The organism is Shewanella sp. KCT, from assembly GCF_007636505.1.
GTDB classification, from domain to species: Bacteria; Pseudomonadota; Gammaproteobacteria; order Enterobacterales; family Shewanellaceae; genus Shewanella; species Shewanella halotolerans.
Genome location: NZ_LVDJ01000011.1, coordinates 33083 through 89975 on the forward strand (window position 1 = coordinate 33083; position 56893 = coordinate 89975).

At 52.5% G+C, this 56893-nt stretch carries 57 protein-coding genes and 8 tRNA genes (1 of these 65 only partly in view); 39 read left to right on the forward strand and 26 right to left on the reverse strand.

Annotation, left to right across the window (positions count from 1 at the left end; translation table 11 throughout):
* Positions 1 to 303, reverse strand: a 303-nt coding sequence (locus AYI87_RS15450) for a Rha family transcriptional regulator (RefSeq protein ID WP_144203739.1), incomplete at its 3' end; no start/stop codon positions are given.
* Between the two features lie 445 nt (positions 304 to 748).
* Between AYI87_RS15450 and AYI87_RS15455 the strand changes: the two genes are divergently transcribed.
* From AYI87_RS15455 to AYI87_RS15500, 10 genes are all read left to right on the forward strand, one after another.
* Entirely contained in the window at positions 749 to 1228 is a 480-nt protein-coding gene (locus AYI87_RS15455) for a hypothetical protein (protein WP_144203599.1), read from the forward strand.
* Between the two features lie 168 nt (positions 1229 to 1396).
* Positions 1397 to 1876, forward strand: coding sequence for a phage tail tube protein (locus AYI87_RS15460; RefSeq protein ID WP_144203601.1), 480 nt, complete (start codon positions 1397 to 1399; stop codon positions 1874 to 1876).
* Between the two features lie 27 nt (positions 1877 to 1903).
* Positions 1904 to 2329: a phage tail assembly chaperone family protein, TAC gene (locus tag AYI87_RS15465; protein WP_186300647.1), complete on the forward strand. Its 426-nt coding sequence runs from the start codon at positions 1904 to 1906 to the stop codon at positions 2327 to 2329.
* A gap of 56 nt (positions 2330 to 2385) precedes the next feature.
* Positions 2386 to 2562 carry a hypothetical protein gene (locus AYI87_RS21265; protein ID WP_186300648.1) on the forward strand — a complete coding sequence of 59 codons (177 nt, stop codon included), beginning with the start codon at positions 2386 to 2388 and terminating at the stop codon, positions 2560 to 2562.
* Positions 2563 to 2573: 11 nt separating this feature from the next.
* Positions 2574 to 5447, forward strand: a complete 2874-nt coding sequence (locus AYI87_RS15475) for a phage tail tape measure protein (protein ID WP_144203605.1) — start codon at positions 2574 to 2576, stop codon at positions 5445 to 5447.
* Between the two features lie 32 nt (positions 5448 to 5479).
* Positions 5480 to 5818: a phage tail protein gene (locus tag AYI87_RS15480; protein WP_144203607.1), complete on the forward strand. Its 339-nt coding sequence runs from the start codon at positions 5480 to 5482 to the stop codon at positions 5816 to 5818.
* Positions 5819 to 5882: 64 nt separating this feature from the next.
* Entirely contained in the window at positions 5883 to 6623 is a 741-nt protein-coding gene (locus AYI87_RS15485; protein WP_144203609.1) for a phage minor tail protein L, read from the forward strand.
* 10 nt (positions 6624 to 6633) lie between these two features.
* The gene (locus AYI87_RS15490; protein ID WP_144203611.1) at positions 6634 to 7362 is read left to right on the forward strand and encodes a C40 family peptidase; all 729 of its coding nucleotides are present in this window, start codon (positions 6634 to 6636) and stop codon (positions 7360 to 7362) included.
* Positions 7363 to 7442: 80 nt separating this feature from the next.
* Positions 7443 to 7829: a type II toxin-antitoxin system RelE/ParE family toxin gene (locus AYI87_RS15495; protein ID WP_144203613.1), complete on the forward strand. Its 387-nt coding sequence runs from the start codon at positions 7443 to 7445 to the stop codon at positions 7827 to 7829.
* Entirely contained in the window at positions 7826 to 8131 is a 306-nt protein-coding gene (locus AYI87_RS15500; RefSeq protein ID WP_144203615.1) for a helix-turn-helix domain-containing protein, read from the forward strand. The genes AYI87_RS15495 and AYI87_RS15500 overlap by 4 nt, the downstream gene beginning before the upstream one ends.
* Positions 8132 to 8194: 63 nt before the next feature.
* On the opposite strand, the gene AYI87_RS15505 is transcribed toward AYI87_RS15500, so the two are convergent.
* On the reverse strand, positions 8195 to 9070 hold the full coding sequence (locus AYI87_RS15505; RefSeq protein WP_186300649.1) for a Rha family transcriptional regulator: 876 nt from the start codon (positions 9068 to 9070) through the stop codon (positions 8195 to 8197).
* Positions 9071 to 9433: 363 nt separating this feature from the next.
* Between AYI87_RS15505 and AYI87_RS15510 the strand changes: the two genes are divergently transcribed.
* The 6 genes from AYI87_RS15510 to rimI all read left to right on the forward strand — a co-directional run bounded on the left by AYI87_RS15510 (position 9434) and on the right by rimI (position 18435).
* Positions 9434 to 9880 carry a superinfection immunity protein gene (locus tag AYI87_RS15510; protein ID WP_222116784.1) on the forward strand — a complete coding sequence of 149 codons (447 nt, stop codon included), beginning with the start codon at positions 9434 to 9436 and terminating at the stop codon, positions 9878 to 9880.
* Between the two features lie 157 nt (positions 9881 to 10037).
* Complete coding sequence (locus AYI87_RS15515) at positions 10038 to 10637, forward strand: tail assembly protein (RefSeq protein WP_144203617.1); 600 nt, start codon at positions 10038 to 10040, stop codon at positions 10635 to 10637.
* Positions 10638 to 16568: a host specificity protein J gene (locus AYI87_RS15520; RefSeq protein WP_144203619.1), complete on the forward strand. Its 5931-nt coding sequence runs from the start codon at positions 10638 to 10640 to the stop codon at positions 16566 to 16568.
* 10 nt (positions 16569 to 16578) lie between these two features.
* Positions 16579 to 16992 (forward strand): hypothetical protein, encoded by a 414-nt coding sequence (locus AYI87_RS15525; RefSeq protein WP_144203621.1) that lies wholly within the window; start codon positions 16579 to 16581, stop codon positions 16990 to 16992.
* A 665-nt stretch (positions 16993 to 17657) separates the two neighbouring features.
* The gene (locus AYI87_RS15530; RefSeq protein ID WP_144203623.1) at positions 17658 to 18008 is read left to right on the forward strand and encodes a DNA polymerase III subunit psi; all 351 of its coding nucleotides are present in this window, start codon (positions 17658 to 17660) and stop codon (positions 18006 to 18008) included.
* The gene (gene rimI, locus AYI87_RS15535; protein ID WP_260865156.1) at positions 17992 to 18435 is read left to right on the forward strand and encodes a ribosomal protein S18-alanine N-acetyltransferase; all 444 of its coding nucleotides are present in this window, start codon (positions 17992 to 17994) and stop codon (positions 18433 to 18435) included. Before AYI87_RS15530 ends, rimI begins: the two co-directional genes overlap by 17 nt.
* Positions 18436 to 18537: 102 nt before the next feature.
* Here the strand turns inward: rimI and lipA are convergent, their stop codons facing one another.
* From lipA to leuS, 14 genes are all read right to left on the reverse strand, one after another.
* Positions 18538 to 19503 (reverse strand): lipoyl synthase, encoded by a 966-nt coding sequence (gene lipA, locus AYI87_RS15540; RefSeq protein WP_144203627.1) that lies wholly within the window; start codon positions 19501 to 19503, stop codon positions 18538 to 18540.
* A 1-nt stretch (position 19504) separates the two neighbouring features.
* Positions 19505 to 20155, reverse strand: a complete 651-nt coding sequence (lipB, locus tag AYI87_RS15545; RefSeq protein WP_041406693.1) for a lipoyl(octanoyl) transferase LipB — start codon at positions 20153 to 20155, stop codon at positions 19505 to 19507.
* A gap of 95 nt (positions 20156 to 20250) precedes the next feature.
* Positions 20251 to 20517, reverse strand: a complete 267-nt coding sequence (gene ybeD / locus AYI87_RS15550) for a DUF493 family protein YbeD (RefSeq protein WP_011866737.1) — start codon at positions 20515 to 20517, stop codon at positions 20251 to 20253.
* 134 nt (positions 20518 to 20651) lie between these two features.
* A complete protein-coding gene (locus AYI87_RS15555) occupies positions 20652 to 21824 on the reverse strand; it encodes a serine hydrolase (RefSeq protein WP_144203629.1) in 1173 nt (390 codons plus the stop codon).
* A 135-nt stretch (positions 21825 to 21959) separates the two neighbouring features.
* A complete protein-coding gene (locus tag AYI87_RS15560) occupies positions 21960 to 22757 on the reverse strand; it encodes a septal ring lytic transglycosylase RlpA family protein (RefSeq protein WP_186300650.1) in 798 nt (265 codons plus the stop codon).
* The gene (gene mltB, locus AYI87_RS15565) at positions 22738 to 23694 is read right to left on the reverse strand and encodes a lytic murein transglycosylase B (RefSeq protein ID WP_260865158.1); all 957 of its coding nucleotides are present in this window, start codon (positions 23692 to 23694) and stop codon (positions 22738 to 22740) included. Before mltB ends, AYI87_RS15560 begins: the two co-directional genes overlap by 20 nt.
* Positions 23695 to 23756: 62 nt before the next feature.
* Positions 23757 to 24863: a rod shape-determining protein RodA gene (gene rodA / locus AYI87_RS15570; RefSeq protein ID WP_144203635.1), complete on the reverse strand. Its 1107-nt coding sequence runs from the start codon at positions 24861 to 24863 to the stop codon at positions 23757 to 23759.
* Positions 24850 to 26733: a penicillin-binding protein 2 gene (gene mrdA, locus AYI87_RS15575; RefSeq protein WP_144203637.1), complete on the reverse strand. Its 1884-nt coding sequence runs from the start codon at positions 26731 to 26733 to the stop codon at positions 24850 to 24852. The genes rodA and mrdA overlap by 14 nt, the downstream gene beginning before the upstream one ends.
* A 77-nt stretch (positions 26734 to 26810) precedes the next feature.
* Positions 26811 to 27281 (reverse strand): 23S rRNA (pseudouridine(1915)-N(3))-methyltransferase RlmH, encoded by a 471-nt coding sequence (rlmH, locus tag AYI87_RS15580; RefSeq protein ID WP_041509028.1) that lies wholly within the window; start codon positions 27279 to 27281, stop codon positions 26811 to 26813.
* Positions 27281 to 27610 carry a ribosome silencing factor gene (gene rsfS, locus AYI87_RS15585; RefSeq protein ID WP_144203639.1) on the reverse strand — a complete coding sequence of 110 codons (330 nt, stop codon included), beginning with the start codon at positions 27608 to 27610 and terminating at the stop codon, positions 27281 to 27283. The genes rlmH and rsfS overlap by 1 nt, the downstream gene beginning before the upstream one ends.
* A 145-nt stretch (positions 27611 to 27755) precedes the next feature.
* Positions 27756 to 28397, reverse strand: a complete 642-nt coding sequence (gene nadD / locus AYI87_RS15590) for a nicotinate-nucleotide adenylyltransferase (protein WP_144203641.1) — start codon at positions 28395 to 28397, stop codon at positions 27756 to 27758.
* A gap of 10 nt (positions 28398 to 28407) precedes the next feature.
* Positions 28408 to 29439 carry a DNA polymerase III subunit delta gene (gene holA, locus AYI87_RS15595; RefSeq protein WP_144203643.1) on the reverse strand — a complete coding sequence of 344 codons (1032 nt, stop codon included), beginning with the start codon at positions 29437 to 29439 and terminating at the stop codon, positions 28408 to 28410.
* Entirely contained in the window at positions 29439 to 29933 is a 495-nt protein-coding gene (lptE, locus tag AYI87_RS15600; protein WP_144203645.1) for an LPS assembly lipoprotein LptE, read from the reverse strand. Before lptE ends, holA begins: the two co-directional genes overlap by 1 nt.
* A gap of 68 nt (positions 29934 to 30001) precedes the next feature.
* Positions 30002 to 32593, reverse strand: coding sequence for a leucine--tRNA ligase (leuS, locus tag AYI87_RS15605; RefSeq protein WP_144203647.1), 2592 nt, complete (start codon positions 32591 to 32593; stop codon positions 30002 to 30004).
* Positions 32594 to 32714: 121 nt separating this feature from the next.
* Between leuS and AYI87_RS15610 the strand changes: the two genes are divergently transcribed.
* The gene (locus AYI87_RS15610) at positions 32715 to 33215 is read left to right on the forward strand and encodes a zinc ribbon-containing protein (RefSeq protein ID WP_011866725.1); all 501 of its coding nucleotides are present in this window, start codon (positions 32715 to 32717) and stop codon (positions 33213 to 33215) included.
* 232 nt (positions 33216 to 33447) lie between these two features.
* On the opposite strand, the gene lnt is transcribed toward AYI87_RS15610, so the two are convergent.
* The 6 genes from lnt to AYI87_RS15640 form a co-directional block, all read right to left on the reverse strand.
* Positions 33448 to 35046, reverse strand: a complete 1599-nt coding sequence (lnt, locus tag AYI87_RS15615) for an apolipoprotein N-acyltransferase (protein WP_144203649.1) — start codon at positions 35044 to 35046, stop codon at positions 33448 to 33450.
* A 26-nt stretch (positions 35047 to 35072) separates the two neighbouring features.
* A complete protein-coding gene (gene corC, locus AYI87_RS15620; protein WP_011866723.1) occupies positions 35073 to 35948 on the reverse strand; it encodes a CNNM family magnesium/cobalt transport protein CorC in 876 nt (291 codons plus the stop codon).
* A gap of 27 nt (positions 35949 to 35975) precedes the next feature.
* Positions 35976 to 36449, reverse strand: coding sequence for an rRNA maturation RNase YbeY (gene ybeY / locus AYI87_RS15625; RefSeq protein WP_144203651.1), 474 nt, complete (start codon positions 36447 to 36449; stop codon positions 35976 to 35978).
* Positions 36439 to 37482, reverse strand: coding sequence for a PhoH family protein (locus AYI87_RS15630; protein WP_144203653.1), 1044 nt, complete (start codon positions 37480 to 37482; stop codon positions 36439 to 36441). Before AYI87_RS15630 ends, ybeY begins: the two co-directional genes overlap by 11 nt.
* 242 nt (positions 37483 to 37724) lie before the next feature.
* Entirely contained in the window at positions 37725 to 39149 is a 1425-nt protein-coding gene (miaB, locus tag AYI87_RS15635; protein ID WP_011866720.1) for a tRNA (N6-isopentenyl adenosine(37)-C2)-methylthiotransferase MiaB, read from the reverse strand.
* Between the two features lie 98 nt (positions 39150 to 39247).
* Positions 39248 to 39550, reverse strand: coding sequence for a hypothetical protein (locus AYI87_RS15640; RefSeq protein ID WP_144203655.1), 303 nt, complete (start codon positions 39548 to 39550; stop codon positions 39248 to 39250).
* 255 nt (positions 39551 to 39805) lie between these two features.
* On the opposite strand from AYI87_RS15640, the gene AYI87_RS15645 reads away from it, so the two are divergent.
* The 13 genes from AYI87_RS15645 (at position 39806) to AYI87_RS15705 (ending at position 45261) form a co-directional block, all read left to right on the forward strand.
* Positions 39806 to 40942, forward strand: a complete 1137-nt coding sequence (locus tag AYI87_RS15645) for an FAD-dependent monooxygenase (protein WP_409928978.1) — start codon at positions 39806 to 39808, stop codon at positions 40940 to 40942.
* 103 nt (positions 40943 to 41045) lie between these two features.
* Positions 41046 to 41633, forward strand: a complete 588-nt coding sequence (gene pth / locus AYI87_RS15650) for an aminoacyl-tRNA hydrolase (protein ID WP_011866717.1) — start codon at positions 41046 to 41048, stop codon at positions 41631 to 41633.
* A gap of 70 nt (positions 41634 to 41703) precedes the next feature.
* Complete coding sequence (gene ychF / locus AYI87_RS15655; RefSeq protein ID WP_011866716.1) at positions 41704 to 42795, forward strand: redox-regulated ATPase YchF; 1092 nt, start codon at positions 41704 to 41706, stop codon at positions 42793 to 42795.
* A 267-nt stretch (positions 42796 to 43062) separates the two neighbouring features.
* Positions 43063 to 43139: transfer RNA gene (locus AYI87_RS15660), tRNA-Met, on the forward strand.
* A gap of 109 nt (positions 43140 to 43248) precedes the next feature.
* A tRNA-Leu gene (locus AYI87_RS15665) sits at positions 43249 to 43333 on the forward strand.
* Between the two features lie 48 nt (positions 43334 to 43381).
* Positions 43382 to 43456: transfer RNA gene (locus AYI87_RS15670), tRNA-Gln, on the forward strand.
* 25 nt (positions 43457 to 43481) lie between these two features.
* A tRNA-Gln gene (locus AYI87_RS15675) sits at positions 43482 to 43556 on the forward strand.
* Between the two features lie 20 nt (positions 43557 to 43576).
* A tRNA-Met gene (locus AYI87_RS15680) sits at positions 43577 to 43653 on the forward strand.
* 132 nt (positions 43654 to 43785) lie between these two features.
* Positions 43786 to 43870, forward strand: a tRNA-Leu gene (locus AYI87_RS15685).
* Positions 43871 to 43915: 45 nt separating this feature from the next.
* Positions 43916 to 43990: transfer RNA gene (locus tag AYI87_RS15690), tRNA-Gln, on the forward strand.
* A 54-nt stretch (positions 43991 to 44044) separates the two neighbouring features.
* Positions 44045 to 44129: transfer RNA gene (locus AYI87_RS15695), tRNA-Leu, on the forward strand.
* Positions 44130 to 44373: 244 nt separating this feature from the next.
* Positions 44374 to 44841 (forward strand): hypothetical protein, encoded by a 468-nt coding sequence (locus tag AYI87_RS15700; protein ID WP_258406446.1) that lies wholly within the window; start codon positions 44374 to 44376, stop codon positions 44839 to 44841.
* A 12-nt stretch (positions 44842 to 44853) separates the two neighbouring features.
* The gene (locus AYI87_RS15705) at positions 44854 to 45261 is read left to right on the forward strand and encodes a hypothetical protein (protein ID WP_144203661.1); all 408 of its coding nucleotides are present in this window, start codon (positions 44854 to 44856) and stop codon (positions 45259 to 45261) included.
* A gap of 80 nt (positions 45262 to 45341) precedes the next feature.
* On the opposite strand, the gene AYI87_RS15710 is transcribed toward AYI87_RS15705, so the two are convergent.
* From AYI87_RS15710 to lolB, 3 genes are all read right to left on the reverse strand, one after another.
* Positions 45342 to 46289, reverse strand: coding sequence for a ribose-phosphate pyrophosphokinase (locus AYI87_RS15710; RefSeq protein ID WP_144203663.1), 948 nt, complete (start codon positions 46287 to 46289; stop codon positions 45342 to 45344).
* Positions 46290 to 46354: 65 nt separating this feature from the next.
* A complete protein-coding gene (gene ispE / locus AYI87_RS15715; protein WP_144203665.1) occupies positions 46355 to 47209 on the reverse strand; it encodes a 4-(cytidine 5'-diphospho)-2-C-methyl-D-erythritol kinase in 855 nt (284 codons plus the stop codon).
* On the reverse strand, positions 47196 to 47852 hold the full coding sequence (gene lolB / locus AYI87_RS15720; RefSeq protein ID WP_144203667.1) for a lipoprotein insertase outer membrane protein LolB: 657 nt from the start codon (positions 47850 to 47852) through the stop codon (positions 47196 to 47198). The genes ispE and lolB overlap by 14 nt, the downstream gene beginning before the upstream one ends.
* A gap of 319 nt (positions 47853 to 48171) precedes the next feature.
* Here lolB and hemA point away from each other — a divergent pair, with 319 nt between their 5' ends.
* The 4 genes from hemA (at position 48172) to AYI87_RS15740 (ending at position 51849) form a co-directional block, all read left to right on the forward strand.
* Complete coding sequence (gene hemA, locus AYI87_RS15725; RefSeq protein ID WP_011866710.1) at positions 48172 to 49422, forward strand: glutamyl-tRNA reductase; 1251 nt, start codon at positions 48172 to 48174, stop codon at positions 49420 to 49422.
* 13 nt (positions 49423 to 49435) lie between these two features.
* Positions 49436 to 50521, forward strand: coding sequence for a peptide chain release factor 1 (gene prfA, locus AYI87_RS15730; RefSeq protein WP_144203669.1), 1086 nt, complete (start codon positions 49436 to 49438; stop codon positions 50519 to 50521).
* A gap of 38 nt (positions 50522 to 50559) precedes the next feature.
* The gene (gene prmC / locus AYI87_RS15735) at positions 50560 to 51402 is read left to right on the forward strand and encodes a peptide chain release factor N(5)-glutamine methyltransferase (RefSeq protein WP_011866708.1); all 843 of its coding nucleotides are present in this window, start codon (positions 50560 to 50562) and stop codon (positions 51400 to 51402) included.
* Positions 51403 to 51606: 204 nt separating this feature from the next.
* On the forward strand, positions 51607 to 51849 hold the full coding sequence (locus AYI87_RS15740) for a hypothetical protein (protein WP_144203671.1): 243 nt from the start codon (positions 51607 to 51609) through the stop codon (positions 51847 to 51849).
* A gap of 116 nt (positions 51850 to 51965) precedes the next feature.
* On the opposite strand, the gene AYI87_RS15745 is transcribed toward AYI87_RS15740, so the two are convergent.
* On the reverse strand, positions 51966 to 52391 hold the full coding sequence (locus tag AYI87_RS15745) for a GNAT family N-acetyltransferase (protein WP_258406390.1): 426 nt from the start codon (positions 52389 to 52391) through the stop codon (positions 51966 to 51968).
* A 122-nt stretch (positions 52392 to 52513) separates the two neighbouring features.
* Here AYI87_RS15745 and AYI87_RS15750 point away from each other — a divergent pair, with 122 nt between their 5' ends.
* The 5 genes from AYI87_RS15750 to AYI87_RS15770 all read left to right on the forward strand — a co-directional run.
* On the forward strand, positions 52514 to 52900 hold the full coding sequence (locus tag AYI87_RS15750; RefSeq protein WP_011866704.1) for a SirB2 family protein: 387 nt from the start codon (positions 52514 to 52516) through the stop codon (positions 52898 to 52900).
* Positions 52900 to 53688, forward strand: coding sequence for a tetratricopeptide repeat protein (locus tag AYI87_RS15755; RefSeq protein WP_144203673.1), 789 nt, complete (start codon positions 52900 to 52902; stop codon positions 53686 to 53688). The genes AYI87_RS15750 and AYI87_RS15755 overlap by 1 nt, the downstream gene beginning before the upstream one ends.
* A gap of 125 nt (positions 53689 to 53813) precedes the next feature.
* A complete protein-coding gene (locus AYI87_RS15760) occupies positions 53814 to 55091 on the forward strand; it encodes a DUF819 domain-containing protein (RefSeq protein ID WP_144203675.1) in 1278 nt (425 codons plus the stop codon).
* A 51-nt stretch (positions 55092 to 55142) separates the two neighbouring features.
* Positions 55143 to 55991, forward strand: a complete 849-nt coding sequence (gene kdsA / locus AYI87_RS15765; protein ID WP_011866701.1) for a 3-deoxy-8-phosphooctulonate synthase — start codon at positions 55143 to 55145, stop codon at positions 55989 to 55991.
* Positions 55992 to 56224: 233 nt separating this feature from the next.
* Positions 56225 to 56893 carry the 5' portion of a DMT family transporter gene (locus AYI87_RS15770; protein WP_144203677.1) on the forward strand. Its footprint extends 252 nt past the window's final position, so only the first 669 of its 921 coding nucleotides appear in the window; its start codon is at positions 56225 to 56227; its stop codon lies off the right edge, out of view.

A 56893-nucleotide genomic window follows, 5' to 3' on the forward strand; every position in this document is an offset into this window, starting at 1 on the left:
AAAGGCGTTGATATAGGCCTCTTTGATCGCCGCCGCTTTTTTGCCTGTGAAACCCATCACCAGAAACATAAAGCCGTCTTTGGTCATTTGGTACAGATTGTAAATCTCGCCGTTTTGCTCATTGGTATATGGGTGTGCTGAAAAGTTAGCAGACCTAAATTCATCTGAACAATCAAGGTTTTTAATTTTGGCTGTGACGTTGCGATGTTGCTTACCAAAAGCTTCGGCAACTTTGAGTGAAGTGGTTTTTATATCGCCATTATCGCTGGTAACAGCATTGGCTGGAATAATAGAAGTGATCATAGTGGTGCTCCGTTTCTACTCGGATTGACCACCACACTATTATGGTGGTCGGGAGGTTAGAAACCGTGCACCCACGGCGGAGTTATTCCCCTTACGGGTATTGTATTCCTCGCCCTCCCGACCATAAAAACTGGTTGGGTTGCCTGGCAATAGGCATAAAAAAGCCACGACTATCGGGCGCGGTGAATCCGGGTGCAAAAAAGAGTTTCTACGCTCTTAGCGCGCACTATAGGCCAAAAGTCATTACCGAGTCAATTCACTTGTCGGTTAACTGATAAGTAATTCATGCATAACGGTAAATGGTTTCGTTAATATTGTGTGTAAATGTTGATTAATGTTAACATGGCGGTGGATTTTTAGAACATTACAAAGACTATGATTTTCATGTGCTTAGTTTAGTAATGGCTAAACAGCCTCGATAATAAAAAACGAACAGGGATGCAAAATGAAAAAACTTATGCTTGTCGGTGTTATGTTGGCAGGATTGTCTGGTTGCTCAAGTATTGTCAGCAAATCTGACTATTCGGTAGCAATTGCCAGCAATCCAGAAACTGCGGATTTTACTGTGGTAAACAGGGCGGGGAAAGTGGTTCATAGTGGGGTAACCCCTGCAACTGTGATGCTTAAATCGTCATCGGGTTACTTTAAAGGTGAGACATACACCATTACTTTCAAAAAAGAGGGTTATCCAGATAAAGTCTATACCATGAAAAGCGGTATCGATGGCTGGTATTTTGGTAACATTCTCATTGGTGGCCTTATTGGCATTCTTATCGTTGACCCAGCTACCGGCGCTATGTATAGCCTGCCAGAGCGTGTTGATGTGGCACTAGATGGTGCTCCAGCAGATAAAGAGCAAGTGACCATAGCGTCGATCCATAATTTATCAGACGACCAAAAAGCCCAGCTGGTAAGAATAAATTAATTGAGACGTTGAGCTTTAAAAAAAAGGCGTTATTCCCCTAACAGTGGGATAACTCGCTCAAACAACTTACCAGTACAAACCGCCGCCGATTAACCTCGCGGCGGTTTTTGTTATTCAGGCCTCAACGCTACCGTTGGGGCCTTTTTTATTGCTAAACAGGAGGATGCCATGGGCACCACAAAGAAAGTAAAAGGCACGCAACTTTATGCGATTGACCCTGCCGATGACAGCTTGTTAGTGGTGGCTAATGTCACCAGTATCGAGGGTATCGACTCGACCATAGAGCAAATTGATGTCACGCCATTAGAGGCAGATGCCCGTGAATATGAATCCGGCCTAGCCACTCCTGGCGCCGCCACATTTGGTGTCAATACCAACCCAGATCTAGACGTGCATCAGCGCCTGCACGAACTAAAAACCGCAGGCGAAACCTTGCAGTGGTACTTGGGCTGGAGTGACGGTAAAGGCATAGAGCCTGATGTGAGTGTGCCAGGCGTGGTGACCTTGCCGACGACACGTACCTGGTTAACCTTCCGTGGCTTCTTAAGTTCATTCCCGTTCTCGTTTGCGCTTAATGATGTGGTGAAGTCGAGTTGTAGCATTCAGGTGTCTGGTGATCCGGTATTGATCCCGAAAGCGGCAGCGTAAGGAGGTACCATGGAACTTAGCCTCGCAGTGATTAATGAGTCCTCATCGTTTGCCCCGGCCAAGCCAGAGGCGAAAGAGATCAGCTGGCAAAACCTCAACGGTGAAACGGTTACCGCGACCGTGTATGTGCGCCACAGCAGTTATGCCACGTCGGCCGCGATTTCAACGGCGTTTCGCCAAGGTTGCACCGACATTGTCGCCGCACATCTGGTATCAAGTATCGTCACCAGCAAAGGGGAACCTTTGCTTACCATGGCCGATATTGTGGGCAGTGAAAAGCGCGGACCTATGTGTCAGGCGTTGGTCGATGCCATGATGGCCGCTATTGCAGAGGTGAACCGCTGGGGGGATGAGGCCGACCCAAAGCCTGTGACGCAGAAGACGAGCTCTGGTTCGAACTCGTCCTCGCCGGCGTCGGCGGACGAACCGTTGCAGAAGCCAAACGGCGAGTAAGTAGCGCCGAGTTTGCCGGGTGGGTCAATTACCGCGCCAAATATGGGCCGCTGTCGATGCAAGATCGCAGCGAATGGTACACCGCCCGGCAAATGCATCAACTGTGTTTAATCAATGGCGGCAAAGCTGAACTGCAAGACTTCATGAGTTTCTATCGTGAAGAACAAACAGAAGACGCCACCCCAGAAGATCTCTTTAACCTGCTGCAAGCCAGCGCAACATCCAATGAATAAAGGTAGTTAATATGGGCAGTTACGGACTACGATCGCTCACCGTTGACTTAATCGCCAATACGGCCAGTTTTGAAGGCGGGCTAAGTAAAGCCGAACGTGCCATTCTCAAAACTGAGACCAGTTTGGCGAAAATGGTTGGGCGGGTCGATCCGGTTACTGCCAAGCTTAATAATCTTGATAAGGCTTATGAAAATCTCACCAAGCAATTTGAAGCTGGTGATATCGAAAAAAGCAAATTTGAGCTTTATTCTAAGCAGGTTAAAGAGTTTCGCAGTCAAGTAGAGCGATCTCAATACGACAAGCTGTTAAATCAGTTAGACCCTATTCGCACCAAGATAAGCGACATTGCCGATCAACAAAAACGCTTAAAGGCGGGCTTTGACAAAGGCCTAATCAATGAGGCGGACTATACCCGTTATAACAAAAGCCTAGAGCAGATGCGCACCCATTTGGTTGGCAATGAAAAGGCCATGAATGTGAATGCCATGTCGGCCAAGCAGATGCAGTTTGCCATGCGCGGCCTGCCGGCACAGTTTACTGATATCTTTGTCTCCTTGCAGGCTGGCCAAAACCCCATGACGGTGTTTATTCAGCAAGGCGGACAAATCAAGGATATGTTTGGCGGCCTGGGCCCGGCCACCAAAGCCCTGGGCGGCTACGTTGCTGGGTTGGTTAATCCGTATACCCTTGCCGCCGCCGCAGTTGTCGCCGTTGGGGTGGCATACTATCAAGGTAGAAAAGAAGCAGACAGGTTTCGCAGTGCCATTATCATGGGTGGCAACGCGGCGGGTACAAGCGTTGAAAACCTGCAATTGGCAGCTGCGTATATAGACGGCTATGCAGGTACACAACGTGCAGCGTCTGAAGCCCTACTTCAGGTAGTAAAATCAGGTAAGGTTGCTAGTGAACAATTCGCGCTAGTTGCTGGCTCTGCGCTGTTAATGAAGCAAGCAGTAGGTACCGCCGTAGAGGACACAATTAGCGAATTTGAAAAACTCGCTACAGATCCCGCAAAAGCCGCTGCCGAACTAAATGAGAAATATCATTTCCTCACCTCGAGTGTGTATGAACAAATTATGGCTTTAGAAAAAGCCGGTAATCACACTGATGCTGCCAAGCTTGCAACAGAGTCTTATGCCGAAGCCATTGAGCAGCGGGCAGATCAGATAATATCAAACCTCGGCCGCATTGAGAGCGCCTGGAAATGGACCAAGAGCATAGCGGCGGAAGGCTGGGATGCGTTTGTTAATGGCGCCATGTATTATCTTGATGGTCCTAACCTTGAGCAGCAGCTAAGGGAAAAGGGCGCAGAAATTCAGGAGTTGCTTGCTAAAGGCCCTGGGAAAGGTGGTGAAGCTACTCGTCGAAAGCAAGAGCTAGATAGATTAACAGGGGAACGTGACGTCATTATCGAACAGCTAAAGGCTGCTCGTGATTTAGCTGAAGAAGATAAGAAGTCGCAAGAGATTAACGCCAAAGCCATTGCCGGTCAGCAAAAGTTCAATGACATACTCGAGTCCACGTTAACCAAAGAAGAAAAGCGCCTCAAAGCCCATCAGGATCTACAGCGTTATATTACCGATATCCGCGCCGCAGATCCAAACAGCGCTTTAATTAGTGACGACAATATTGCTAAGGCCAAGAAGTGGATCGATGACCAGTACAAAGAAAAACAAAAGGCTGAGTCTGATGCCGGGCAAAAGCTATTAAGGCGTTATCAGCTGCAAGAGGAGCAATTACGCCAGCAGCTTGAAACCCGGGAAAAGTTGAGTAAACAGTCACAGAACTTACTTGGGTTAGAGCAGCAAATTGCAGATCTTAAAAGCAAAAAGGTACTAAGTGCCGATGAACAAAGCCTGTTGGTCTATGCCGAAAAAATTGCGGCACAGTTAAAAATTAATCAGGCGCTAGAAGATGAAATTGCTAAACGTGAGCAGCTTCGTCGGGAGATGGCGTTTCAGCAAAACCTCGGCAGCGAAACAGCTGCCATTCAGCTGCAATATGCCGACGAACTCGGCGCCTTTGGCAAAGGCGACCGCACCAACAAACGCCTAATTGGCCGCAATGCAATTACCCGCAGCTTTCAGGGAAAAAAAGATGCGTTGACCAGCCAACTTACAGAAGGATCAATCGGTGAAGATGAATACAACACCAACATGCAGGCCCTAGAATCCGAATTGGCGACCCGATTGCAAATGTATGAAAAGCATTATCAGGATATCGAGGCAGCCAGAGCCAACTGGCAAAATGGGGCTAGCCGCGCGTTTGATAATTATATCGATAGCGCCAATGATGTTGCCGCCCAGACTGAAAACCTGTTCAACAACGCCTTCGGTAGTATGGAAGATGCCATCGTGCAGTTTGCCCTCACAGGCAAGGCCAGCTTTGCCGACTTCACCAAGGCGATATTAGCTGATCTAACTCGCATTCTGGTTAAACAGGCTTTGGTGAAAATAATCAGCTATGCGTTTGGTGGTTACGCTGATGGTGGCGTGGTCGGTGAATATGACAGTGGCGGCTATACGGGCCCCGGGGGCAAGTATCAGCCAGCAGGCATAGTGCATAAAGGCGAGGTGGTCTTTAGTCAGGAAGACGTTGCCCGCCTTGGCGGTGTAGCCAGCGTAGAGAGCATTCGCAAGGGATTTAAAGGCTTCTATGATGGTGGCGTGGTCGGCGGTAAGTATGCTGCTTCAGCTATGCCAGCGTCAGGCGGCGTGAATATCACCCAGCACATTAGCGTCGAAAACGACAACAGTAATGGTGTTAAAGACACTGACAAGCTAGGTAAGGCTTACGCCCGCGCTGCCGACGAAGGTACCCGCAAAGAGATCGCCAAGCAACTTAAGCCAGGCGGTATGATCTGGCAGGCAATGCGCGGTTATTAACCGCCCGCCTTAATCAATAAAAGAGGTCATTAATGGCATTGCAGCAATTTACCTGGGTACCAACCAACAGTGCCACTGGCGAGAAAAGTTTTACTGTTAACAAGGCCGAATTTGGCGATGGTTACAGTCAGTCGGTTTCCCGCGGCATCAACAATGACAAGCAAAGCTGGCCGTTAACCTTCACCTATAAAAAAACGGATGCGTTAGCTATCTGTGCTTTTTTAGATGACCACAAAGGGGCTAAGTCGTTTGCTTGGTTACCACCATTAGGCGCCATGTCGCTGTGGACGTGTGAGGGCTATAGCGTGGCTCCAATGGGCGCCGATGTTTACCGTATCACCGCCACATTTGAGCAAGTCTATCATCCGTAAAGGCATCACCCATAAGCATCATCCGTAAAGCGTTCCATAAAAACACCAACAAGAGCATCCATCAATGCTATCTCATGATATTCAAACCCTAGAGCCAGGCTCTGAGATAATCCTCTATGAAGTCGATGGCAGCGCATTTGGCGCGGGTATCTTGCGATTTCACGCCCATAACGTGCCACACACCGAGGCCGAAATTGCCGCGGCTGTGGCGGCTCAAACTGACCTGCCAGCAAAGCCAATCTACTGGCAGGGGGAAGAGTATTCGCCATGGCCAGTAAAGATAGAGGATGTCGAGATCAATGCCGATGGTTCGCCATCCAATCCAAAGCTTACTGTGGCCAACCTCGAAGGGGCGATCACCGCCTTGTGTCTAGTATACCAAAACATGGAAAACGCTCGGGTAACCATTCACCGCACCTTGGCCAAGTACCTCGATGCGGCCAACTTCAGCGGTGGTAACAGCGGTGCCGACCCGACCCAGGAAAACCTCGATATCTGGATAGTGGACCAGAAGGTGGCGGAAACCGATGAAGCGGTGCAGTTTATGCTGGCTAACCCAGCTGCCGTAGGCAACTACAAAATTGGCCGTAAGATGACGCCTTATTGTTACTGGTGTCAGCGTGGTGGGTATCGTGGCGCAGATTGCGGTTACACCGGTAGCAATATGTTTGATAAAGACGACAACTCCACGGCGGACCCCGCAGCCGATCAATGTAGCGGCACTATAGCTGGTTGCAAGCTGCGCTTTGGTGATGATGCCGAATTGCCTTACGGCGGTTTCCCTGCGGTCAGGATGATCAAATAAGGACCAACAAATGAAACCTTGTTCGCTGCACGCCTTTCAGGATCACGCCAGAAACTGCTACCCAAATGAGTGCTGTGGCGTACTGTTATTGGTCGGCAAGTCAGAGCAATACCGCGCCTGCGAAAACACTCACGCTCAAGGTAAAGACGCCTTTCGAATCGACCCGCAAGTTTTTGCCACCCTCGAAGATGAAGGTACCATAATTGGTATCTGCCACAGTCACCCAGACGCCAGTAGCCAACCAAGCAACCATGACCTGGCCATGTGCGAGGCATCTAAATTGCCGTGGCACATTCTAAGCTGGCCAGAAGGGGACCTACGCACCATTACACCATCAGGTGAAACGCCACCGCTACTTAATCGGCCATTTGTCCATGGCGTATGGGACTGTTATGCCCTGGTCAAAGACTGGTACCAACTCGAGCTTGGTATCGCTCTGCCAGAATTTGAGCGTGCAGACGGGTGGTGGGAAGGTGAGCATGAGCTCTATCTCGATAACTATGCCGGCGCAGGGTTTTCCCCAATACCAGATAGCGATCTTCAATCCGGCGCGCTGCAAGTTGGCGACGTAATCTTAATGCAGATCCAGGCTCCCCGCGTGAACCATGCCGCGGTATACATAGGCAACGGCATGATCCAGCATCATCTGTATGGACGTTTGTCTCGCCGCGATGTTTACGGTGGTTATTGGCAGCGAAATACCAGGTTGATAGTTCGGCGTGATGGTGAATCACAATAGATAATTACAAACTTGTAAGTATATTGGGCAAATGTTAGCATTCGCACTATAGGACACTGTACTACACTTAAGGGGAATGAGTGGGGCGGATATTCAAAACACCTGATTTTGCAAATTGGGCTGAAAATGAAGGTGTTGCTGATGAAGCCTTAATTTCTGCCGTGAAGGAAATGGAAGATGGGCTCATGGATGCCAATCTTGGTGGTAGTGTATACAAAAAGCGTGTAGCGCGTAATGGTCAGGGAAAAAGCGGCGGTTTTAGAACACTCATCGCGTTCAAAGGGCTGAATAATTCTTTTTTCCTGTATGGTTTCGCTAAAAATGAGAGAGATAATATCTCCAAAAAAGAAAAAACTGCATTAAAAGCCTTGGCTAAAGAGATGTTTTCATACAGTGATGAAGAACTCAAAAAGGCGTTAAATAATAGTAGTTTAATAGAAGTAATAGAAAGGGGTAACGAGAAATGAGCAGATTATTGCAATCTATTCATAGTACTGCGAAAGGCTTGCATGAGGCTGGGGTGATGAAACCTGCAACCTTACGTGAGTTTGACGAATTGTGCCTGCCTGAAATAAAGCCGTTGTCACCTCAAGAAATTAAGCGTATTCGAAGGGCCAACAATGTAAGTCAGCCAGTGTTTGCCATGTGTTTAAACGTGTCTGTTTCAAGTGTGCAAAAATGGGAGCAGGGAACACGTCATCCAGAGGGGCCAGCATTAAAACTGCTAAACCTAGTGAAAAAGCAAGGTGTTGAATTGCTAATGGCGTAAGCCTCACTATGGTCAATTTGTAGAAAAGCCACCGAAAGGTGGCTTTTTAGTCTGTGTATGTAGTCACAGTAACTGCCTGGCCCTTGCTAATTCAGCCTGTAGCTCCTCGGGGCGCTTGGCTTGGCAGTTGAATTTTAACCGCAGATCAGTTAACTCCCTATCAAGCTGCTTACGGGCATAATGCAGATTATTCATATGCTCAAAGGTGTTGTTATAAAGTCCTGGGTTGAGTGACGCCAACCCATTGCAAATGCCCTGATGCCAACGGTAATTAACCCACGCCGCTGAATGCAGCAGCAAATCCATAAGTCTGGCTTGCTCTGGAGTAATGAGGTAACCCGCTTTTTCAGGTTCAGGCAGGTTGGGGGCTTTACCAAGCCACTCGCCCTCGATGGCCATACTGTGTACATAACTGACGGCCTGTGCCACCTGCGCCGTGTCAAGCTCATCTACATGCCGAACATTAAACCGCTGATGCACCAGCCCATAGGCCTCTGAATAGTTGAGCTTCATTTTCGACACGAGCAGGTTAATTGCATTTCGCAGCCCGGTTCTGTCATCGGTATTGCTTTTGCGTTGTTGCTGTAATGTCTCGGCCATGGCATTAAAGGCGTTGATATAGGCCTCTTTGATCGCCGCCGCTTTTTTGCCTGTGAAACCCATCACCAGAAACATAAAGCCGTCTTTGGTCATTTGGTACACTTTGGATTCGCGTGAAGCACCATTGCCAATCGCCACATTTTGAACATGGGCTGAAAAGTTAGCTGATGCAAATTCATCAGAACAGTCAAGGCTTTCAAGCTTTTGAATAACATTCTTGTGTAGCTTGCCAAAAGCTTCGGCAACTTTGAGTGAAGTGGTTTTTATATCGTAGTGATCGCGCACAACTGCATCGGCGGGCAGCATAGCAAGTGATGTGGATAAAGTAGCTGTGACCATAACGGCCTCCTAGATTTTTTCTGAAATAACCCATTAACCGAATGGGTGTCGGGAGGTTCAGAACGGCTCTAAGAGACCGCGGACTTATTTCCCCTAAGGGTCTTATATTCGTCGCCCTCCCGACATAACGGGTACTGCATTTAATCCTGCCGGATTTGGGCATAAAAAATCCAACACTGTCGGGGCTGGCTATCCGCTTAGATGAGGTTCTGACGCCTCAGTGCGGACTATAGGCCAAAAACGAACTGATAGTCAATTTACTTATCGGTTAACTGATAAGTAAATTGATATTATTGTCTGTAATTGTTGACTGATGTTAACATGAGGCTAGATATTGAACACATTACAAAGAGAGGGATTTTCATGTACTTAGTTCGCTTGATCACTTTAATCATTTTGGGATTAGGTGGATTTTACTTCGCTGGTTCCGTCGACAATCAAAATCTCCGCTTTATTTCTATGATGGCTGGTTGTTTAGCCGTAATTTTGTTTTATTTTTACCCCATGTATGAAGCACATTTTAGAAAACAGCCTAATTTCGATGCCATATTCATGGTCAACCTGTTATTAGGATGGACACTAATAGGTTGGACTGTGGCTTTGGTTTGGTCGTTGCGTGAGCCAGAAATTGTCGCCGTAGTAAATAAGAGCAAAACTGATATGGCTGACAGCCATAAAGCGAGTGATGCTGCCAAGGTGCATGAGGCTACCAAGCAAATGGTGGAATGCCCATTCTGCGCAGAAGATATTTTGGCAAAAGCCAGGAAGTGCAAACACTGCGGAAGTGAAGTAGAACCTGCAATACATTGAGCTTTCTAAAAAGTCGTTTATTATTCCCCTAATAGTGGGATAACTCACCCAGACCACAACAAAGAATAGGCCGCCGTTAGTAAATAACTATCGGCGGTTTTGTTTTTCTTGGCCTCAGCTTTTTAGCTGGGGCTTTTTTATTGCCTTAAGGACCACCATGCCAGAGCAACAAAAAGTCGTGATTAAACTTTCAGGATCATTGGCGGCTAAATTTGGCCGCGTCCATGTGCGCTATCTGGAATCGGGTAAAACTTGGGAGGCGTTCTCGGCGCTTAAACGCACCGTTGCAGGTTTTGAACAGTTTGTGATGGCCCAGGCAAAGTTAGGTATGCGTTATGCCATATTCAGAAACGGCAGTAACGTGGCTGAAGATGAATTTGACTTTGCCGGCACCCGGGAGATCCGCGTTGTCCCCATCATGGAAGGCAGCAAGCGAGGCGGCGTACTGCAAACTATCGTTGGTGCCGTGCTGGTGGTAGTTGGGGTGATTGTTACGGGACTATCATGGGGGTTAGCTGCTCCTGTTGGTGGTGCCCTGATTAGTGCCGGAGTTGGATTAATGGCTGGAGGTATTGTGCAGATGCTATCACCGCAAAACCTCAACAACTCATCCAATGAAGATCAGGGTACCAGTTACGCCTTTGGCGGTGCGGTAAACACCACTGCTCAAGGCAACCCTGTAGGTATCGGTTATGGTGAACGCTTAGTCGGCGGCGCCATTATCAGCGCTGGGATTTATGCCGAGGATCAACGCTAAATGGCATCACTTTCATCTAATCTGGCTAAAAAAGCGATCAGTGGCCGCAAAGGCGGCGAAGGTCACACCCCAGTAGAAACGCCGAATAACTTGCTTTCTACCAGCAGCGCCAAGATGTTGCTGGCGCTTGGTGAGGGCGAATGGCACGGCAGTATTGATGGCTCTAATATCTATCTCGACGGTACACCGCTGCTCGATAGCCAGGGCAATGAAAATTTCCCGGGAACCAAGTGGGAGTTTCGGCCAGGCTCTGTGCAGCAGACGTACATTCAAGGTATCCCATCGGTCGAGAACGAGCTCGCCATCAATACCGAATTAACCGACGGATCGCCATGGGTGCGCTCGGTAACCAACAGCATGTTATCCGCATTGCGTTTGCGCCTGCGCTGGCCAGCTCTGCAACAGCAAAAAGACAATGGCGACATTGTTGGTCTGACGATCGCTTATCGGATTGAAGTTGCTACAGATGGCGGTGGCTACCAAACTCTTCTTCAAACTTCGGTCACAGGCAAGACCAATACCACCTACGAGCGTAGCCACCGTATCGATTTGCCAGCTGGCAGCAGCTGGCAAGTGCGGGTGTCTCGCATCACGCCTAATCAGAATAAAACCATCGTTGCCGATAGCATGTTTATTGCGGCGATCACCGAAGTGGTGGATGCGAAGTTTAGTTATCCAAACACGGCGCTGCTGTATATCGAATTTGATGCCGAGCAATTTAACAGCATCCCTTCGGTCGCGGTTAAAGCCAAGATGCGTAAGGTGCGGGTGCCGACCAACTATGACCCTATTGCGCGCACTTATTCTGGCACTTGGGATGGTAGCTTTAAAATTGCCTGGACTAATAACCCCGCGTGGATCTCTTACGACATTATTTTAGAAGACCGCTTCGGTACCGGTCAGTATATCGATGCCAGCTTGGTGGATAAGTGGGAGCTGTACCAAATCGCCCAGTATTGTGACCAGTCGGTACCCGATGGCAAGGGCGGCAGCGAGCCACGCTTTTTGTGTGATATCTATATTCAACAGGCCAAGGAGGCCTGGCAGGTTCTGCGCGACTTAGCCGCAATTTATCGTGGTATGAGCTACTGGGCGAATGGTCAGATGTATAGCGTGGCCGATATGCCGCGGGATATGGATTTTCTTTACACCAACGCCAACGTGGTAGACGGCAAGTTTAGCTACACAGGCACCAGCGTGCGCAGTAAGTTTACTCGTGCATTGGTGAGCTATGACGACCCTGACAACGATTACAACACCGATGTGACATCTGTTGGTGATATCTCCCTGCAGCAACGATTTGGCGACAACCCTGTCGAGCTTAGCGCCATTGGCTGCACTCGAGAGAGTGAAGCACAGCGGCGAGGTCAATGGGCCATTCACACCAACAATGCCGATCGCATGGTTGGCTTTAGTGTCGGCCTAGATGGTCAGGTTCCACTGCCCGGTATGATCATCGGCGTTGCCGATAAGCTTGTCGCCGGCAAGCGCTTTGGTGGTCGCATCAAAGCGGTCAATGGCCTCAATATTACCATCGACCAAGCCTGTGATGCCGCAGCTAACGACAGCCTCATCGTTAACTTGCCATCTGGCAAGGCCGAAAAGCGAACCATTACCTCTGTGAATGATGCCGTGATCACAGTCTCAACAGCTTACAGCGAAACGCCAGCTGAGCAGCTGCAATGGTCTGTCGAATCAAATACCTTGGTGCCTCAGCTATTCAGAGTGATGACCATTCGCAAAGCTGACTCAGATGAAATTGAGTACCAAATAAGCGCGGTAGAACATAACCCAAGTAAGTTTAACGCTATCGATAACGGCACCAAGTTACTCGACAGACCGATCTCCGTTCTGCCGGCCAAAACTCAAGCGTCGCCAGCCACAATCAATATTAGCCAGCGCACCTACGTCGAGCAAACACAGTCAGTCACAGTGATGATCATCGACTGGCCAAAGACTGACGGCGCGGTCGCCTATGATGTTCAATGGCGTAAGGACGATGGCGATTGGGTCAGCCTGCCGCGAACCGGTAGTAACAGTGTTGAGGTGGTGGGGGTTTATACGGGTGGCTATCTTGCTCGAGTTAGGGCTATAAACTCGGTGAATGTTGCCTCGATTTATGCCGAATCAGTGCTGACCGATCTAACAGGCAAAGACGCAAACCTCAGTTTGCCAACCAGTTTAACTGCTACATCAATCGCCTTTGGTATCAATCTGTATTGGGGTTTTCCACTCGGCAGCGAAGACACTCTTCACACCGAAATTCAAATAGCCTCGGACAATTTTGGTAGTGATGCGCAAAAGTTGGTTGATGTGGCTTACCCATCTGCCAGCTACGTTGTCGGCAATTTGCCGAAAGGAACTGCATATTATTTCCGTGCAAGACTGGTTGATAAAGTAGGTAATAAAGGTGCTTTTACACCATGGACCTACGGTGCATCATCATCAAACCAAAGTGACTATGACACTCTTTTCGGGGAAACCTTTAGATCCTACACCTGGTTTGCCTGGGCAGATGATGATGCCGGCACAGGGTTTACCACTAACGAGACTGCCGGCAAGGCTAAAAAATGGATGGGGGTTGCCACAGATAAAGCCGTTTCGGCCCCGAGTGGTAACTGGGAGGATTACACCTGGACGAAGGTGCAAACGGATATACCGCCCGTTTTCACCCCTGACGAAGAGGCCAAACTAGACAACTTGATGGCAGGCAAGCTGCCTAATGATGCCAGTAAGGAAATGCTAGCCCTGCAGGATGCGCTAGCCGATCCTAAGTTCAACAATAATCTGTTGACGGCTCAGCAACTTCTTAACCAGGGCATTGATGCTGCCGATCTTGGCGGTGAAACACCTGCAGGTGCCCAGGCTAAAGCGAACGCGGCAGAAGCTGCAGCGGCGCTGGATGCGCTGAATAAGGCCCAGTTGGCCGAGGCTAACGCTTTGGAGCAATCAGGTGGTACAAACCTATTAAATATTTCTACGTTTACATCGAGTTTAAACAAAGGCGGCTGGAATAATGGAGCAGTTGAACTTATTGGTAATGCCGCCGGTGTTGATGCTTTAGATGCTAGGTCACACGCCCTAAAACTAATCGCTAGGGATAGTTATGAGTTAAATAACGCTATCCCAGTAACTGGCGGTGAAAGGCTGTATTTCTCCGCTTGGATGAATACTCAGTTAAGCAACTACCAGCTTAGGTTTGGCTATCGAAAAGTAGTTAATGGCATTCCTCAAAGTTATTGGCACTCAGCTTGTGCTCAAGACGTTGGTGAAGGGTGGAATTGGGTTCAATCCTTTGCCGTTATACCAAGTGATTGCACCAGTATTATTCCTTGGCTTGTGATTAACGGTTACAGCGACCTAGGCGTGGCTTTTGTGCAAGATCTTGTTATATCAAGAAGCCCGATAAAAGCGGGGGCATTGGCAGAAAAGGATAGCTTAACTGCTGGTGATGTAGGTGCCGACCCAGCGGGCTCAGCTGCCCAGGCTAAAACTGCTGCCGAGGGGTACGCCTTGGCACAAGCAAACCTAGCTGAAACCGAGTCAAAGGCTTATGCCGATAACGTTGTATCAGCAGAGGAGCAAAGGGCCATTGTAGATGCTCAAGCTAGGGCTGATGCGGCAAAAGCCGAGGCCGTTAATGCAGCGCAGCAGGCGCTCGATGCTCGAATCAACGCTGGCGAGGCATCTGGGTTAGACAATCTGTTAAGTATTTCTGGCCTGCCTTTTAGTCAGGATTTGATGATATATGGTGACAGTGACAAGTATTACCCTGTGGTGTTTATGTATGGTTCACAACAACAAAATCGCAGAATAAAAATATGGCGAAGTTATGATGAAACAGCCCCTGACGATTGGTACTTATCGACTCACAAAGGGCAGTTAAACGTTGATTGGTTTGGCAACTTTGGCGGCTGGGGTGGTGCTGGTTACTTTGAACAGATATTACATCACACATCGGCTTACACTGAGTTACTTGCTGATGCGTATCGTTTCGGCGCGAATATGATGTATGTGTTCTTTTTGCGCGGCGGCGGCCCTGGCGGTGCTATATATCACTTTGCAAGTGATCAAAATGTTATGCCGCAAGTCTTTTATAACCAGGAATTAATTCATTCACCCAGCAATACATATGCGCCCGCACCAATAACAACCATTAATAGTGAGCGACTACATAATCTAAAGATTGGATATAGCACTATTGGCAATTTGCTGGCTTATTCTGCTCAGTTCGGCAGCCTAAAATCTAGGTTGGCGTCATTTGGTGGCATTACAGCTGAAACCATTGCAGCTTTGGCGATTGCTACTAATCATCTGCAGGCTGGGGCGGTTGTTACTGATAAGTTGGCTGCAGGCGCGGTTACCTCAGACAAATTAACGGCTGATACTGCATTAATTAATAAGCTAATTTCTAGTCAGGGCTTATTTGATGAATTGCAGGCCCGCTTGGCTGTGTTTGGCGGCCTAGCGGCGCAGAGTATTGCTGCCAACGCCATCAGCACAAAACACCTAACCATTGCCAATACCGATAATATTTGCACCAATCCAAAATTCATGAATGCATCAGGAACAGGAGGAAATACAGAGGGGTGGACTGGAAATGTCACTGTTCTATGGAATAACAATCCCGATGCTTATGGTGGTGCTTCTTATCTTGGACTGATTAATAACTACCGTGACACTTACTTTAATTACGATAAACCTTTTAGCGTATTAGATGGAGAACAATACTATTTAAGCCTGTATGCCTACCACTATCAAAACCCCACAGCTGATTTAAGACTAGGGCTTATGGTGAGATACTCTGATGGTTCAATGGGTTGGAATACGTTTCTGGCTAGAGCGGCATCAGAGAGGGGGGCTGCTAACTTTGCCAGCGGTTCGGTGACTGTTGGTAATGTTGCAGGCAAAAAGGTTGTTAGTGCGGCCCTGTTTATTCAGATGAATGGCACTAACGGTGCCATGGGTGGTGGATACTATGTAACGAATGTTTACCTACGAAAAATGGCATCTGCAGAGTTAATTGTTGATGGCTCGATAACGACTCAGAAACTCGTTTCTAAGGCCGTTACAACTGACAAAATTGCGGCCAATGCCGTTACTGCTAACGAGTTGTTTGCCGATTCTGCGCTGATTAATAAGCTAGTGGCCAGCCAAGGCCTATTTAATGACCTAGTGGCCCGCTTGGCGGTGTTTGGTGGCCTGACGGCTAACAGTATCGCCGCCGGGGCCATCTTGGGCACACATATCAAAGCCGGTGAGAAAATTCAGTCCCCCATCATCGAGGGCGGCCAGTTAAGGCTTATCGGTAGTGGTTATATGAAAGTTCAAGCCGCGACACCGTTCGGCCCTGACTCACTGGTTGAATGGTATGGGCCTAAATTGTTGTCAGGTACCGAGCCGAACTGGGGAGCGCTTAAGAAGTCAAACGCAATAACCTATTTGGCCGCAAATGGTGATGCTTATTTCGGCGGCAGTTTAAGTGCTGGGGTATTAAAGACGGGGGTTACTAACCCGGATAAGAACCAGTATGCAGCGAGTTCAATACCTGTGCTGATTGGGCCATTTGGCACTAACGGCAAGGCTAAAAATGTTGTTGTGTCTTATGACCTGTCTGCAGACAGCACAACATCTTCTAGCTCTGCTGTATCTAACAAGTCTCTGCAGTGGCAGCTGCAGCGCTCTATTGGAAATGGAGCCTGGACAACCGTTGCTAGCGGTACATTTACCATATCAGTAAACAAGACTTGGGAACCTGAATTTGGCTATTACGAAATTCGTGAATATTGCCATGCTTCATCGACCTATACCGATAACTCAACGTCTACCAGTGATTTTCAGTATCGCTTGTTGGTGGTAAGCGCCACGCGTTATCACGTTGTGTCGCAAGTTTCATCACAGACTATTTCAATCGTTTCAACTGAACAATAAGGGGGCCTAAATGGCTTTAACATTACCATCTATTTCACTTTCATCTGGCATCGATATAGCAAACCCGCTGCTGGTGATCTCAGAGTTAAACGTTACCAATAATGCATCGATTAACGAGCGCCTGGAGGTTGCCATGGCACCAGGAGAGGGCCAGCAGGTTAACGAAGGCTACAAGGTAGTGACTAACAACCACGGCGGCAAGGGTTGCACTTACATGGTGAGCGTATTTGCCACCCAGGCAGCATTCGAGGCAGGCAAGCCACCTGTTGAGGTGTTACGTGACGAACGCTCAGCAAAGGTGTTTAGTGTGCAGCTGGCAGATGCTGCCTATGATGGTATGGAGCCTAGAACGGCGGCTTATGCTCATCTGATTGCACAGCCTGGCTTTGAAGGTTCGACCGTTGTGGATGGCATCGGTGTTTAACATGCGATCTGCTTTGGTTGTTTTGTTAGTCGCATTACTTGGTGGTTGCGATAACCCAAAGGTGCGGCCAGAGCATGTAAGAACTCAAGTCGATCTCAGAGTGCATTTTATGCAATCAGTAAAACTTGAGGCTAAAGCTCAAAGCCAAGGTTTAAACGGCAAGGAACGAGGGTTCGCAGTGTGGTCACCAAATGACAATCAATGTGATGTCTATCTTCAGTTACCGGATAGTGTTGACGATGATAAAACTCTAACGCTAGGTCACGAGGTATTTCACTGCATTGCAGGTCAGTTCCATTAGTGCGGCTGATATAATGGAAATCTCCAGGTTATTTATTGCGTGAAAAATGAATAAAACCTGTAGAAAATAAAGATGCTTAATCAGCTAAATCATGGCGTTAATCGTGGTTTTTGGGCGAATTATTTTCTACAATACAAAGCTAACGATTTGTTTTTAAGGCGCTAAAGATCGGTCTCCAAAACCGATGGTTGCGGGTTCGAGTCCTGCCACCCCTGCCACATTCTAGAGAAGCCGTTCAGAAATGAACGGCTTTTTGCTTTTCTGAGTTTTATCTTTTCACTCAAGTTCATATAGTCTCTGGTCGTCGTGACACTCGCATGGGCAGAGGTTATCCTTAAGGGGTTAGCATTTGTCTGGAGGCGATTTGGAACCGAGTGCATATTTAGATGCGATGGGTATAACCCGCTGGGTAGAGAAGGGAGCCGAGCTTTCCCTGTACCATATTCTTGTGGATCGAGGAGCGAGCGTCTCAGGCGACCACCCGCTTATTCGCCAGGTGTTGGCACTCTTTCCCGAGCAGGATAAGCAGGTTGTCGTCAGCGATTCGCTTAGCAGCACCAAAGAGGTGTTTTGGGATATGCGAAGTCTCAGGTTACCTAAGGTGGCATGCGCCATCAGCTCTGCACCTATCGCCGTTCTCGAGCAAGAATCTAAGGCCAAGCGCGAGCTATGGCAGCATATTTGGGAGAGCGATGCCTATGACGCTAACGCTTAAGACACTGACCAAGGAAGAAGCTCCTAAGTTGCATGAGCTGGAGTCGGCCTGCCATAGCTTCCCCATGTCGCTGAGTAACCTTGAGACCTGTTTCGGGCGTTTCTACCATGTTATCGGTCTCTTCGATGATGAGCAGTTGTTGGGCTTCAGCATTCTGCATCAACTGTTCGAAGATGCCACCCTGATGGATATCTGCGTCAGGCCAGACGCCCAGGGGCAAGGTTTGGGTAGGCGCCTCACTGAGGCGTTAATCGAGCTGGCAGCGACTCAGGGGGCCGAACGTATGATGTTAGAGGTGAGAGCCTCTAATGAAAGGGCAATCGCCTTATATCGCCAGATGGGCTTCGAGCAGACGGGAATGCGGGCCAATTACTATCAGCTAGAGCAGGGGAAAGAGGACGCTATCCTGATGGAGCGTTTGTTCTAGCCGTTTGGGTTTGTATTTGGGGATAAAAAAATAGCGCCGAAAGGCGCTATTTTTGTTTCTAAGCGTTGAATGCAAAAGACAATTGCTTGCCAAGGTCTTAGGTTATTTGACCTCTTTACCTTGCGCCTGCAGGTCGGCGTGGTAGCTAGAACGCACCATAGGACCACATGCTGCATGGGTAAAGCCTATCTCTTCGGCATAGTCTTTCAGCTCGTCAAACTCAGCTGGCGGCACGTAACGCTCTACCGGCAGGTGGAACTTAGAGGGCTGCAGGTATTGACCGAGTGTCAGCATCTCAACCTTGTGCGCACGCAGATCGCGAAGCACCTCGGCGATCTCTTCGTTGGTTTCACCCAGACCCATCATCAGGCCCGACTTAGTCGGAATATGTGGGTGTTGTTCTTTGAATTTCTTCAACAGATCCAGTGACCATTGGTAGTTCGCCCCTGGACGAGCCTTACGGTAGTGCTTAGGCGCCGTTTCCAGGTTGTGGTTGAAGACATCGGGTGGCTCGGTTGCCAGGATCTCCAAGGCGGCGTCGATGCGGCCTCTGAAATCGGGCACTAAGATCTCAATCTTGATCTCTGGGTTGAGCTTACGGATCTCGCGGATACAGTCGGCAAAGTGCTGGGCACCACCATCACGCAAATCGTCACGATCCACAGAGGTGATCACCACATATTTCAGCTTCATGTCTCTGATGGTTTGTGCCAGCTTTACCGGCTCTTCGGCATCAGGCTTGAGTGGACGGCCATGGGCCACGTCGCAGAAGGGGCAGCGACGTGTACAGATGGCGCCCAAGATCATGAAGGTGGCGGTACCATGGTTAAAACATTCGGCAAGGTTAGGGCAGGAAGCCTCTTCACATACAGAGTGCAGACCGTTCTTACGCAGCGCCTGTTTGATGTCGACGATACGCTGGTTCGATGCCGGGAGCTTGACTCTCAACCAATCGGGTTTGCGTAGCATGGTTTCGCGCTCGGAAGGCACGACCTTGACCGGAATACGAGAGACCTTGTCGGCATCGCGTAACTTGACTCCGGGTTGTAATCTTTCAGGCCTACTCATATTAGTCTGTTAACCCTTGATGATGTTCTAGATGTTGATAGCCCAATTCTTGGCTAAAGGTTTGTATCAGTTTCTCGCCGGCTTCTTCGACGCTTTGTGGCCCCTTGAGCGGCTTACATTGAGCCATCTCTAATCCTGCATAACCGCAGGGGTTGATGCGCTGAAAGGGGGACATATCCATATCGACGTTTAGTGCCAGACCGTGGAAGGAGCAGCCTTTACGGATCCGCAGACCCAGAGAGGCAATCTTGCGCTCTTCGACATAGACGCCAGGGGCGTCGGCCTTAGGATAGGCCTCGATACCATAGAGGGCGAGCATCTTGACGATACTCTGCTCTATGTCGGTCACCAGTTGGCGAACACCGATTTTGAGGCGTTTGATGTCCAGTAGAGGGTAGGCGACTAGCTGCCCTGGACCATGGTAGGTCACTTGGCCACCACGATCGACTTGAATGACGGGGATATCGCCGGGGTTGAGAATATGCTCACTCTTGCCTGCCTGGCCTTGAGTGAACACCGGAGGATGTTCGACTATCCAAAGCTCATCTCGGCTCGTTTCATCGCGATTATCGGTATATTCCTGCATGGCATGCCATACCGACTCGTAATCCTGGCGTCCAAGATGACGAATATGTAAAACCGTATCTTTCAAGGGCAACCTCTCCCCTCAGCGTTTAAGTGCGCCTATTATACGCGCGAAATCAGGAAATGTAAGGTAGATCACATTTCCTATCAGGAGGGCACATCTTAGAGGACGCGCTTAACCCCTTCGATAGCCGCTAACTCGATGTAAAGCAGTTCGATCTGCTCTTTACTGTGAACCGTTACCTTAACGGTGATCGAGTGGTAGCTGCCTTTGCTTGAGGCCCTGGAGGTTGGCATATAGTCGCCTGGTACGTGACGCTGCACAACGGCAACGACATCATCGGCGAGTGTGTCTCTGGCGTCGCCCACGACTTTGAAAGGGAAGGCCGCGGGGAAGTCTAGGAGTTCATGAAATTTGGTGTCTAACATAGGTGTCTATCTCTTGCCTAACTTAATGGCTATAAAATGGGGGTTATTATACCTAATTCAAGCCTGAGAGGCTAAAAACAAAAAAGTCACCCTTAGGTGACTTTTTACTATCTCATGCATTTGTCGCTGTGGAATTAGTTAAACCAGCTGGCAAACATCTGCTTAAAGTAGTCCATCAGCTTGCTGAACCAGCTGCCTTCGTTCACCTCTTGCAGGGTGACCAGTGGGAACTGGGCAATGTCTTTGCCGTTAAGCTGGAAGTAGATGCGGCCTACTGTCTCACCCTTGGGGATAGGGGCGGTCAGCTCCTTGTTCAGCTCGTAGTTGGCTTCGAGGTTTTTCGCCTGGCCACGGCTGATGGTGATAGGGGTATCGGTCAGCACGCCCAGATCCACTGACTCTCTGTCACCGTACCAGATCTTCTGGGTTACAAAGCTGTCGCCCGCCTTGTAGGGGGTGATGGTCTCGAAGAAGCGGAAACCATAGTTGAGCAGTTTCTTACTCTCTGCCTTACGGGCCGACTCGCTGGCGGTGCCCATGACCACAGACACCAGACGCATGCCATCTTTGGTTGCCGAGGTCACCAGGTTGTAACCGGCGCCAGAGGTGTGACCCGTCTTGATGCCATCGACGTTCAGGCTCTTGTCCCACAGCAGACCGTTACGGTTGTACTGCTTGATGCCGTTATAGGTGAAAGATTTCTCCGAGTAGACGCGGTACTCCTCGGGGACGTCGCGGATCAACGCGGCGCCCAGCAGTGCCATGTCGTAGGCTGTGGTCTTGTGATTTTCCGAGTCCAGTCCGTGTGAGTTCTCGAAGTAGCTGTCACGCATGCCCAGCTGTTTGGCCCAGGAGTTCATCAGATCCACGAAGCCATCTTCGGTACCGGCAATGTGCTCGGCCATGGCAACACAGGCATCGTTACCCGACTGAATGATGATGCCGCGGTTAAGATCTTCGACCGAGACCTGCTTACCCACTTCGATAAACATCTTAGAGGAGTCAGGGAAATTCTTCGACCAGGCGTTCTTACTGATGGTCACCTTGTCTTGTGGTGAGATATTGCCCACCTTGATCTCGTGGCCTATCACGTAGCTGGTCATCATCTTGGTGAGACTGGCCGGGTTTAGGCTCTCATAGGCATTCTCTTCGGCGATGATCTGGCCCGAGTTGTAATCCATCAGGATAAAGGCTTTGGCTGCTACCTTAGGTGCATCAGGCGTAACAACGGGTGCCGCGTTGGCTGCCGTGATAGAGAGAGAGGAGACAAGGAGGAGTGTTTTCAAGCTATGATTCAGTAATTTCATATTATCAAGGCACGTCTTCTGGTTGAATGCAAAAATTTGGGCGCTATGTCGGGCGAGTATAACATTAGTCGACCATCGAAATCAGTGAAGGTTCCTTAATCTTAAGGAAAAGCGCACCGATTTCGGGTCGTTACCTTATTCGGTCACCAGATAGCTCTGAGGGTAGCCGTTTTGCTGCAGTGTCTGATGCAGCTGGGCAGCGATTTGCTGGCGTCCTATGGGGCCGAGTTGCAAGCGATAGAGATTGCCGCTCTGCTGGATACGCGTCTTCACCTGGTACTGGTCGGCCAAGGTCTGCGCCAGATGCTCGATGCGTCCCTTATCTGAGGAGGCGATCACCTGCACATAGTGAAGCTTGGTTTCCTGCAGTGCGGCCAAAGCCACCGACTCGGGGTTTTCTATGTAGATCACCTCGAGCTGCACCTTGGCCGTGCCTGTCTTGAGCATGTCCAGGCGATGCGCCGCGGCGTAGGAGAGATCTATGATGCGGTTATCGTGAAAGGGGCCGCGATCGTTGACCCTCACCACTACCGATTTGTCGTTGGCCAGATTAGTGACCTTCACGTAGCTTGGCAGTGGCAGCGTCTTATGGGCCGCCGACATGGAATACATGTCGTAGGTCTCGCCATTGGAGGTGAGGTGACCATGAAACTTGGCGCCATACCAGGAGGCGATGCCTGTCTTCTGATAGCCTTTGCCTGTGTCGAGCACCCGGTAGGTCTTGCCCAGCACAGTATATTCCTTGCGGTTGCCGCCGCGGCTGTAGGGCTCAAACTTGGGGTGAGCATCTTCCACCTTGGAGACATCGGGCGCATCGGTCGGCGCTACGTCGTCGGCAATCTTATAGCGGCCGCTCTGAGACGAGCAGCCCGCCAAAACCAATAGCAGGATGAAGGAGAGCAGTGACAGGGCGTTACTGTTTCGCATAAGCATCTTTGAGTTGTTGGCTAAATTGATACACCGCCATGGCGTACAGCGGGCTGCGGTTATAGCGGGTGATCACGTAAAAGTTGTTTAGTCCCAGCCAGTAATCTTTGCCGTCTTGCTGCTCAAGCTCGACCAGTAGTGCGGGTTGTTGCACGTCGAGATCGACATTCTGCGCCAGGGAGATGGTTGGCGACAGGATGTCGGCAACCTTGTAGGAGAGCTTCTCTCCCGACCAGGCCTTGAGATGCGCGGGCAGATGGTGCGTAGTCAGCGGTAGGGTGATCAAGGCGCCCTTCTGCCAGCCATGTTGATGGAAATAGTTGGCGACACTGCCGATGGCATCGACCGGATCGCCAACCAGGTCCCGGCGGCCGTCGCCGCTAAAATCCACCGCGAAATGGCGATAGCTGGAGGGAATAAACTGACCATAACCCATGGCGCCGGCGTAGGAGCCTTTTAGCGAGCTCAGGTCCAGTTTTTCCTCTTTGGCCAGGGTCTGTAGCTGGGCGAGTTCCTTGCGAAAGAAGTCGGCCCGCGGCGTGTAATGAAAGCCCAAGGTGTAGAGGGCATCGATCACCGGGTAGGTGCCCATGTAGCCGCCGTAGAAGGTCTCGATGCCGATAATGGCAACGATGATCTCGGGGTCCACCTGATAGGTCTTTGCCGCCTTGGCGATGGTCGCATCATGGGTGCGCCAGAAATTCAGTCCCTTTTCCAGACGCTTATCGGTGAGGAAGATGGGGTGATATTGAAACCAGGGCTTGGCTTCCCATGGGGTGGTGATGGCATCGATCACCTTCTGGTTGTATTGGGCGCTACTGAGAAAGCTGTCTATCTCTGCCTGGGTGAAGCCGGCGCCGAGTTGCTGCTCAGTGAAGGCTGTCTTCAACTCACTGATGTCACCCTCTTGGGGGATCACCTTGTCATCGGCTTGGGCCAGCATGCTGGCGCTGCCCAGCATCAGGGCGAAAAATAGCTGTGAAACTGGTTTCAAATCGTCTTCCTTTAACGGTCAATGAATCGTCTATGGGTATGAATGCTCATCAGGATCCCGAAGCCTGTCATCAGGGTCAGCATAGAGGTGCCGCCGTAACTGATGAGAGGCAGAGGTACACCAACTACGGGGAGTAGTCCCGATACCATACCAATATTCACAAAGACATATACAAAGAAGGTTAAAGTAATACTGCCAGCGAGTAAACGGGCAAAACTGGTTTGTGCGCGCGAGGCAATCACCAGGCCGCGGCCGATCACATAGAGGTAGAGGCAGAGCAGAATAAGGCTGCCGATCAGGCCAAACTCCTCGCCGATAACCGCGAAGATGAAGTCTGTGTGGCGCTCGGGCAGGAACTCCAGCTGAGATTGAGTGCCGTCGAGCCAGCCCTTGCCCCAGATCCCACCGGAGCCGATGGCGATCTTGGACTGAATAATATGATAGCCAGCGCCCAGTGGGTCTTTTTCCGGATCCAGCAGGGTCAATACCCGGGTACGTTGATAATCGTGCATCAGGAAGTACCAGAGCACAGGCAGCATGGCCAGCACGCCGCCGATGAAGCTGCCGACGATGGCCCAGCTCATGCCGGAGAGAAACAGCACGAAGATCCCCGAGGCCGCCACCAGGATGGAGGTGCCGAGATCCGGCTGCTTGGCAATCAAGAGCGTCGGAATAAGCAGAATTACCCCTGCACCGGCCAGATAACGTTTCTTCGGCGGCAGCGGGAACTTACTGATATACCAGGCCATGGTGATCGGGAAGGCTAGCTTAATCAGCTCAGAGGGTTGAAACTCCATGAAGCCCAGGTTGAGCCAGCGCTGGGCGCCCTTGTTGATCTCACCGAAGAAGTGCACACCGAGTAGCAGAATCACCCCGGCGATATAGATGGGGAAGGCCCAGCGCCTGAGCACCTCAGGGTTGATCTGTGCGACAAACAGCATGATCCCCAGCGACAGTCCCATACGGATCAGCTGACGCTCCATCAGCGCCATATCTTCGCCGCCAGCGGAATAGATGACGAACAGGCCATAGCACATGAGCGCCAGCAGCCCTAGAAGCAGTGGCAGGTCGATATGCATGCGCTGCCAGATGTTGGGTCTATGGCTATGGGCGTTCATTGTGTGGGCTCCCGGCGGTTTCTAAGGGCAGGTTGTCGCGTAGCATATACTCATCCAGCAGCGCGCGGGCCACGGGGCCAGCGTTGGCGCCACCCCAACCGGCGTTTTCCAGTACCACTGCCAGCACGATGCGCGGCGCCTCATAGGGGGCGTAGGCGACGATCAAGGCGTTATCCCTCAGGTGTTCGTCGATATTCTCTGCGTCATATTTTTCATCTTCGGCCACACTGAAGACCTGGGCGGTACCCGTCTTCATCGCCGCGGTATAGCCGGCATCGACGAAGCGTGACTTATGGGCGGTATCTCTCATCGCCTCGTTGATGATCTGCCAGTTGTGTGGACTCTTCAGTACCACGGGAGCCATCTTGTCTACCGGGGTGTCCACCTTGACGGTATCATTCTTGATCGACTTCAACAGGTGCGGCACGAAACGTTCGCCCTTGTTGGCCATGATGGCGGTGGCGTTGGCCAGCTGCAGCGGTGTGGTGGTCCAGTAACCCTGGCCGATCCCCACTGAGATGGTATCGCCGATATACCAGGGCTGATTGTATTTGAGGCGTTTCCAGTCCTTGGATGGCATGTTACCGGCCGATTCCTCGAAGATATCGACACCTGTGCGCTCGCCAAAGCCGAACTGCTGCATGAAGTTGCTGATCTTATCTATGCCTGTCTTGTAGGCCATGTCGTAGAAGTAGGTGTCACAGGAGTGCACCAGGGCGCCGTTGACATCGACCCAGCCGTGGCCCCAACGTTTCCAGTCGCGATACTTGCGCTCGACGCCGGGGATCTGCCAAAAGCCTGGATCCCACACCCGGGTCTTAGGGGTCACAACCTTTTCTTCCAGGCCCAGCAGCGCCATGTGAGGCTTAACCGTCGATGCCGGGGCGTATTGGCCCTGGGTGGCGCGGTTTATCAGCGGGCGAGAGCGAGCGTTGAGCAGATCGCTATAGGCCTTGGAGCTGATGCCGTGCACGAACTGGTTCGGGTCATAGCTGGGGCTGGAGACCATGGCCAGTATGCCGCCGTCGCGGGGATCTATGGCAACGATCGAGCCGCGGCGACCCGCCAGTAGCTCCATCGCCTTCTTCTGTAGCTGAAGATCCAGGGTCAGGTAGATATCCTGGCCCGGCTCTGGCGCCACAGATTTAAGGGTGCGAATGGTGCGGCCGCGGTTATTGACCTCTTCTTCCAGGTGACCCGGCATGCCGTGCAGCAGGCTCTCATAAAACTTTTCGATCCCCTGCTTGCCGATATCCTTGGTGGCGGCGTAGTTCTGCCACTGGCCGTTGCGCTGCAATGCGGCCTGGTCCCTGTTGTTGATGCGGCCCACATAGCCCAGCACATGGGTCAGCAGCCCATCGTAGGGGTAGTGGCGTTTCAGGCCCGCATCGATGGAGAAGCCTGGAAATCTGTGTTGGTTCACGCTAAAGATCGCCACTTCCTCCTCCGACAGGCGGTTCTTGACCGTGATCGGCTTGAAGCGGCGATGGTATTTGAGGGAGGCGACCAGGCTTTCTCTGTCATCCTTGCTGAGCTCGACGACCTTGGCGAGTTCATCCAGGGTCGAGGGAATGTCTTTGACCTTCTCGGGGATCAGTTCCAGCGAGTAGAAGGGCTGATTCTCCGCCAACAGTTGGCCGTGTCTGTCGTAGATCAGGCCGCGGCTTGGCGCCACTGGCACGACGCGGATGCGGTTGTCGTTGGAGCGGGTCTCGTAGTCTTTGTAGGACAGGACTTGCAGATGATAGAGGTTGCCCAGCAGTATGCTCAGCAAGATTATCACACAACCAAAGGTGAAGATGGCGCGGCGTTTGAACAGCGAGGCTTCGGCTGCATGATCATGCATGGCCATCCGTTTACGTGGCGCCAATTATACTCTCTCCGGCAGTATGTTGGTTGTCACTATCATCGTCTATCCCTCGATTGACTCGAGTATCGCGCGGCGCACTACTCTCTATGATACGGGTGGTTGTTGTTGATGCTCCAGGCACGGTATAGGCTCTCGGCCACCAAGACGCGTACCAAGGGGTGGGGCAGGGTCAAGGCCGATAGACACCAGCTCTGATTCGCCGCCTGTTTACAGGCGGGAGCCAGCCCCTCGGGGCCGCCGATAAGCAGGCTAACATCGCGACCGTCGAGTTGCCAGCGATTGAGCTGAGTGGCAAGTTCGGGCGTGGTCCAGTTTTTACCCGGCAGATCCAGGCTGACGATATGGTTTCCCTTAGGGATAGCCGCTAGCATCTGTTCGCCCTCTTTGTGCAAGATGCGGGCGATGTCGGCATTCTTACCGCGCTTGCCGGCAGGGATCTCAATCAGTTCGAACGCCATGTCCCTGGGGAAACGGCGCTGATATTCTTCGAAACCTGTGGTGACCCAGGCGGGCATGCGAGTGCCCACGGCAACGAGTTGTAACTTCATTAAGCTGGCTTTTCAGACCACAGCTTTTCAAGCTGATAGAAGTCGCGGGTCTTGTCTTGCATCACATGAACAATCACGTCGCCCAGGTCGACCAGCACCCATTCGCTGCTGTCACGGCCTTCGACGCCATGGATATGTAGGTTGGCACGTTTGGCCTCGAGTACCACGTTCTCGGCGATCGCTCTGACGTGGGTCTTAGAAGTACCCGAACAGACCACCATATAGTCGGTAACATTCGACTTGTCGGTGACTTCCAGTACTACAACATCTTTTGCTTTTAAATCTTCGACCTTGTCGATGACAAACTGTTTAAGCTCGGCGCTTTGCACGCTAAATTCCTCATTCATTTTTAACAGCGAGGCAGTATAACAGGTTATGCCCCTAAAGTAATTGCTAATAGCGGTGCGTGAAATGCCTGTCTGCGCCCTAAACGGCGTGAGTTTGGCTAAAGGTTGAAGCCTTGTTATCTGGCTGTTAGCGGTAGAGCTGATGGGCGGCGATATAGTCGGCCACAACCTGTGGCATGGCATCGGGCGCCAGCTGATTTTGGGCCAGCTGCTGGCGAATCTCGGTAGAGGAGTAGGGCTGAGGTGTGATGGTCACTGGGAGGATGAGACCGGCGTAGCAATCTGACTCTGCAGCCCTATCTAGCCCTGTCTTGTCTGCGCGGCGGGTATTAAGCAGTGTGGCCATCTCGCTGTCATCGCACAACGTCCAGCCCGGACGCTGACAGACGGCGATATGACACAGCTCGAACAGCTGCCGCCAGTGATACCAGCTTGGCAGGCCAACGAAGGAGTCCATCCCCATGATAAACACCAGCTGATCCTGGCTGTGGGTCTGACGCAGGTACTTCAGGGTCTCTACCGAATAGGAGGGCTGGTCGCGGTTTGCCTCTATGTCACACAGCTTGAGCTGTGGGTATTGCTGACACACCAGCTGGGCCATCGCCAGGCGGTGTTGGGTCGAGGTATTGGTGCCGTTCTTGTGGGGCGGAATATGGTTGGGCATCAGCCAGACTTCGTCGAGTCCCAGGGCGGCCTGCACTTCAAGCAATGGCTTGATATGACCATAGTGAATGGGGTCGAAGGTGCCGCCCAGTATGCCTATCTTCATCAGCTTTTTCCTAGCCGAGTTCGATATGGCTAAGATGGCTGTGAGCCTTCGGATCGTACAGCAGGCAGAGGTGACTCATGGCGGTCCAGTCTTCAGCTCCTTGCTGCTTGAGCTTCAGCTCGATCTTCGAGGCGCTGGCCAGGGCTGTCTCTATCTGACTTAGGCTTAGGCGCGACAGCGCGCCCTGATACAGCCCCTTGCGCTTGTCCCAGATCCTGAACTGACTCCACAGACTCTGCATCGGCGTTCCCGCCTCCTGAGCCTGCTTGAGCTGTAACAGTGTGGTCAGCTCCTTAAACTGGCCCCACAGCAGTATCGGCAGGGCCGTGCCCTCGGCCTGGAGCTGGGCCAGAATATGCTGGGCCTTCTCCTGTTGATTGGCTAGCAGGCAATCGGCCAGCTGAAATACGCTGAAACGGGACTGATCTTCGAAGTAGTTTTGCAGTTGCTCGCTGGTGATCTGGCTGCTGGGGCTAAGTAGCACCAGCAGTTGTATCGCCTGATCCGCTGCCAGCAGGTTGCCTTCATACAGACTCAGCAACAGCTGCTGGGCGTCCTGGGTGAGGTTTAAGCCGGCCTCGCGAACACGGGTCTGTAACCAGCGTTGAAACTGTGGTCCTTCGGGCGTGGCGCAGGGGATATAAATCCCTTTGTCATCCAGCTGCTTAAACCATTTCGACTTGGTCTGCTCGCTGGCAAGCTTTGGCCCTGTGATCACCAACAGAATATCCGGATTTACCTGCTGCATCAGATTCTGTAGCTGGCTACTGCCCTCGCTGCCGGGTTTGGCCTGGGGCAGGTGCAGCTCTATGATGCGGCGACTGGCGAACAGGCTCATGCTGTTCCACTCATCCTGCAATTCGCGCCAGTTAAAGCCAGTCTCCTGAGTGAGCACTATGCGCTCCTCGAAACCTTCTCGCTTGGCCTGTTCCAAGATCGCCCGCTTGCTGGTTTCACACAGCCAGGGGTCATCACCAAAGATGAGGTAACAGGGCTTTAGCGGCGAGAGCTGCTTGGCGAGCTGGTCCGGGTAGACGCGCATCAGTTGGTCTCGATAGAGGCCAGGATCTGGATGATCTGGTCGGCGGCCTGGATGCGCATCTCTTTTACAAGCAGCTCCATCTCACGGCTCTTTGCCAGTGCGGTGCGGGGATCGTCAAGGTAGTCGCGGTGAATGTCGACATCGAAGGCCTTGGCCTCGCGCTCGGGATACTGCACCGCGAAGCGCACATGATAGTTGAGCTCATATTCCGCCACATTCCCCGTGGGGTAGAGGGAGAGGGTACTTCTGTCCAGCGAGTCGTTGAGGATCCGCACGACAGGCACACTGGTATCGTCTTCCACCACTGTAATGCTGTTGAGACGCAGGCGTTCGCGCACCAGGCGGGTCAGCTCGCTGTATTCGTCCTGGCTGCTCAGGGTGAGCGTCTTAAGAGAATCTGGGATCGAATAGCTGCGCTGAAGTTTAAAACCACATCCGGCGCTAAGCAGCACCGAGAGGGCTAAGATTGCAAAACATAAGCGTTTAATAAGCATAGGCTAAGCCATCTATTTCCATGTTTGATAAGACTCGGCCACCTGAGGTGGCCGAGTAGAGCGGGCAATTAGTTGGCTACGATATTGAGTAGCTTACCAGGTACATAAATCACCTTACGTACCGTCTTGCCTTCGGTGTGCTTGATAACGCCTTCCTCTGCCATACCGGCAGCTTCCACCGTGTCTTTGTCGGCGTCGGCGGCCACTGTTACCTTGGCGCGTAGCTTGCCGTTCACCTGTACTATGATCAGCTTGCTGTCTTCGACCAGCGCCGACTCATCGACGACCGGCCAAAGCACGTTTTCAATCGTCTCTTCGTGACCCAGTGCCTGCCACAGCTCGAAGCTGGTGTGCGGGATGATAGGGTAGAGCAGACGCACCACGGCGCACAGGGCTTCCTGCATCAGGGCTCTGTCTTGCTCGCTCTCCATCGGCGCCTTTTGCAGACGGTTCATCAGCTCCATCACAGAGGCGATGGCGGTGTTGAACATCTGACGACGCTCGATATCGTCACCCACCTTGGCGATAGTCTTGTGCAGCTCACGGCGCAGCTCTTTTTGAGCGCTATCGAGTGAGGCAACATCCAGGTCAACGGTTGGGCCTTGTGACACATGGTCATGGGCCAGTTTCCACAGACGCTTGATGAAGCGGTGAGCCCCTTCGACGCTCGACTCTTGCCATTCCAGGGTCAGTTCTGGTGGCGAGGCGAACATCATGAACAGACGCACGGTATCGGCGCCGTACTTGTCCACCATCTCTTGCGGGTCGATACCATTGTTCTTCGACTTAGACATCTTGCTCATGCCGGTGTAAACCAGTTCATGACCTTGGCTGTCGACGGCCTTGACGATACGGCCCTTGTCGTCGGTTTCGGTAACCTTGGCATCGTTTGGCGATACCCAGACACGGGCACCTTTCTCATCTGTGTAGTAGAAGGCATCGGCCAGCACCATGCCCTGGGTTAGCAGACGCTTGGCTGGCTCATCGCTGTTAACCAGGCCGATGTCACGTAGCAGCTTGTGGAAGAAGCGGAAGTAGAGCAGGTGCATACAGGCGTGCTCGATACCACCGATATATTGATCCACCGGCAGCCAGTAGTTGGCCTTGGCTGGATCCAGCATCTGGTCGGCCTTAGGGCTACAGTAGCGGGCATAGTACCAAGAAGACTCCATGAAGGTGTCGAAGGTATCGGTTTCTCTGAAGGCTTCCTGACCGTTAACCTGAGTCTTGGCCCACTCTTTGTCGGCCTTGATTGGGCTCTGGATACCATCCATGACCACATCTTCAGGCAGGATCACCGGCAGTTGATCTTCAGGCGTTGGCATTACCGTACCGTCGGCCAGGGTGACCATAGGAATTGGCGCGCCCCAGTAACGCTGACGGGAGACACCCCAGTCACGCAGACGATAGTTTACCTGACGCTTACCCTTGCCTTCGCTGGTTAGCTTAGCGTCGATGGCATCGAACGCTGCCTGGAAGTCCAGGCCGTCCAGCTCTGGGAATGAGTCGCCAGAGTTAAACACTATGCCCTTTTCTGTGTAGGCTTCTTCGCTGATATCCAGCTCGCCATCTGCAGGCTTGATCACCCCTTCGATTGGCAGGCCATACTTAGTGGCAAATTCGTAATCACGCTGGTCGTGACCCGGTACCGACATCACGGCGCCAGTACCATAGTTCATCAGCACGAAGTTAGCGGCCCAGATAGGCACCAGCTTGCCTGTCAGCGGGTGGACGGCCTTAAGGCCAGTGTCGACACCCTTCTTCTCCATGGCGGCCATGGCGGCTTCTGTGGTGTCGGCGTTCTTGCACTCTTCGATAAAGTCGGCCAGCACAGGGTTGTTTGCCGCTGCTTGCTCAGCTAACGGATGACCTGCGGCGATCGCCACATAGGTCACGCCCATAACAGTGTCTGGGCGAGTGGTGTAGATGTCGAAGCTCTGATCGCTACCCTCGACCTGGAAGGTCATCTCGATACCTTCGCTGCGGCCAATCCAGTTGCGCTGCATGGTCTTGACCTGCTCAGGCCATTCGTCCAGTTGGTCGATATCGTTTAGCAGTTCTTCGGCGTAGTCGGTGATCTTGATGAACCACTGAGGGATCTCTTTTTGCACCACTTGAGTATCACAGCGCCAGCAGCAACCGTCTTGAACCTGTTCGTTGGCCAGTACGGTTTCATCGTTTGGACACCAGTTAACCGAGGCGGTCTTCTTGTAGACCAGGCCCTTTTCGTACAGCTTGGTGAAGAACCACTGCTCCCAGCGGTAGTATTCAGGTGTACAGGTGGCGATCTCACGGCTCCAGTCGTAGCCGAAACCCAGCATTTTCAGCTGGTTCTTCATGTAATCGATGTTTTCATAGGTCCAAGGGGCCGGCGCCGTCTTGTTGTTGATGGCGGCGTTCTCAGCAGGCAGACCGAAAGAGTCCCAACCTATGGGTTGTAATACGTTTTTTCCTTGCAGACGCTGGTAACGGGCAACGACATCGCCTATGGTGTAGTTGCGGACATGGCCCATATGCAGTCGGCCTGAAGGGTATGGAAACATAGAGAGACAGTAAAACTTCTCTTTGCTTTCGTCCTCGGTTACTTCAAATGTTTTAGTGTCTTGCCAGTGCTGCTGCACCTTAGCTTCAATCTCTGAAGGTAGATATTGCTCTTGCATTGATGATTCCCGGCCATGCCGCCTATTTATTTGATCTTGCGCATCTTGCGCGCGAGTTAGATCTGCATAGAATAAACTAGAAGTGAGTCATTAAAAAGGTTCGCATGAAGGAGTATTGAACATGAGTGAAAGAAGTACCGAGTTGCTAGCGCTTTACCAGGCCCTATTTGAGCAGGTGAAATCGGATTTCTCTGAAGATAACTCAATGACTGCAAAGGAATTATATAAGACTGTCACGGCGAGTAAGGAGTTCTTGCTGCTTAAGGAGCAGGCCAAGGAGGAGGAGCTTGCCCTGGTAGAAGAATTTTTAAAGCGTGATATCGGCAGCTACCTGGCCGAAAAGAACGCCACGGATCTTAGCCACAGCCCCACAGTCATCGCCGCCGAGAATACCCTGTGGCATTGGCTGAGTGAGATTACCGACAGGAGTCAGGTCGAGTGGCATGAGGTGACCCAGGACTTCAAGCATCATGGCTATTATCAGAGTGGTGAGATTGTGGGTCAGGGAGTGATGGTCTGCACCGGCTGCGGCCACGAGATGCGTATCGAATTCCCCGGTGTGATCCCCGACTGCCCCGAGTGCGATGGCGATCAGTTTACCCGAGAGGCGCTGGCGCCTTAATCTCCTGAGCGCTTGATGACTGAGTGCCTGATGTTTTCAGGGGCTCATTCCCTGAGCGCCCGACGCATAAGCATCTAACCACAGTCGTGAGTCTGACCGGCTCATAAAAAATCCCCGCCAATGCGGGGATTTTTGTATCTGCTCGAAATTTGTTGGTGGGCCAATTCTAAAGTTAGAGCTAGAGTTAGAGTTAGAGCTAGAGCTAGAGCTAGAGCTAGAGCTAGAGCTAGAGCTAGAGCCTTAGTCTGCGAATCACCGCGCCGATTAATAGGATGGTGCACAGCAGCAGGAGTGGCGTCTGGCCCCAGCGGGCGAAGCCTGTACTGCCTGACACCAGCGGCACCTCGGCCTTGAGCACTCCGGTTTCAAATTGCGGCAGGCTATGGGTGATCTTGCCCTGTGGGTCGACCACGGCGGTGACGCCATTGTTGGTGGCTCTTAGTAGCGGCCTGCCCAGCTCGATGGCGCGCATCTGGGCGATCTCCATGTGCTGCAACGGCCCGTTTGAGCGGCCGAACCAGGCATCGTTGGAAACGGTGAGCAGCAGCTCAGTACCGGCATTCACGTTAGCCCTGAGCTGCTCGGGGAAGGCGATTTCATAACAGATGGCCGGCGCCAGCTGATGCCCCACGGCGTCGAGGTTAGGCTGCTGGAAGTCGCCTCTGGCGAAAGAGGACATGGGCAGGTTAAAGAAGGGGGCCAGGGGCCTGAGCAGATCTTCCAGCGGCACAAACTCGCCGATGGGCAGCAGGTGGTGCTTACGAAACTCGTTGCTGCCATCGCCGCGATAATCGGCACTTTCTTGTTGTAGCTGCTGGTGGTTACCCAGGACGATCAGCGAGTTATAAAAGCGATTCTGCTGCTTGCTGATGATGCCCGTGATGATGGCGCTGTTATTCAGATTGGCGACCTTGTTGGCGTTGTCGAGAAACTCTTCCACCATATACTCGGGGGCAGGGATCGCCGCCTCAGGCCAGATAAACAGATCTGTGTCGGCCAGCGACGGCCTTGAGAGATCCATATATTTCAGCATGGTGGGCCAGAGCGCCTCGGGCTGCCATTTCATGCTCTGGGCGATGTTGCCCTGCACCAGCGCCACCTTGACCGATTTGCCTGTCGGGGTAATGGGCGATAGTTGCGCGCTGGCAAATGCCCCCAGGCCGGCAAGGGCGGCGATAAGGAGCAGCGGTGCTGCTCGCAAGCTCAATGAGCGCGGCCCATTTGAGCTCACCCCATTTGAGCCTTGCCCATCAGCGCGATGGGTGAAGGCAAGGGCCAAGGCGCCGGCGATCATGGCTAATACCAGGCTGAGCCCCAGGGCGCCTACGTTGCTGGCAAGGGGCGCCAGCGGCCCATTGGTTTGGCTATAGCCGGCCCAGAGCCAGGGGAAGCCGGTCAGCACCCAGCCTCTGGCCCACTCGGTTAGCACCCAAGCGGCAGGGAAGACGGCGAGAAAGCGCAGCGTGAGTGATTGAGGTACCAACTTAACGCTGAGGTAGGCCGCCAGTGCCGGGTAGAGCGCTAGGTAGAGGGCCAGGATGGCCATCAGGCCCAGTGAGGCGATAAGCGGCAGGCCACCGTAGGTGTCTATGCTGACATGCACCCAGCTGATCCCCACAGAGAAACAGCCAAAGCCAAAGCTCAGCCAGTAGATAAATGTCTGCTTCGGGGGAAGCATACGGCTGTGCCCAAGGGCGAATGCCATGGCCAGGGGATAGATGAGCCAAAGTGAATAGGGGGCGAAGGCCAGAGCGGTACTGGCACCCGCCAGATAGGCGAGTACCAGCCGTATTACAGGATGATGGGCAATTGCCCTAAGTCGTAGCAGCATTATAGCCTCATCAAGGGACTGAAAAGTTAAGCGTTTTCTTCTTCAGTCTGGGGATCGGGAAGTTTCACCCTGAGCTGAACCAGCCTGCGGGTGTCGGCGCTAATCACCTTAAATTCAATCTCATCTATGGTGATCTTCTCGTTGCGCTCGGGCAGGTGGCCGAAGGCGTGGGAGACCAGGCCACCGACGGTATCGAACTCTTCGTCACTAAACTGGGTGCCGAAGGTCTCGTTGAAGTCGTCGATAGGGGTCAGTGCCTTGACCATGTAGATCTGTTTGCCCACCTTGCGGATCTCTGTCTCTTCGGCGGAGTCGTGATCGAACTCATCTTCGATCTCGCCGACGATCTCTTCGAGAATATCCTCGATGGTGACCAGACCGGAAACGCCACCATATTCATCGACGACGATAGCCATATGGTAACGTTGGGAACGGAATTCCTTCAGGAGCACGTCGACACGTTTGCTCTCCGGTACCACGACGGCCGGACGGATCACCTGCTCGAGGGAAAAGGGCTCGTCGTTATTTTTAAAGCCATACTGCAACAGGTCTTTAGCCAGCAGTATGCCTTCGATATGATCTTTATCTTCGTTGACCACGGGGAAGCGGGAATGGGCCGAGCCGATTACGGTCGACAGCAGCTCCTCTACCGTGTTGTCTATTTTTAGCGCCACAATTTGTGCCCGTGGGATCATGATGTCGCGCACGCGCAGATCGGAGACTTCTAAAACACCTTTAATCATTTCGCGCGTGTCTTCGCTGATCACTTCTCTCTGTTCAGCGTCGTGGATCACCTCCACTAACTCGTCGCGACTCTGTGGTTCGCCCTGGAATAACTGACTTACTTTTTCAAACCAGCCCTTCTTGTGGGCGTTGCTACTCGGTGGGTTATCGTCACTCATAGTAATTTCCTGACCAGAATTGGCCGGCTATTGCTCCTTGTAAGGATTGGGAAATCCCAAACTTTCAATAAGTTGAGTCTCTAAAGACTCCATCTCTTCTGCTTCGCTATCGATAATATGATCATACCCTAGCAGATGCAGACAACCATGTACAACCATGTGGGCCCAGTGGGCTGTAAGGCTTTTTCTTTGGATCTCAGCCTCCTGCTCGACCACAGGCACACAGATAACTAAGTCGCCCAGCAGGGGTAGTTCAACCTCAGGCGGCGACTCGAACGGGAATGATAGCACATTTGTCGGCTTGTCTTTGCCTCTATAGGTATGATTTAACTGCTGACTTTCCGCCTCATCCACCAGGCGTATGGTCATCTCGGCCTCTGGCATGGCATTGCCAAGGGCCAGACGTACCCAAGACTCGAACTCTTCCTGGGTCGGTAGCTGCTCAGCCTGGGTGGCAACCTGTAGATCCAGGTGCAGTGCAATTGGGCTATCAGGCATCATGGTGCTTAGGCTCCTCTGCCTTAAACTGGCTCTCGCGCTTGGCCTTTTCGCTGGCTACCTTCTGATCGTGCGCCTCATAGGCCTCGACGATACGGGCCACCACGGGGTGGCGCACCACATCCTTGGCCTGGAAGAAGTTAAAGCTGACCTCGTCGACTTCGCTAAGCACTTCGATGGCATGGCGCAGACCAGACTTCTGATGCTTGGGCAGGTCGATCTGAGTGATGTCACCAGTGATCACCGCACGGGAGTTGAAGCCGATACGGGTGAGGAACATCTTCATCTGCTCCACAGTTGTATTCTGACTCTCATCCAGGATGATGAAGGCATCATTCAGGGTGCGGCCACGCATGTAGGCCAGAGGCGCGACTTCGATGACGCTGCGCTCGATCAGGCGCTCGACCTTCTCAAAACCCATCATCTCAAACAGGGCGTCATACAGGGGACGCAGGTAAGGGTCGACCTTCTGGCTGAGATCGCCGGGCAGGAAGCCGAGCTTCTCGCCGGCCTCGACCGCTGGGCGGGTCAGCAGTATGCGTCTCACTTCCTGACGCTCCAGGGCATCGACCGCCGCCGCGACCGCCAGGTAGGTCTTACCCGTACCGGCCGGACCAATACCGAAGGTGATGTCGTGGCGCACTATGTTGGCCACATAATCGCTCTGGTTAGGGTTGCGGGGCTTGACCACGCCGCGCTTGGTCTTGATATACAGCTCTTTGTCGTCACGGGGGGCGTCGGCCTCCAGCGCGATCGCCTCTTGTATCGCCATGTGCACCTTATCGGGCTCCAGGTCTGGCGTGCTGCCGCGTACCGGCTGTGTCTCGATATAGAGTTCTTTGAGCAGGTTATTGACCGTCAGGCAGTTGCGGGCCTGACCGACAATTTGAAAATGGTTATTGCGATAGTTGATCTCGACGCCGATACGACGCTCGAGTTGTTTGATGTTGTCATCAAAGGGGCCGCAGAGTGAGGCTAGCCTACGGGTATCAGACGGCTCGAGATACAGATTGAGCGTGGTGAGTTTGTTTGACAAAAATAGCTCCAGTTGCGTTTGTCGTGAATGCGTGTGCCGTCGGGTGTCATGCCCGACAGACTATAGTGACAGTTTACGAGGCATTAAGTTTAATTGCTAATGCTATTTGATTACACCATTTGATCGAAAACTCGCCGCCCTTAAAAGGTTTATGGATTCAAGGCGCAGTAAAAATGCACGATAGAAATGTGCAATAAAAAAGCGACCCTGGGGTCGCTTTCAATTCGCACTTAAGATGTTGCCTAAGGGATAAACTGCGTCACCCCAAGATCGTCATCTTTCTTATGCTTGGCCAGGATGTCAGATGGACGCAGGTCACGGCGCAGGTCCATCTCATCTTCGCCGCGAATGAACTTGCCACGCAGCGAGTTGGTAAACACATCGACAATCTCGACGTCGACGAAGCTACCTATGTGCTTAGGATCGGCTTCGAAGTTCACCACACGGTTGTTTTCGGTGCGACCACGCAGCTCCATCGGATTCTTCACCGATGGGCCTTCTACCAGGATACGCTGCACTGTGCCTAGCATCTGACGGCTGTAGCGCATCGCCTGCTGGGTGATCCTGTCTTGCAGAATCGCCAGGCGCTCCTTCTTCTCATCCAGCGACACATCGTCAGGCAGGTCTGAGGCGGGCGTGCCCGGGCGTGCGCTGTAGATAAAGCTGAAGCTGTGGTCGAACTGCACATCTTCAATCAGCTTCATGGTATCGGCGAAATCCTGCTTAGATTCACCAGGGAAGCCGACGATGAAGTCAGAGCTGATCTGAATGTCGGGCCTAGCCTTACGTAGACGACGGATGATCGATTTGTATTCGATAGCCATGTGGCCACGCTTCATCTGGGTGAGGATCAGATCTGAACCAGATTGCACCGGCAGATGCAGGAAGCTCACCAACTCAGGCGTGTCTTCATACACGTCTATGATGTCTTGGGTAAACTCGATCGGGTGGCTGGTGGTGAAACGAATACGATCGATACCGTCGATGGCGGCCACATAACGTAGCAGCTCGGCGAAGGTACAGATATCGTCATCGTGGGTCGCGCCGCGATAGGCGTTCACGTTCTGGCCTAGCAGGTTTACCTCACGCACGCCTTGCTCGGCGAGCTGAGCGATCTCTAGGATCACGTCGTCCACCGGACGGCTCACCTCTTCACCGCGTGTGTATGGCACTACGCAGAAAGAGCAATATTTGCTACAGCCTTCCATGATGGAGACGAAGGCGCTCGGGCCCTCGGCGCGCGGCTCTGGCAGGCGGTCGAACTTTTCAATTTCGGGGAAGCTGACGTCGATGACTGCCTTGCCGCCTTGCTGGATCTGTTCGATCATCTCTGGCAGACGATGTAGTGTCTGTGGGCCGAAGATCAGGTCGACACACTGAGCTCTGTCTTTGATTGCCTTACCTTCTTGAGACGCCACACAGCCACCTACACCTATGATAAGGTTAGGGTTCTTGTCTTTTAGCGTCTTCCAGCGACCCAGCTGGTGAAATACTTTTTCCTGTGCTTTTTCGCGAATCGAGCAGGTATTGAGTAGCAGTACATCTGCTTCTTCGGCCTCTTCGGTCAAGGTGTAGCCTTGATATTCGTCGAGCAGGTCGGCCATCTTTGATGAGTCATACTCATTCATCTGACAGCCCCAGGTTTTAATGTGGAGTTTCTTACTCATCAGTTTTGCGCCGTTGTTGCAACTACTGGGAAAAATAGCGCGACATTTTACCCTCTGCGCCGCCTGCTGGCTAGCTTTTGCACGTCATAAGGATGAATTTACTCGGTGCGCGCGGATCCTTTGACCGGGAAATCCACCAGGGCGACCTGCGCCTCGGGCATCTGAGTAAAGAAGGCATCGGCCATCGCCTGGCTGCTGTTTTTGGCCTGACGCTGTATGCTTGTTTGGATCTCCGCCCTATAATGGCTCATTAATTCAATCGTATATTGATATAGGGCATAATCAAGCGAGTTGCGATAGGTTACAGTCATCCTCTCCATCCCAGAGGTGGGCGTGGCAAGGGCCGAGGCCGAGATTAGACTGGCGGCGGTGATTAGGCTGGCTAGCAGTAACTTTTTCATAGGACACTCCGTGACACTCAGCAGTAATGGTTAGCTGTATTGCAAGTTAGCTGTGAACTGAGAGTGTAAAGGCGCAAATGGTGTTATGCGCCGCGCCTTTGTAACTGAGTGTGAGTAGTTGCCTGCCTGGTAACATTTATACACGCAATCCGTCGATGTGACATATTTGGTAATAAGAAGTAGGGAGTCGAACCCAAGGTGAGTCAGAACCAGCGCAAGACCTTAGTGAAAGATGTTGTCGTGTTAGGCGGCGGTATGGTGGGGGCGGCGACGGCCCTCGGGTTGGCGCAGCTTGGCCTGTCGGTGGCGGTGGTTGAGGCCTATGGGCCGAAGGCCTACGACAGTGAGCAGGAATTGGATCTTAGGGTATCGGCCATCAGCGTGGCCTCTGAGCAGTTGCTCGAGCGCCTCGGCGCCCTGCCGGCACTCGGCGAGATGCGTCAGGTGGCCTACAAGGGGCTAGAGACCTGGGAGATGGAAGGCTGCATCACCCAGTTTCATAGCGACCAGATTGGCGCCTCTCATCTTGGTCATATCGTCGAGAACCGCTTGGTGCAGCTGGCCCTGTGGCAGCAATTTGACCGACATGACAATCTCAGTCTGCTTTGCCCTGCCAAGGTGAGCCAGTTTGCCCGCATGGAAGGCGGCATTCGCCTCACCCTGGAGGATGGTAGCGAGATAGAGACGCGGCTATTGGTGGGGGCCGATGGCGCCAACTCTCAGGTGCGCCAGTGGGCAGGGATCGGCGTGACGGGGTGGGATTACGCCCAGTCGGCCATGCTGATCAATATCGCCACCGAGCAGGAAGAGCAGGATGTCACCTGGCAGCAGTTTACCCCTAAGGGGCCGCGCTCCTTGTTGCCGCTACCGGGTAAGCACGCCTCCCTAGTGTGGTATGACGATGCCAGTCGTATCGCTCAGCTGCAAAGCCTAAGCAATCAGGCGCTGTATGAGCAGATAGATGCCCATTTTCCTAAACGTCTGCCGCGTGAGTTTAAGGTGCTCTCTAAGGGAAGCTTCAAGCTGACCCGTCGCCACGCCCAGCGCTACTTCGACGATCACCTGGTCATCTTGGGCGACGCCGCCCATACCATCAATCCGCTGGCCGGCCAGGGCGTCAACCTGGGCTTTAAGGATGTCAGCGCCTTGATAGACACCTTCGCCGATGCCATCGCTAACCATAAATGCTGGTGGGATAACGAGGTGCTCAAGAGTTATCAGGCTAAGCGTTACACCGACAATCAGCTGATGATGACCACCATGGATCTCTTCTACGCCGGCTTTAGTAACGAGCTCTTGCCGCTGAAACTGCTTAGAAACGGTGCCCTCAAGCTGGCGAACATAGACGGGCCCATCAAGCAGAAGGTACTCAAATACGCCATGGGGCTATAAGCTCCGGCCATATTGCCCTTGTCCGGGATAAATTTGTTGCCGACTCGATTGAGTGCTAAAATGCCGCGTTTTTTATTGGCACTTGCGAATGGACAAGGGTGAAATGAGCAATATAAAGCTTATCGTAGGCTTGGCTAATCCAGGCGACAAATATGAGCAGACTCGGCACAACGCAGGTGCATGGTATGTCAACGAGCTGGCACGGGTATGCGGTGTCAGCCTGGTGGCCGACAGCAAATACTATGGCCTGACCGCCAGGGCAACTCTGTACGGTAAAGATGTGCGCCTTTTGATCCCGACCACCTTTATGAACCTTAGTGGCAAGTCGGTGGGGGCCTTGGCAAACTTCTTTCGTATTGCTCCCGATGAGATCTTAGTGGCTCACGATGAGCTGGATATGCCGCCGGGTGTGGCTAAGTTTAAGTTGGGCGGCGGTCACGGTGGCCATAATGGCCTCAAAGACATCATCGCCAAGCTCGCTAACGACAAAGGTTTCTATCGCCTGCGGATCGGCATTGGCCATCCAGGCGACAAGAGCATGGTCAGTAACTATGTGCTGGGTAAGGCGCCGCAGACTGAGCAACGCCTCATCGAAGAGGTGATTGACGAGGCGGTGCGGGCCACCGAGGTGCTCTTTAAGGAAGACATGAGTAAGGCGATGCACAGGTTGCACTCTTACAAGGCCGGATAAGTCGATTCGTCGACAATGAACAGCTTCATTATCGCCTCGGCGATAAGGTTAATTAAATAAAGGTAATAATATGGGTTTTAAATGTGGCATCGTCGGCCTACCAAACGTAGGTAAATCGACTCTGTTCAACGCCTTGACTAAGGCGGGTATCGAAGCGTCAAACTTCCCGTTTTGTACGATCGAGCCTAACACGGGTGTGGTACCTGTGCCGGATCCACGTTTGGAGGCCCTGGCGGAAATCGTTAAGCCTGAACGTGTTCTGCCGACTACCATGGAATTCGTCGATATCGCCGGCCTGGTGGCGGGTGCCTCGAAAGGGGAAGGCCTGGGTAACAAGTTCCTGGCAAACATTCGTGAAACCGATGCTATCGGTCACGTGGTGCGTTGTTTCGAAGATGAGAACATCGTACACGTCGCCAACAAGGTTTCGCCTGCAAGCGACATCGAGGTGATCAACACCGAACTGGCACTGGCCGACTTAGATTCTTGCGAGCGCGCCATCTTGCGTCAGCAAAAGCGTGCCAAGGGCGGCGACAAAGATGCTAAGTTTGAGGTGAGCGTACTCGAGAAGATGCGCCCTGTGCTGGATGAAGGTCACATGCTGCGCTCTATGGATCTGAGCAAGGAGGAACTGGCGGCGGTTAACTACCTTAACTTCCTGACCCTCAAGCCAACCATGTATATCGCTAACGTTGCCGAAGATGGGTTCGAGAACAACCCACACCTGGATGCGGTACGCGAGATCGCGGCGAAAGAGAATGCGGTAGTCGTGGCCGTGTGCGCGGCGATCGAATCTGAGCTGGCCGAGATGGATCCTGAAGACCGTGACGAGTTCATGGCCGACCTTGGCCTGGAAGAGCCTGGTTTAGATCGCGTGATCCGCGCCGGTTACCAACTGCTGGATCTGCACACCTACTTTACCGCCGGTGTGAAAGAGGTTCGCGCCTGGACTGTGCCAGTTGGCGCCTGTGCGCCGCAGGCGGCTGGCGTTATCCACACCGACTTCGAACGTGGCTTCATTCGTGCCCAGGTGATGTCTTATGACGACTTCATCGCCTACAAGGGTGAGGCGGGTGCCAAAGAAGCGGGTAAACTGCGCGTCGAAGGTAAGACCTATGTGGTTAAAGATGGCGATGTGATGCATTTCCTCTTCAACGTTTAGCGGTTGACGCCGTTCTTGGCGGCGAAAACCAACAAACGCTTAGGCGGCTCGATACTCATATCGGGCCGTTTTGCTTTCTCCTACGGGGAAAAATAGGCGTTAATTGCAGGTTTTTACGGGCGAATTGCATAAGGCCTGTTCACTTTGGTGAGTTTATAGGCGAACGGCTAAGATAGTTTAAATTAGCGAAAAAAAGCTGTTGACCTGCCTACGCTGAATAAGCATAATACGCCCCGTTCCTCAGCAAGAGGGGCGCGAAATATCGATGGCTATGTAGCTCAGCTGGTTAGAGCACAGCACTCATAATGCTGGGGTCGCAGGTTCAAGTCCCGCCATAGCTACCATCCTTTCAAGATGTAAAATTGATAGTGGCAGACGCCACCATCCTTTCAAGATGTAAAATTGATAGTGGCAGACGCCACCATCTGTTCAAGATGTAAAACTAGAAGCAGTGCGGGAGTGGTGGAATTGGTAGACACGCCAGATTTAGGTTCTGGTGCCGCAAGGTGTGAGAGTTCAAGTCTCTCCTCCCGTACCATTTATTTTTGACTAGAGGTTGTCTACCTTTAGTCTTAAGCAAGAAAATTGGGGTATCGCCAAGCGGTAAGGCACCGGGTTTTGATCTCGGCATTCCTAGGTTCGAATCCTAGTACCCCAGCCATTTTCCTCTTGCTTAACTTGATTCTTGGGGTATCGCCAAGCGGTAAGGCACCGGGTTTTGATCTCGGCATTCCTAGGTTCGAATCCTAGTACCCCAGCCATTTATCAGTAAGATAAATGTGGCTATGTAGCTCAGCTGGTTAGAGCACAGCACTCATAATGCTGGGGTCGCAGGTTCAAGTCCCGCCATAGCTACCATCTTATTTCAGGTAAATCCGCCGTTATCGGCGCCATCTGCTCGAGATGTAAAACTTGAGGTCTGCTAGTTAGTTGAGCCTCGGCTCAGACATATGACTAGAATCTTCATCAAGATATAAAACTAGATGCTAAGCGGGAGTGGTGGAATTGGTAGACACGCCAGATTTAGGTTCTGGTGCCGCAAGGTGTGAGAGTTCAAGTCTCTCCTCCCGTACCATTATTTGAGGTTATAGGTGTTTCCTGTAATCTAAGCCAAGCTTGTTGGGGTATCGCCAAGCGGTAAGGCACCGGGTTTTGATCTCGGCATTCCTAGGTTCGAATCCTAGTACCCCAGCCATTTTTATCTAGCTTAAGATGTTAAACTAAGCCATCAAATCAGATGTAAAGCGATGCGGGAGTGGTGGAATTGGTAGACACGCCAGATTTAGGTTCTGGTGCCGCAAGGTGTGAGAGTTCAAGTCTCTCCTCCCGTACCATTATTAAGATTGCAGAGAGCCTGTCCAAGTGACAGGCTTTTTTGTATCTGTCTTTTGCCTATCTGTCGTTTGTTTATCTATCAGTTGCCTGTCAGGCCAGAATCTGAACCCTCAGACCCTGGATTTAAGCGTCGCTTCAATCCTTGCGAGAAGCCTTCAAGTCACAAGCCGACCCAAGCAGTGATCTACTGGCTAGTCGCTGCTAGGCCCCTGTGATAGCATGAGTTTTTTATTATCACAGGGAGTGACAACCTTGAGCATTAAAACATTAGTCTGTGGCCTGAGCCTGCTGGCGCTTAGCCCTCTGGTACTGGCACAGCCCAGCACACTAACGATAAAGCAAAATACCCAGCCTAAGTCTTCAGACCGTTATATTCGCGCGGTACATCAAGAGATAGAGACCCACAACATAGGGCTCGAAAAGACTCGCTACGCAATCTTGATGGGCATGCTGAATACCAAGGGCTTCGCCTGGGTGTATGACGGTGAGGGCGAGGGTTATATCTTGGCGCGCTTTGACTATCGCGGCGACACCAATGTGATGCGTATCGAATACGACGAGTCCCTGGTGCAGCTCAAGTATCAAGATGCCCTGGGCGATTATCAGTGCGCAAATCTGATCGATGGGATCTGCTATAAGAATGGCCGAGGCTATTACAACTACATCAAGAACCTCAGAGCCAGCATCGCCAGACAGCTGCAAATGCGTTAAGGAAGCGTGAAGATGAAAAAGATTATGCTAGGAATGCTCATAGGGCTAAGCCTTGCGGCGCCATTGCAGGCACAGGGGCTGCACCTCTATCAAGATCCCATTCCACTGGGCAGCTATGTGACTGATTACGATGACATGCTGGATAAGGCCGTGTCACGTAACCACTGGCGCTTCGAGCGTGTGGGGGACAAACGCTTCGCCAGACTGAGCTACAAGACCTATGAAATCAACGTCGAGCTGGTAGAGAGCGACAAGGGCATCGCCATCACCCTGATCGATGCCAAGCGCGAAGGCTGTACCAAGAAGTGTGACGTCGACATGGGTAAGGTCAGCGGTTGGCTGGTCAAACTGCGCCGCACCATCGCCTATGATCTTACCCTGGCGGTGCGTGATGACGCCCTGAGGCGCACGGTCAGATAGGTGTTAGGTTGTTAGATGATGATAGATACAAAAAAGCCACTCAATCGAGTGGCTTTTTTCGTTACCCTTGAAGCGGGTGATTAGTGCTTAAACATCGCAGAGATAGACTCTTCGTTGCTTACGCGGCGGATAGCTTCGGCCATCACGCTAGACATGGTTAGCTGAGTCACTTTATCCAGTGCCGCCATCTCTTCACTTAGTGGGATGGTGTCGGTCACGATCACTTCGTCGATCACAGACTCGGCGATGTTCTTAGGCGCGTTGCCTGAGAATACTGGGTGAGTGGCGTAGGCGAATACGCGGTTAGCACCGTGTTCTTTAAGCGCTTCTGCAGCCTTACACAGGGTACCGCCGGTATCGATCATGTCGTCGACTATGATGCAGTCGCGGCCTTGAACGTCGCCAATGATGTGCATCACCTGAGCAACGTTCGCCTGTGGGCGACGCTTGTCGATGATAGCCAGATCTGAGTCGTCCAGTAGCTTGGCTACGGCGCGAGCACGTACTACACCACCAATGTCTGGTGAAACTACGACAGGGTTGTCCAGCTGCTTGCCCAGCATGTCTTCTAGTAGCACTGGGCTACCGAATACGTTGTCTACAGGTACATCGAAGAAGCCCTGGATCTGCTCGGCGTGCAGGTCACAGGTCAATACGCGGTCAACACCAACGCTTGATAGGAAGTCGGCGACTACCTTAGCGGTAATAGGTACACGAGCACTGCGTACACGACGGTCTTGACGGGCGTAACCGAAGTAAGGGATAACCGCAGTAATACGGCCAGCAGATGCGCGACGTAACGCGTCTACCATAACGATAAGTTCCATCAGGTTATCGTTAGTAGGTGCACAAGTAGATTGAATGATAAATACATCCGCCCCACGTACATTTTCGTTAATCTGGACACTGATTTCACCGTCACTGAAAACGCCAACCTCAGCGTCTCCGAGTTTACAAAATAGGCGATCTGCTATCTTCTTGGCGAGACTGGGGGTTGCGTTACCAGCAAATAGTTTAATGTCAGGCACTGTATGGACCTCAGGCGTATGCTTCATTGTAATTGTCGGGATAACCTAGGCTTTCCCGCATGAACTTAGCGCTGCGTTAGCCGCAACGCTAATGGTGATTTATTTGTCCCCTTGGCGATGAAACCGCACAAATCCGCCGGCAATTTGGCAAAAACCTGCTCTGCCTGCTGGCGTGTGTCGAAGATACCGAATACACATGCTCCGGTCCCCGTCATTCTGGACGGCGCATATTCTATCAGCCACGCCAATGCTTTGGCAACTTGGGGGTATCGCTCGGCGACTCTGGGTTGGCAATCGTTGTGCCAGTCACTGCTCATTAAATCATCCATGGAGAGCTTAGGCGTATCCCGTGGTAGCAGGGGATCGTTAAACACCTCGGCGGTGGAAACATGAACATCCGGGGTCAGGATTAGGTACCAATTTTCCGGCGCCTCGACTGGGATTAACTGCTCGCCGACCCCTTCGGCAAATGCCGCTAAACCATTAATAAAAACAGGGACATCAGCGCCGAGAGACAGGCCTATCTTTGCCAGTTCATCCTGTGATAATTGAGTCTGCCAAAGATGATTCAGGGCGACCAGTGTGGTGGCCGCATCGGATGAGCCGCCACCTATGCCGCCGCCCATTGGTAGTTTTTTATCCAGCCAGATCTCCGCGCCTTTATGGGTACCCGTGTACTCCTGCAAAGATTTTGCAGCTTTTAGAATTAAGTTATCGCTATTTGCAACAACAGCTTCCATTTCGGAATGCAGGGTGAGGTTGCCGCTGTCGTTGACGGCAAAATCCAGGTAGTCGCAGTAGTCGATAAACTGAAACAGGGTCTGTAGCTCATGGTAGCCATCGGCGCGGCGGCCGTTGACGTGGAGAAACAGGTTGAGTTTAGCCGGTGCCGGCCAGGCGGTGGATCTATTGCTTGTCATCTGTCGATTCCGGTTGTGATGCTTTGATGGGCGTCGGTGTCAGTGCCTGCCATTGGCTTACCTGCAACTTTAAGCGTATCTCGTCACGTTGCAGCTGCAGCAGTCTCGGCAGCTCGGCGCCGCTCTGCTGTTGCCAGCTGTTGAAGCTGACGTGCCAGGGACTACTGCCCGTGTGGTTGAGCACCTCCTTGGGGCGACCCTGTTCGTCGACGGCGACAACCTCATCCTGAGCGGAGATCTGCCCCGTGATCCACAGGGGCAGGGTGTCGACCGGAATCGACCAGCCGGTGAGGCGCCTGAGCAGCTCTTCGGCATCGCTGTCCTGATACACCTTGTCTTCGATCTCCAGGCTCGCCTGGCTAGGGGTCTTGTTGAGGGTCATGACCGTAGTGCCCAGCATAGTGGTCAGGGTCAGGTCATCCTTGGTCTGGGTATGGAACCAGTAGAGGTTGGTGCTGAATTTATCGTCCGGGGTGCGCACCGCCAATTTGCCCTGTAGCTCCCAGGCTTCTGCCTGGTTAGCGCTTTCTACCTGTGTGGGGACATAGTCGATCGGTTTGTGGGAGGCACAGCCGGCGAGGGTCATTAGCGCTAAGGCCGCACAGCTTGCCGAAATTTTTGTGAAGTAGTTCAAATTATTCATCTATGGCTAAAATCACTAGCGCATATCATACGAGGGCTGACTTTAAATACCAACGACTAATCCCAAATTTCCTGCCAGCCTAGGCTAGGGTTAGCAATGGCTAATTTTCGCCGAGGTCTGAGGGCTTGATTTTAAGCCTCAGGTTTAATAGAAAAAAGTTGTGACAAGCCAGATTATTGTTCGGTTTTGTTAAGCGTATTCTGTTTTTAGTCGACTCAATTGCGTAGAATGACTGGCATTAAGTGAGATGATTCGGGCCTATGGCCGGTAGTCAATGAACTCGCAAGATTAACAGACCCTAGAGACCAGAAAGAGTCAGATGAGCCTTGTAGCAATCGGTATTAATCATAAAACAGCCACTGTAGACCTACGAGAAAAGGTAGCGTTTGCGCCTGATAAAATTCATGAAGCGATGAAGAGTCTTGCCAGTCGGACTAAGACAGGGGAGGCGGTGATCGTCTCGACCTGTAACCGCACCGAGCTCTATTGCAACACGGGTGATGAGGCGGATGTGATCAGCTGGCTGGAGTCTTATCATCAGTTATCTCACGATGACGTATTGCCCTGCCTGTACAAGTATCAGGGGCAGCAGGTGGTACAACATCTGATGCGAGTCTCGTCGGGACTCGACTCGCTCATCCTGGGCGAACCGCAGATCTTAGGTCAGGTGAAGCAATCTTTCGTGAAGGCCAAAGAGGCCGGTACGGTTGCCGTCACCATGGACAGACTGTTCCAAAATACCTTCTCGGTGGCCAAGAAGGTGCGCACCGAGACAGAGATCGGTGCCGCCGCCGTATCGGTCGCCTTTGCGGCCGTGAGCATGGCCAAACATATTTTCTCGGCGCTGAGCGCCACTAAGGTGCTGCTGATCGGCGCCGGCGAGACCATAGAGCTGGTGGCACGCCACCTGAAAGACAATGGTGTCGACTCCATGATAGTCGCCAACCGTACCATTTCCCGCGCCGAAGCCATGTGTGAAGAGTTCGGTGCGACGGCAATTACGCTCGAACAGATACCAGATTTTCTCCCTAAGGCCGATATCGTGATATCCTCTACCGCCAGCCCATTACCTATACTGGGTAAAGGCATGGTAGAAAAAGCGCTTAAGCAGCGTCGTCATCAACCTATGTTATTGGTTGATATAGCAGTTCCTAGAGATATCGAGGCCGAAGTTGCCGATCTGGACGATGCCTTCTTATACACGGTTGACGATCTGCAAAGCATCATTGAACAGAATATGGCCTCCCGACGTGAGGCGGCCGAGAAAGCTGAATTAATTGTTGAAGAGGAATCTCATCATTTCATGGAGTGGATTCGATCGTTAGAGTCGGTCGACAGCATCCGTGAATACCGAAGCCAGAGTATGGCGATCAGAGATGAGTTGGTTGAGCGAGCGATCAATAAGTTGGCCCAGGGTGGTGATAGCGAGCAGCTAATACTGGAACTGGCGAACAAGTTGACCAATAAGTTGATCCACGCCCCGACCCAGGCGCTCACTCAGGCGAGTCGCCGCGGTGACCTCAATAGCTTAGGACAATTAAGAGCAGCGCTCGGACTAGATAAAGACTAAGGTTAGCGTTGTAATGAAGGACAGTGTTATTCGCAAGCTCGAAGGCTTGCTTGAGCGTAATGAAGAGGTTTTGGCGCTGCTGAGTGATGCGGAAATCATCGCCGATCAGGAGCGTTTTCGCGCTCTGTCCAAAGAGTATTCTCAACTCGAAGACGTGGTAAAGAGCTTTAAGGCCTACCGTCAGGCCGAAGAAGATCTTGCTTCGGCGCAGGAGATGCTCGCCGAAGATGACGCCGATCTGAAAGAGATGGCGCAAGAAGAGATTAAAGAAGCCAAGGCGACCCTGGACGTCTTGGAAGGTGAGCTGCAGATCCTGCTGCTGCCAAAAGATCCTAAAGATGACAACAACGCCTTCCTCGAGATCCGCGCCGGTGCCGGTGGTGACGAGGCGGCTATCTTTGCCGGTGACCTGTTCCGCATGTACAGCCGCTACTGCGAGGCAAACCGCTGGCAGATGGAGATCATGAACGCCAACGAAGGCGAACATGGTGGCTTCAAAGAGATCATCGTTAAAGTCTCAGGCGATGGCGTCTATGGCAAGCTCAAGTTCGAGTCGGGCGGACACCGCGTACAGCGCGTGCCTGAAACCGAATCTCAAGGACGTGTGCATACCTCGGCCTGTACCGTGGTGGTAATGCCTGAGATCCCAGAAGCCGAAGCGATCGAAATTAATCCTGCCGACCTTAAGGTCGACACCTTCCGCGCCTCGGGCGCCGGTGGTCAGCACGTAAACAAGACAGATTCTGCCATCCGTATTACCCATATTCCTTCGGGTATCGTTGTGGAGTGTCAGGATCAGCGCTCGCAGCATAAAAACCGCGCCCAGGCCATGAGCGTCTTGGCCGCCCGTATTCAGGCGGTGGAAGATGAGAAGCGCCGCAGCGAAGAGGAATCGACACGTCGTAACCTGGTGGCCAGTGGTGACCGCTCAGAGCGTGTGCGTACCTATAACTTCCCGCAGGGACGTGTGAGCGAGCACAGAATCAACTTGACCCTCTATCGCCTCAGCGAAGTGATGGAAGGCGACCTCGATGCCATCCTCGGCCCCTTGATGCAGGAAAACCAAGCCGACATGTTAGCAGCCCTTTCCGAAGGTTAATCTTGCTATCATTGCCGCTAGGTGATTAAGGATATGCTTTGTTCCAGACGTTAGCACAGGCCCTAGAATGGGCCTCGACTCGACTCCAGGATGTGTCTGACAGTGCCAAGCTCGATGCCGAGGTGATGCTGTTGCATATCATTCATAAGCAGCGCAGTTATCTCTATACCTGGCCAGACGAGCGTCTGACCAGCGAGCAGGTGACCGAATACAAGCAGATGGTCGGCCGCCGCGAGTTAGGTACCCCCATCGCCCATATCGTCGGCGAGCGGGAGTTCTGGTCGCTGCCCTTCATGGTCAACCCCACCACGCTGATCCCGCGCCCGGATACCGAGATTTTGGTAGAGACGGCCCTTAACCTGCCGCTGGCGGAGAATGCCAAGGTGCTGGACCTGGGGACAGGTACCGGGGCTATCGCCCTGTCGCTGGCCTTCGAGCGTAGTAACTGGCAGATCACCGCGGTAGATAAGGTGCTCGAGGCCGTCGCCCTGGCCAAGGCCAACCGCGACAACCTCAAGCTGCCTCAGGTGGAGGTGCTGCAGAGTGACTGGTTCGACGCCATCAATCGTTACGACTTCAACCTGATCGTCTCCAATCCGCCCTATATCGATGAGGAAGATGAGCATCTGTCCCAAGGGGACGTGCGCTTCGAACCCCATAGCGCGCTCACCGCAGGTGAACATGGCTATGCGGATCTCTTCTACATCGCCGAGGCGGCGCGCGACTACCTGGCGCCCGGTGGCTATCTGCTGCTCGAGCATGGTTTCGGCCAGGCACTCACTGTGCGCGATAAGATGATCGAGCTGGGTTACGAGGCGGTCGCGACGGTACGCGATTTTGGCAGCAACGACAGGTGCACCCTGGGTCGCTGGCCAAGATAGTTAGCCTAGATGGTTTGACTAGCTAACTTAAGTGCTACGTTAGCACCTCACAGCGTGACACTAAAAACGCCATGGGCCTGAGCCTGTGGCGTTTTCTTTTCGTAATATTGTCGTTTTATTTTCGTTTTGTTTTAATGACCCCCAGGATAGGCCATACTCAACAGTTCACAGGCTAGGGGAGACCTGGCGTCTTAGGAAAACACCATGAAAATGATCGCTATGTTACTGGCCTTGTTAATTATCGGCCTCTTGTATTATCAGCAACTCGCCACGCAACCTGTGCTCAGCGAGCAGACCGAGGCGGCCCTGGAGGCCACTCAAGGCTCTGGCCCTAAGGTGCCGACTCGGCCGGATGAACTCGCCACCTTCGATAAGGAGATGAATGCCCTGATGCAGGAGGAGGCAGAGAAGCGGGCCAAGGCGTTAAAAGAAGCCGAGGGCCAGTAGCGCTTAAAGGAGAGGCCGCTACTGTTTGAAGAAGCCTCAGGCGCTTAAAAATTAATTCTCTAAGCTTGGTTAGCTTAGATTTGCTCGCTTAGATTTGCTCACTTAGATTTGCTCGCTTAGAGCGTCTTGGTCATGAAGTACTTGCAACCCGTCTTAGGGTATTGCTCCTGAGTCCACTCCAGTCGATAGCCTCTGGCCTCGTAGAAGGGGCGCGCCTGAAAGTTTAGGGTATCTAAGATGGCATAGATGCAGCCCCGCTCCCTGGCGATACGTTCGGCCTCTTGTAGCATCTGGCTGCCAATCTGTTGTCCTCTGAGCGACTCGCTCACCCAGAAGTTATCTATCATCAGCCAGTTACCGAAGGTGCGCGCCGACAGGCCGGCGATCATCTCCCCCGCCTCATTCTCCAGCTTCAGACCCAGGGGTAAGCGCTCGCTCACCTCCCAACGCTGCCAGTTAAACTCGGCGATTTTTTGTTTCACCCTGTCGGCGAATTCACCGGAGTCATCATGGGTAAAGTTAATTTTGTTATCTGTATTCAAGTGACCTTTCCTGTATGAAAATTATCTGGCGGCATTATCGCTAAGAATCAAGAGTATGATATTGGTGCCCCGGCCTTTGATCGGGTACACTAGCGCCTTTGCGAGCCACGAAAGAAGATATAATGGACAGTTTATACCCAGCTATTAAGCATATACACCTCACCCTGATTGCCGTGAGTGTGCTGTTTTTTATCGTACGATTTGTGCTGCATCTTAAACAATCAGCCATCATGGACAAGAAATTTGTTAAGATTGCACCCCATGTAATCGATACCTTCCTGCTGCTCTCCGGCCTAACCTTATGCTTCATCATCAAGCAGTATCCGTTTCAGGATGCCTGGTTGACCGAGAAGATAGGCGCAGTGATCGCTTACATCTTCCTGGCGGCTATCTCGCTCAAGGCTAACCGTAACAAACTCTTCAAGACCTTCGCCGCCCTGGGCGCGCTGGCCTGGGTGATGTACGCTGCGAAAATTGCCATGTTTAAACAAGCAATATTAATGAGCTAATGACAAACCTGATCTTAAACGAGGCGCTCTCCCTTCCAGAGAGCGCCTTTGATATTTCCGAGCACCTGGGATTTTCCGATAAGGAAGCGGCTAAGTGGGCCTGGTTTGAACTGGCAGGCGCTGTACTTAGCCACTATCTGGTCGACAGAGAAGCCCGTCTCGAGGCGCTGTTGCAATGGTTCTATCAGGATCTCGGCTTCTGTGCGCGAGAGTCCTATTTCAGTATCGAGGCGGCAGATCTGGCTAGCTGCATCACCACGCGGCAGGGTAACAGTACCACACTGGCAAGCGTGCTTATGCTGCTGGGTAAGCAACTGGATCTGGTGTTGCAGCCGCTGCTGTTGCCGGGCACCACAGTGCTAAGCTGTCGTATCGACGATAAGGTGCACTATATCGACCCGCTCACCGGGCAATCCCTGACTCGTCATCAACTGCATGTGTTGGTGCGCGGCGAGTTAGGTAATGGCGCGCCTTTTAAGCCGCGTTATCTGAAGCCTGCGAGCCTCAAGCGCCTGCTGTCACGCATGCTGCATGAACTCAAGGCCGGCGCCATTTTGGCGAGCAAGTTTGAGAGCGCCATGGAGTGCTGTAACTTATTGATGCAGTGGCACCAAGATGACCTGAATCTTAACCGGGAGCGGGCCTTTATCGCCCAGCAGCTAGGTTGCATCAGCGTCGCGGCGGCGGACCTGCGACACTTTGTCGATAACAGTCCCCACGACCCTGTGACCGAGCTGGTCAAATTACAGTTAAAAGAACTCAACGACGAGGTTGAGGTCTATCATTAACCCTTAGCGTCGAGGCCGGGATGGCCCGATGCGGGGCGAAATTTGCCGCGATTGCCAATCGGCTTTAGCGGCCACCACTATAACTACAACAATAAATAACCCATACAAAATAAAAGGGAGATGAGATGAGCAGTACCGCGATAGTCAGCAATGACGCCACGGCGTTAGTCACCAATGATGCCACAGGCCTGGGCTTGTTGGCGGTGATCTTAGGATTCGTGTTTTATACCAATAGCAGCCAGCACCCATTTTGGGTGAAGTTCTATCGTTTCATTCCCGCGCTACTGCTGTGCTACTTCCTGCCTTCGCTGCTCAACTCTTTTAATATCCTGGATGGTGATACCTCAAACCTCTATTTTGTCGCCTCCCGTTACCTGTTACCTGCCTGTCTGGTGCTGCTGATCTTAAGTGTCGACCTCAAGGCGATCTTAAGCCTGGGCCCCAAGGCGATCGTGATGTTTTTAACCGGTACCGTCGGCATAGTGATAGGGGGGCCTATTGCCTTACTTATCGTGTCGACCCTTAACCCTGAGATCCTCGGAGTGAGCGGCCCGGACGCGGTCTGGCGCGGCATGACCACCTTGGCCGGTAGCTGGATCGGCGGCGGCGCCAACCAGGCAGCGATGAAGGAGATCTACGAGGCCGGTGGCAACATCTTCTCCATTATGGTGACGGTTGATGTGATCGTGGCCAACATCTGGATGGCAGTGCTGCTGTTTATGGCCTCTAAGGCCAAGGAGATCGATGCCAAGACGGGCGCCGATACCCGCGCCATCGAGACCCTCAAAGAGAAGGTGGAGAAGTATCACGCCGAAAACGCCCGTATCGCCAGCCTGCGAGATCTGATGATGATAGTCGCCGTGGGCTTTGGTATCACGGGTCTGGCCCATGTGATCGCCGATTTCCTTGGCCCCTTCTTTGAGGCCAACTATCCCTGGACCCGCGATTACAGCCTGACCTCTAAGTTCTTCTGGCTGATCGTGACGGTGACTACCATAGGCCTGGCTATGTCCTTTACCCCTGTGCGTCATCTCGAGGCGGCGGGTGCCTCTAAGGTCGCCTCGGCGTTCCTCTATATCCTGGTGGCGACTATCGGCCTGCATATGGATGTGTTCAAACTGTTTGACCCGGCCAACCTCTGGTATTTCGCCATCGGCATCATCTGGATGATAGTCCATGCCGGTTTCATGTTGCTGGTGGCCAAGCTTATCCGCGCGCCACTGTTTTACATGGCGGTGGGCAGTCAGGCCAACGTCGGCGGTGCGGCCTCGGCGCCCGTGGTGGCTGCGGCCTTCCACCCAGCCCTGGCCCCTGTCGGTGTACTCCTAGCCGTATTAGGCTATGCTGTAGGCACCTATATGGCATGGGTGTGTGGTCAGATACTTCAGGTCGTGGCCCAATAAAGAATTTGATTCCTGCCGGGCTTGCCCCGGCTTCTTAAGAGAGAAGTAGCGATGAGTAATAAAACCATAAAGTTAGGTAGCATTGAAATTGCAAACGACAAGCCCTTTGTCCTGTTTGGCGGCATGAATGTGCTCGAGTCGCGAGATCTGGCCATGCAGATCGCAGAGACCTATGCGGAAGTTACTCAGAAGCTTGGGATCCCTTATGTGTTTAAGGCATCGTTCGACAAGGCTAACCGCTCATCGGTGAACTCTTACCGTGGCCCAGGCATGGAAGAGGGACTGAAGATCTTCCAGGAGATTAAAGATACCTTTAACCTGCCGCTGATCACCGACGTGCACGAGCCCTACCAGTGCCAGCCAGTGGCCGAGGTGGTGGATATCATCCAGCTGCCCGCCTTCCTGGCACGTCAGACGGATCTCGTGGTAGCCATGGCCAAGACTGGCGCCATCATCAACGTGAAGAAGCCGCAGTTCCTGGCGCCCCATGAGATGCGTCATATCATCACCAAGTTTAACGAGGCGGGTAACGACGAGATAATCCTGTGTGAGCGCGGCTCTTGCTTCGGTTACAACAACCTGGTGGTTGACATGCTGGGCATGGATGAGATGAAGCAGTCGGGTTACCCAGTGATCTTCGATGCGACCCATGCCTTGCAGCGTCCAGGCGGACGTGCCGATAGCGCCGGCGGTCGTCGTGCCCAGGCCACCGAGCTGGCCCGTAGCGGCATGGCGCTTGGCTTGGCGGGTCTGTTTATCGAGGCGCACCCGGATCCTGACAACGCCAAGTGTGACGGCCCATGTGCCTTGCCACTGCATCAGCTGGAAAACTATTTGACCCAGATGAAGGCGATCGACGATCTGGTGAAATCTTTCGCCCCCATCGATACCAGCAAGTAAGCGAGCCTTAACTCTGACTGCTGTATATCGAGGTCGACATCGAGGTTGACATAATGCTTAAGCCCCGCATGTGCGGGGCTTTTTGTTGTTCATTGAGTTGCCTCTGGTATCTGCGCTTTAGCCTGCCATCGTCCTAAGGCTTAATCACACGGCTCACTTTCCATGAGGCATTTTCACTCGCCCGGTTGGCGGTTAAGCGTTAGGCTAGTAGCCCCTTTTTGTGAGAGTCGCTTATGTGGATTGTCTTTACCTTTCTCGCCGCCTTCATGCAGTCCTGGCGTAATGCCCTGCAGAGTCAGCTGAGCCGTGATGTCAAGGTGGCCGGGGTGACGCTGGCACGTTTTCTCTGGACCGGGCCGATCGCCGCCTGTTATCTCGCTGCGCTTTACTTCTTCCTGCCGCCCGATCTACAACAAGCGGGGCAACAAGCAGGGCAACAAGCGGGGCAAGCGAATCTGCAGCTGTTTCCCGCCCCTTTCTGGGGATTCGTGCTCGGCGCCGCCTTGATGCAGATTGTGGCCACGGGCTTGATGGTGAAGCTGTTTCAGCTCAGAGACTTCGCCATAGGCGCAGGCCTTGCCAAGAGCGAGGCGATCGTCGCCGCCGTGTTTGGCGCCCTGTTTTTCGGCACCCAACTGAGCCTGCTGGGTTGGCTCGGCGTGGTGATAGGTGCCGTGGCCGTGCTCCTGATGAGCAAGGGGGCTGGGGTTGCCAGGCTCTCGCCTCAGGTGTTACTGTTGGGACTCGCCTGCGGAAGCGCCTTTGCGCTCACCTCGCTCTGGGTCAGAGAGGCGAGCCAGGTGCTGACTATGCCCTTTCCCCACAGCGCTGCCTGGGTGCTGTTCTGGGTGATAAGCCTGCAGACTATTGTCTTGCTGCTGTTTCTCTACTTGCGGGACCGT

Bases quoted from the DNA above. Each gene is read 5' to 3' on its own strand.
- ybeD (WP_011866737.1), bottom strand. From the start codon at position 20,517: ATGTTAGACACCAAATTTCATGAACTCCTAGACTTCCCCGCGGCCTTC.
- AYI87_RS15485 (WP_144203609.1), top strand. From the start codon at position 5,883: ATGCTATCTCATGATATTCAAACCCTAGAGCCAGGCTCTGAGATAATC.
- nadD (WP_144203641.1), bottom strand. From the start codon at position 28,397: ATGAAGATAGGCATACTGGGCGGCACCTTCGACCCCATTCACTATGGT.
- AYI87_RS15475 (WP_144203605.1), top strand. From the start codon at position 2,574: ATGGGCAGTTACGGACTACGATCGCTCACCGTTGACTTAATCGCCAAT.
- ybeY (WP_144203651.1), bottom strand. From the start codon at position 36,449: ATGATGCCTGATAGCCCAATTGCACTGCACCTGGATCTACAGGTTGCC.
- hemA (WP_011866710.1), top strand. From the start codon at position 48,172: ATGAGCCTTGTAGCAATCGGTATTAATCATAAAACAGCCACTGTAGAC.
- AYI87_RS15490 (WP_144203611.1), top strand. From the start codon at position 6,634: ATGAAACCTTGTTCGCTGCACGCCTTTCAGGATCACGCCAGAAACTGC.
- AYI87_RS21265 (WP_186300648.1), top strand. From the start codon at position 2,386: ATGCAAGATCGCAGCGAATGGTACACCGCCCGGCAAATGCATCAACTG.
- AYI87_RS15500 (WP_144203615.1), top strand. From the start codon at position 7,826: ATGAGCAGATTATTGCAATCTATTCATAGTACTGCGAAAGGCTTGCAT.
- AYI87_RS15455 (WP_144203599.1), top strand. From the start codon at position 749: ATGAAAAAACTTATGCTTGTCGGTGTTATGTTGGCAGGATTGTCTGGT.
- AYI87_RS15505 (WP_186300649.1), bottom strand. From the start codon at position 9,070: ATGGTCACAGCTACTTTATCCACATCACTTGCTATGCTGCCCGCCGAT.
- AYI87_RS15515 (WP_144203617.1), top strand. From the start codon at position 10,038: ATGCCAGAGCAACAAAAAGTCGTGATTAAACTTTCAGGATCATTGGCG.
- ychF (WP_011866716.1), top strand. From the start codon at position 41,704: ATGGGTTTTAAATGTGGCATCGTCGGCCTACCAAACGTAGGTAAATCG.
- AYI87_RS15750 (WP_011866704.1), top strand. From the start codon at position 52,514: ATGGACAGTTTATACCCAGCTATTAAGCATATACACCTCACCCTGATT.
- AYI87_RS15705 (WP_144203661.1), top strand. From the start codon at position 44,854: ATGAAAAAGATTATGCTAGGAATGCTCATAGGGCTAAGCCTTGCGGCG.
- AYI87_RS15760 (WP_144203675.1), top strand. From the start codon at position 53,814: ATGAGCAGTACCGCGATAGTCAGCAATGACGCCACGGCGTTAGTCACC.
- AYI87_RS15460 (WP_144203601.1), top strand. From the start codon at position 1,397: ATGGGCACCACAAAGAAAGTAAAAGGCACGCAACTTTATGCGATTGAC.
- miaB (WP_011866720.1), bottom strand. From the start codon at position 39,149: ATGAGTAAGAAACTCCACATTAAAACCTGGGGCTGTCAGATGAATGAG.
- holA (WP_144203643.1), bottom strand. From the start codon at position 29,439: ATGCGCGTCTACCCGGACCAGCTCGCCAAGCAGCTCTCGCCGCTAAAG.
- mltB (WP_260865158.1), bottom strand. From the start codon at position 23,694: ATGCTGGCCCAAGCCGATGACAAGGTGATCCCCCAAGAGGGTGACATC.
- AYI87_RS15640 (WP_144203655.1), bottom strand. From the start codon at position 39,550: ATGAAAAAGTTACTGCTAGCCAGCCTAATCACCGCCGCCAGTCTAATC.
- AYI87_RS15645 (WP_409928978.1), top strand. From the start codon at position 39,806: ATGGTGGGGGCGGCGACGGCCCTCGGGTTGGCGCAGCTTGGCCTGTCG.
- AYI87_RS15510 (WP_222116784.1), top strand. From the start codon at position 9,434: ATGTACTTAGTTCGCTTGATCACTTTAATCATTTTGGGATTAGGTGGA.
- kdsA (WP_011866701.1), top strand. From the start codon at position 55,143: ATGAGTAATAAAACCATAAAGTTAGGTAGCATTGAAATTGCAAACGAC.
- ispE (WP_144203665.1), bottom strand. From the start codon at position 47,209: ATGACAAGCAATAGATCCACCGCCTGGCCGGCACCGGCTAAACTCAAC.
- AYI87_RS15610 (WP_011866725.1), top strand. From the start codon at position 32,715: ATGAGTGAAAGAAGTACCGAGTTGCTAGCGCTTTACCAGGCCCTATTT.
- prfA (WP_144203669.1), top strand. From the start codon at position 49,436: ATGAAGGACAGTGTTATTCGCAAGCTCGAAGGCTTGCTTGAGCGTAAT.
- pth (WP_011866717.1), top strand. From the start codon at position 41,046: ATGAGCAATATAAAGCTTATCGTAGGCTTGGCTAATCCAGGCGACAAA.
- lolB (WP_144203667.1), bottom strand. From the start codon at position 47,852: ATGAATAATTTGAACTACTTCACAAAAATTTCGGCAAGCTGTGCGGCC.
- AYI87_RS15560 (WP_186300650.1), bottom strand. From the start codon at position 22,757: ATGCTTATGCGAAACAGTAACGCCCTGTCACTGCTCTCCTTCATCCTG.
- lipA (WP_144203627.1), bottom strand. From the start codon at position 19,503: ATGAGTAGGCCTGAAAGATTACAACCCGGAGTCAAGTTACGCGATGCC.
- leuS (WP_144203647.1), bottom strand. From the start codon at position 32,593: ATGCAAGAGCAATATCTACCTTCAGAGATTGAAGCTAAGGTGCAGCAG.
- AYI87_RS15755 (WP_144203673.1), top strand. From the start codon at position 52,900: ATGACAAACCTGATCTTAAACGAGGCGCTCTCCCTTCCAGAGAGCGCC.
- AYI87_RS15555 (WP_144203629.1), bottom strand. From the start codon at position 21,824: ATGAAATTACTGAATCATAGCTTGAAAACACTCCTCCTTGTCTCCTCT.
- rodA (WP_144203635.1), bottom strand. From the start codon at position 24,863: ATGAACGCCCATAGCCATAGACCCAACATCTGGCAGCGCATGCATATC.
- rimI (WP_260865156.1), top strand. From the start codon at position 17,992: ATGACGCTAACGCTTAAGACACTGACCAAGGAAGAAGCTCCTAAGTTG.
- AYI87_RS15480 (WP_144203607.1), top strand. From the start codon at position 5,480: ATGGCATTGCAGCAATTTACCTGGGTACCAACCAACAGTGCCACTGGC.
- rlmH (WP_041509028.1), bottom strand. From the start codon at position 27,281: ATGAAGTTACAACTCGTTGCCGTGGGCACTCGCATGCCCGCCTGGGTC.
- corC (WP_011866723.1), bottom strand. From the start codon at position 35,948: ATGAGTGACGATAACCCACCGAGTAGCAACGCCCACAAGAAGGGCTGG.
- AYI87_RS15525 (WP_144203621.1), top strand. From the start codon at position 16,579: ATGGCTTTAACATTACCATCTATTTCACTTTCATCTGGCATCGATATA.
- AYI87_RS15740 (WP_144203671.1), top strand. From the start codon at position 51,607: ATGAAAATGATCGCTATGTTACTGGCCTTGTTAATTATCGGCCTCTTG.
- lnt (WP_144203649.1), bottom strand. From the start codon at position 35,046: ATGCTGCTACGACTTAGGGCAATTGCCCATCATCCTGTAATACGGCTG.
- AYI87_RS15520 (WP_144203619.1), top strand. From the start codon at position 10,638: ATGGCATCACTTTCATCTAATCTGGCTAAAAAAGCGATCAGTGGCCGC.
- lptE (WP_144203645.1), bottom strand. From the start codon at position 29,933: ATGCTTATTAAACGCTTATGTTTTGCAATCTTAGCCCTCTCGGTGCTG.